The 57671-nt window shown below is 61.0% G+C and carries 48 protein-coding genes (2 of these 48 cut by a window edge); 17 read left to right on the top strand and 31 right to left on the bottom strand.

Going from position 1 to position 57671, the window contains the following annotated elements:
* The 5 genes from ACZO0A_RS01635 to ACZO0A_RS01615 all read right to left on the bottom strand — a co-directional run.
* A protein-coding gene (locus ACZO0A_RS01635) for a glycosyltransferase (protein WP_302375811.1) crosses the window boundary here: on the bottom strand, positions 1-178 show its beginning. It extends 992 nt beyond the left edge of the window; 178 of the gene's 1170 nt are visible here — the first part of the coding sequence; it begins with the start codon at positions 176-178; its stop codon lies off the left edge, out of view.
* A gap of 194 nt (positions 179-372) precedes the next feature.
* The gene (locus ACZO0A_RS01630) at positions 373-1164 is read right to left on the bottom strand and encodes a YesL family protein (protein WP_215690651.1); all 792 of its coding nucleotides are present in this window, start codon (positions 1162-1164) and stop codon (positions 373-375) included.
* A gap of 34 nt (positions 1165-1198) precedes the next feature.
* Entirely contained in the window at positions 1199-1882 is a 684-nt protein-coding gene (locus ACZO0A_RS01625) for a tRNA1(Val) (adenine(37)-N6)-methyltransferase (protein WP_215690648.1), read from the bottom strand.
* Entirely contained in the window at positions 1883-2422 is a 540-nt protein-coding gene (locus ACZO0A_RS01620; RefSeq protein ID WP_215690645.1) for an NUDIX domain-containing protein, read from the bottom strand. It abuts the gene before it with no gap.
* Positions 2423-2454: 32 nt separating this feature from the next.
* Positions 2455-3903, bottom strand: a complete 1449-nt coding sequence (locus tag ACZO0A_RS01615; RefSeq protein WP_215690641.1) for a helix-turn-helix domain-containing protein — start codon at positions 3901-3903, stop codon at positions 2455-2457.
* A gap of 225 nt (positions 3904-4128) precedes the next feature.
* Between ACZO0A_RS01615 and ACZO0A_RS01610 the strand changes: the two genes are divergently transcribed.
* Positions 4129-5115 (top strand): alpha/beta hydrolase, encoded by a 987-nt coding sequence (locus ACZO0A_RS01610; protein ID WP_291231572.1) that lies wholly within the window; start codon positions 4129-4131, stop codon positions 5113-5115.
* A gap of 183 nt (positions 5116-5298) precedes the next feature.
* On the top strand, positions 5299-5670 hold the full coding sequence (locus tag ACZO0A_RS01605) for a RidA family protein (protein WP_302375807.1): 372 nt from the start codon (positions 5299-5301) through the stop codon (positions 5668-5670).
* Between the two features lie 50 nt (positions 5671-5720).
* Here ACZO0A_RS01605 and ACZO0A_RS01600 read toward each other — a convergent pair whose 3' ends face one another.
* The 5 genes from ACZO0A_RS01600 to ACZO0A_RS01580 all read right to left on the bottom strand — a co-directional run bounded on the left by ACZO0A_RS01600 (position 5721) and on the right by ACZO0A_RS01580 (position 10520).
* Positions 5721-6503, bottom strand: coding sequence for an amino acid ABC transporter ATP-binding protein (locus ACZO0A_RS01600; RefSeq protein ID WP_291212292.1), 783 nt, complete (start codon positions 6501-6503; stop codon positions 5721-5723).
* A 12-nt stretch (positions 6504-6515) separates the two neighbouring features.
* Positions 6516-7175 (bottom strand): amino acid ABC transporter permease, encoded by a 660-nt coding sequence (locus ACZO0A_RS01595; protein ID WP_215690636.1) that lies wholly within the window; start codon positions 7173-7175, stop codon positions 6516-6518.
* The gene (locus tag ACZO0A_RS01590; protein WP_417346482.1) at positions 7175-8005 is read right to left on the bottom strand and encodes a transporter substrate-binding domain-containing protein; all 831 of its coding nucleotides are present in this window, start codon (positions 8003-8005) and stop codon (positions 7175-7177) included. Before ACZO0A_RS01590 ends, ACZO0A_RS01595 begins: the two co-directional genes overlap by 1 nt.
* A 230-nt stretch (positions 8006-8235) precedes the next feature.
* Positions 8236-9255, bottom strand: a complete 1020-nt coding sequence (locus ACZO0A_RS01585; RefSeq protein WP_486845959.1) for an alpha-hydroxy-acid oxidizing protein — start codon at positions 9253-9255, stop codon at positions 8236-8238.
* Between the two features lie 62 nt (positions 9256-9317).
* Positions 9318-10520 (bottom strand): MFS transporter, encoded by a 1203-nt coding sequence (locus ACZO0A_RS01580; RefSeq protein ID WP_486845957.1) that lies wholly within the window; start codon positions 10518-10520, stop codon positions 9318-9320.
* Positions 10521-10839: 319 nt separating this feature from the next.
* On the opposite strand from ACZO0A_RS01580, the gene ACZO0A_RS01575 reads away from it, so the two are divergent.
* From ACZO0A_RS01575 to ACZO0A_RS01560, 4 genes are all read left to right on the top strand, one after another.
* Positions 10840-13455: an NYN domain-containing protein gene (locus ACZO0A_RS01575; protein ID WP_486845955.1), complete on the top strand. Its 2616-nt coding sequence runs from the start codon at positions 10840-10842 to the stop codon at positions 13453-13455.
* A 174-nt stretch (positions 13456-13629) separates the two neighbouring features.
* The gene (locus tag ACZO0A_RS01570; RefSeq protein WP_294779695.1) at positions 13630-14283 is read left to right on the top strand and encodes a response regulator transcription factor; all 654 of its coding nucleotides are present in this window, start codon (positions 13630-13632) and stop codon (positions 14281-14283) included.
* Positions 14284-14347: 64 nt separating this feature from the next.
* Positions 14348-15598 carry a sensor histidine kinase gene (locus ACZO0A_RS01565; protein WP_486845953.1) on the top strand — a complete coding sequence of 417 codons (1251 nt, stop codon included), beginning with the start codon at positions 14348-14350 and terminating at the stop codon, positions 15596-15598.
* On the top strand, positions 15579-16448 hold the full coding sequence (locus tag ACZO0A_RS01560; protein WP_486845951.1) for a hypothetical protein: 870 nt from the start codon (positions 15579-15581) through the stop codon (positions 16446-16448). The genes ACZO0A_RS01565 and ACZO0A_RS01560 overlap by 20 nt, the downstream gene beginning before the upstream one ends.
* A gap of 121 nt (positions 16449-16569) precedes the next feature.
* On the opposite strand, the gene ACZO0A_RS01555 is transcribed toward ACZO0A_RS01560, so the two are convergent.
* Positions 16570-17160, bottom strand: coding sequence for a cytidylate kinase-like family protein (locus tag ACZO0A_RS01555; RefSeq protein WP_215690615.1), 591 nt, complete (start codon positions 17158-17160; stop codon positions 16570-16572).
* A gap of 144 nt (positions 17161-17304) precedes the next feature.
* Complete coding sequence (locus ACZO0A_RS01550; protein WP_302375800.1) at positions 17305-17610, bottom strand: winged helix-turn-helix domain-containing protein; 306 nt, start codon at positions 17608-17610, stop codon at positions 17305-17307.
* Between the two features lie 405 nt (positions 17611-18015).
* Here ACZO0A_RS01550 and ftsH point away from each other — a divergent pair, with 405 nt between their 5' ends.
* The 5 genes from ftsH to ACZO0A_RS01525 all read left to right on the top strand — a co-directional run bounded on the left by ftsH (position 18016) and on the right by ACZO0A_RS01525 (position 24401).
* The gene (gene ftsH, locus ACZO0A_RS01545; protein WP_215690609.1) at positions 18016-19908 is read left to right on the top strand and encodes an ATP-dependent zinc metalloprotease FtsH; all 1893 of its coding nucleotides are present in this window, start codon (positions 18016-18018) and stop codon (positions 19906-19908) included.
* Between the two features lie 95 nt (positions 19909-20003).
* A complete protein-coding gene (locus tag ACZO0A_RS01540) occupies positions 20004-20243 on the top strand; it encodes an acyl carrier protein (RefSeq protein WP_215690601.1) in 240 nt (79 codons plus the stop codon).
* Between the two features lie 212 nt (positions 20244-20455).
* Positions 20456-22003: a hypothetical protein gene (locus ACZO0A_RS01535; protein WP_486845949.1), complete on the top strand. Its 1548-nt coding sequence runs from the start codon at positions 20456-20458 to the stop codon at positions 22001-22003.
* A gap of 19 nt (positions 22004-22022) precedes the next feature.
* Positions 22023-23798: a hypothetical protein gene (locus ACZO0A_RS01530; protein WP_302375798.1), complete on the top strand. Its 1776-nt coding sequence runs from the start codon at positions 22023-22025 to the stop codon at positions 23796-23798.
* Positions 23799-23882: 84 nt separating this feature from the next.
* A complete protein-coding gene (locus tag ACZO0A_RS01525) occupies positions 23883-24401 on the top strand; it encodes a hypothetical protein (RefSeq protein WP_291212800.1) in 519 nt (172 codons plus the stop codon).
* 178 nt (positions 24402-24579) lie between these two features.
* Here ACZO0A_RS01525 and ACZO0A_RS01520 read toward each other — a convergent pair whose 3' ends face one another.
* From ACZO0A_RS01520 to ACZO0A_RS01430, 19 genes are all read right to left on the bottom strand, one after another.
* Positions 24580-26853: a SpoIIE family protein phosphatase gene (locus tag ACZO0A_RS01520; RefSeq protein WP_302370316.1), complete on the bottom strand. Its 2274-nt coding sequence runs from the start codon at positions 26851-26853 to the stop codon at positions 24580-24582.
* A gap of 364 nt (positions 26854-27217) precedes the next feature.
* Positions 27218-28738: a WecB/TagA/CpsF family glycosyltransferase gene (locus ACZO0A_RS01515; protein ID WP_308132755.1), complete on the bottom strand. Its 1521-nt coding sequence runs from the start codon at positions 28736-28738 to the stop codon at positions 27218-27220.
* A 398-nt stretch (positions 28739-29136) separates the two neighbouring features.
* On the bottom strand, positions 29137-30246 hold the full coding sequence (locus tag ACZO0A_RS01510) for an aldo/keto reductase (protein ID WP_291210087.1): 1110 nt from the start codon (positions 30244-30246) through the stop codon (positions 29137-29139).
* A gap of 236 nt (positions 30247-30482) precedes the next feature.
* The gene (locus ACZO0A_RS01505) at positions 30483-31229 is read right to left on the bottom strand and encodes an amino acid ABC transporter ATP-binding protein (RefSeq protein ID WP_291210084.1); all 747 of its coding nucleotides are present in this window, start codon (positions 31227-31229) and stop codon (positions 30483-30485) included.
* The gene (locus tag ACZO0A_RS01500) at positions 31216-31911 is read right to left on the bottom strand and encodes an amino acid ABC transporter permease (protein WP_215690595.1); all 696 of its coding nucleotides are present in this window, start codon (positions 31909-31911) and stop codon (positions 31216-31218) included. The genes ACZO0A_RS01505 and ACZO0A_RS01500 overlap by 14 nt, the downstream gene beginning before the upstream one ends.
* A gap of 249 nt (positions 31912-32160) precedes the next feature.
* Positions 32161-32976 carry a transporter substrate-binding domain-containing protein gene (locus ACZO0A_RS01495; RefSeq protein ID WP_291210080.1) on the bottom strand — a complete coding sequence of 272 codons (816 nt, stop codon included), beginning with the start codon at positions 32974-32976 and terminating at the stop codon, positions 32161-32163.
* Positions 32977-33241: 265 nt separating this feature from the next.
* Positions 33242-35098: an ABC transporter ATP-binding protein gene (locus tag ACZO0A_RS01490; RefSeq protein WP_215690593.1), complete on the bottom strand. Its 1857-nt coding sequence runs from the start codon at positions 35096-35098 to the stop codon at positions 33242-33244.
* Positions 35076-36827 carry an ABC transporter ATP-binding protein gene (locus ACZO0A_RS01485; RefSeq protein WP_215690592.1) on the bottom strand — a complete coding sequence of 584 codons (1752 nt, stop codon included), beginning with the start codon at positions 36825-36827 and terminating at the stop codon, positions 35076-35078. Before ACZO0A_RS01485 ends, ACZO0A_RS01490 begins: the two co-directional genes overlap by 23 nt.
* A gap of 110 nt (positions 36828-36937) precedes the next feature.
* On the bottom strand, positions 36938-37843 hold the full coding sequence (locus tag ACZO0A_RS01480; protein ID WP_302375797.1) for a DMT family transporter: 906 nt from the start codon (positions 37841-37843) through the stop codon (positions 36938-36940).
* A gap of 124 nt (positions 37844-37967) precedes the next feature.
* Positions 37968-38594, bottom strand: a complete 627-nt coding sequence (locus ACZO0A_RS01475; protein WP_291232152.1) for a hypothetical protein — start codon at positions 38592-38594, stop codon at positions 37968-37970.
* A gap of 88 nt (positions 38595-38682) precedes the next feature.
* Positions 38683-39324 (bottom strand): YitT family protein, encoded by a 642-nt coding sequence (locus ACZO0A_RS01470; protein ID WP_291232153.1) that lies wholly within the window; start codon positions 39322-39324, stop codon positions 38683-38685.
* A gap of 119 nt (positions 39325-39443) precedes the next feature.
* Positions 39444-40355 carry an ornithine carbamoyltransferase gene (gene argF / locus ACZO0A_RS01465; protein WP_294779661.1) on the bottom strand — a complete coding sequence of 304 codons (912 nt, stop codon included), beginning with the start codon at positions 40353-40355 and terminating at the stop codon, positions 39444-39446.
* Positions 40352-41533, bottom strand: coding sequence for an aspartate aminotransferase family protein (locus ACZO0A_RS01460; protein WP_215690581.1), 1182 nt, complete (start codon positions 41531-41533; stop codon positions 40352-40354). Before ACZO0A_RS01460 ends, argF begins: the two co-directional genes overlap by 4 nt.
* 59 nt (positions 41534-41592) lie before the next feature.
* Entirely contained in the window at positions 41593-42447 is an 855-nt protein-coding gene (argB, locus tag ACZO0A_RS01455; RefSeq protein ID WP_291210061.1) for an acetylglutamate kinase, read from the bottom strand.
* 236 nt (positions 42448-42683) lie between these two features.
* Complete coding sequence (gene argJ / locus ACZO0A_RS01450; protein ID WP_302375796.1) at positions 42684-43910, bottom strand: bifunctional glutamate N-acetyltransferase/amino-acid acetyltransferase ArgJ; 1227 nt, start codon at positions 43908-43910, stop codon at positions 42684-42686.
* A gap of 241 nt (positions 43911-44151) precedes the next feature.
* A complete protein-coding gene (gene argC, locus ACZO0A_RS01445) occupies positions 44152-45093 on the bottom strand; it encodes an N-acetyl-gamma-glutamyl-phosphate reductase (RefSeq protein WP_302375795.1) in 942 nt (313 codons plus the stop codon).
* Between the two features lie 163 nt (positions 45094-45256).
* Positions 45257-46630: an argininosuccinate lyase gene (argH, locus tag ACZO0A_RS01440; protein ID WP_308132289.1), complete on the bottom strand. Its 1374-nt coding sequence runs from the start codon at positions 46628-46630 to the stop codon at positions 45257-45259.
* Between the two features lie 125 nt (positions 46631-46755).
* On the bottom strand, positions 46756-47994 hold the full coding sequence (locus ACZO0A_RS01435; protein ID WP_294718976.1) for an argininosuccinate synthase: 1239 nt from the start codon (positions 47992-47994) through the stop codon (positions 46756-46758).
* Positions 47995-48479: 485 nt separating this feature from the next.
* Positions 48480-49067 (bottom strand): NUDIX hydrolase, encoded by a 588-nt coding sequence (locus ACZO0A_RS01430; RefSeq protein WP_486845945.1) that lies wholly within the window; start codon positions 49065-49067, stop codon positions 48480-48482.
* A gap of 368 nt (positions 49068-49435) precedes the next feature.
* On the opposite strand from ACZO0A_RS01430, the gene ACZO0A_RS01425 reads away from it, so the two are divergent.
* The 6 genes from ACZO0A_RS01425 to gltA all read left to right on the top strand — a co-directional run.
* Positions 49436-49996 carry a TetR/AcrR family transcriptional regulator gene (locus ACZO0A_RS01425; RefSeq protein ID WP_215690558.1) on the top strand — a complete coding sequence of 187 codons (561 nt, stop codon included), beginning with the start codon at positions 49436-49438 and terminating at the stop codon, positions 49994-49996.
* Positions 49997-50486: 490 nt separating this feature from the next.
* Complete coding sequence (locus ACZO0A_RS01420) at positions 50487-52262, top strand: oleate hydratase (RefSeq protein WP_308132291.1); 1776 nt, start codon at positions 50487-50489, stop codon at positions 52260-52262.
* 328 nt (positions 52263-52590) lie between these two features.
* Positions 52591-53787 carry a hypothetical protein gene (locus tag ACZO0A_RS01415; RefSeq protein WP_486845943.1) on the top strand — a complete coding sequence of 399 codons (1197 nt, stop codon included), beginning with the start codon at positions 52591-52593 and terminating at the stop codon, positions 53785-53787.
* A 425-nt stretch (positions 53788-54212) separates the two neighbouring features.
* Complete coding sequence (locus ACZO0A_RS01410) at positions 54213-55283, top strand: branched-chain amino acid aminotransferase (RefSeq protein WP_215690552.1); 1071 nt, start codon at positions 54213-54215, stop codon at positions 55281-55283.
* 519 nt (positions 55284-55802) lie between these two features.
* Positions 55803-56645, top strand: coding sequence for a sulfide/dihydroorotate dehydrogenase-like FAD/NAD-binding protein (locus tag ACZO0A_RS01405; protein WP_302375688.1), 843 nt, complete (start codon positions 55803-55805; stop codon positions 56643-56645).
* Between the two features lie 2 nt (positions 56646-56647).
* Positions 56648-57671 carry the 5' portion of an NADPH-dependent glutamate synthase gene (gene gltA / locus ACZO0A_RS01400; protein WP_302375690.1) on the top strand. 374 nt of this gene lie beyond the right edge of the window, so only the first 1024 of its 1398 coding nucleotides appear in the window; the start codon lies at positions 56648-56650; its stop codon lies off the right edge, out of view.

Here is a 57671-nt window from a genome sequence, read left to right as displayed (position 1 = left end):
TCCAGACGGCGTGCAGCGGCAGCAGCGCCTTGGCCGCGCCGTGGGCGGCTTCCTCGTTGCTGCGCTCATACACCAGCACGGTATGGCCGTGGCGTTCCAGCAATTCCCGCTCCGCCGCAAAAACGGCATCCTCGCCGCCGGGCAGCCGGTAATGGCAGTGTACCAGCAGAATTTTCACGCTGTCGCCTCCTTTTCCGCATAATAAGCCTATTATGTCATTATACCCTTTTTATAAAGAAGGTGCAAGATGTTCCCGCTGCTTTCGCCGCCCGCCGTCCATGTAGGGGCCGGGCACACCCGGACCCCAGCCTTCTCATAACCGCCCCTACAAACAAGCAAGGGGAACGCGTCCCCGCGTTCCCCTTGCAATTTTTATTTGTCCTCATTCTCGCTGTTCAGCTGTGCATCCCGCATGGCCTTGATGGTTTTCTCCAAATCAAAGCTCTTGTCCAGCGCGGGGTAAATCGCCATCAAGTTCAAAAGGCAGGGCAGCCACAGGCTGCACAGGATCACCGCAAAGCTGCTGACAGGCCAGAACAGCGCCACCGCTGCCCAGTAAATGCCCTGCCACAGAACACCCAGCGCACTGCGGGGCAGGTAGCCCAAAAACAGCATCAGCGCGTTTTTCAGCAGGCCGCCAAAGCTGACCTCGACCAGCGCCACCTGGGCATAGATGTACTGTGCAATGCCCGCCAGCAGAATCAGCGCCACCAGCACGGCCACCGCAGGCACAACGCTCTGGGAGGTATCCAGGTGGAACGCCGTGAAAATTTCCATCGCCAGCAGCAGCCCGCAGACAGCGCCCGGCAGCAGCGACGCCTTGACGTTGCGCTTCCAGGCGCGGCGGTAGGTCGCCCACCAGAAGCCCGGCTCATCGCGCAGGCTGCGCAGAATCGTGTCGTTCAGGCCGACGATCTGCGGTGCGGCGATCATGCCGCCCAGAATGCCCGCCGCCAGCAGCGGGATCAGGGAGTGGGTGGACACGGCGAGCCACAGCAGCAGCGCGAAGGGCAGGCTGCTGATAAGCGCCAGCAGACCCGCCATCCATATGGTGGAAAAGTCGCGGCCCAGAATCTCAAAGAAGCGGGCAGCGCCCTTTTTTCGCGGTGCATCGGGCGAAACGCCCGGCCCCGGTTTGTCAAAATTCTGATGAAAAAGTCCCATGACGGTGTTCTCCTAGTTTTGTAATTTTTTAGTGTTATTCTCGCGGCCCATACATCGCCGCACCGCTCGTTATCAGCACATCCGGCTCCACGCGCAATCCGGTCTTGCGGCCCTTCTGCGCCTCGACCAAAAACAGCCAGGGCGCGGCGTCGGGGCGGTTCTTCACAAAGGCCAGCCGCTTGGGTTCCAGCCGCGCAGCACGCAGGGTGCTCAATACCTCGGCCAGCTGCTCGGGCCGCTGGCACAGCAGGAACCGTCCCCCGTCCCGCAGGGCGCGGCGGGCGCAGTCCACGGCGTCTGCCGTCGTGCAGCTGTCGGTGTGGCGGGCCTCGGCGCGGCGCTTGTCGGGGCTGCGCGGCCCCGCCGCAAAGTAGGGCGGGTTGCAGGCTGCAAAATCATACTGCCCCTGTTCCGGCCCTGCCGTGCAGAACTGCCGTAAATCCGCGCAGACCGGCGTGATATGTTCAGCGCCGTTCTCCGCAGCCGCCTGGCCGCAGAGTGCGCTTGCCGCCGGGTCAAATTCCAGCGCCGTGCATGGTCCCCGGTGCCCGGCATCGTGCCACAGCAGCGCCACAATGCCGCACCCGCTGCACAGGTCCAGCGCCCGCTCGTCCCGCCGGGGCTGGGCAAACCGCCCCAGCAGCAGCGCGTCGGTGCCAAACATGGCTCCCGGCGCGGTCAGTACGCGGGTGCCGTTGTCCAGTATTTCAACGTCCATTTACGCTTTATCGCGCAGCTGCGCGTATTTCAGCAGGGCAACCTGGGTCTTGCTGTCCTTGATGGTACCGTCCATCACCAGGCCCAGGGCCTTGTCAAACGGCATCTTCACCACATCCAAGAACTCCCCGGCGTCCAGGTGCTGCTTGACCTCGTGCAGGCCGGTGGCAGCCCACAGGTAGATTTTTTCGCTGTCATAGCCCACAGTGGCGTAGACGACGCCCAGGTCGATGAAGTTGTCCGCCGTCAGGCCGCACTCCTCACTCAGTTCGCGCTTGGCGGCCTCAAAGGGGTCCTCGCCCGCTTCCAGTTTGCCGGCGGGCAGTTCCCAGATTTCCTCGCCAAAGGCGTAGCGGAACTGGCGCACCATCGTCACGTTTCCATCTGCATCCACCGGCAGGATGCACGCCCCGCCGTGGTGATGGACGATCTCTCGGGTGCTGGTGGTGCCGTCCTCCAGCTGCACCTTATCCACCGTCACGCGGATGACCCGGCCATTGAATATCTCCTTGCTTTCCAGCATAGTCTCTGTATGTGCCATGGCTTGTCTCCTTTTTTGCACTTTTACTAATCTTACAACAACCGCAGGCAATAATCAATAAAATCCACCGTATATTTTTGGCTGCGCACCCGGTCGCCGGTTTTGCCCTCCTCCAGATAATTCAGCACTGCCTCGGTCATCTGGGGATCCTCCATCAGATATTCGCGGCAGTACATTTTGCCCGGTTCCAGCACAGCCTGGCAGAACACCACCCCGCGCCCGCGGAAAGCGTTCACGCTCATCGACGGTGTCAGCGGCAGCTGGGCCGATTCCACAATGCGCAGCGTCTGCTTGTCGGAGGCCGCCGCCCGGCGCAGCCGCAGCAGCAGCTCCCGGCGCGTCTCGACGTCCGGCGGTTCGTACAGAGCCGAGGGCAGGTCAAACATCTGCCCGGTGCGCACAAACTGCAAAAGTCCTTCCTCGCAGAAATACAGATCCGGCGTCTGCTGGTTCCAGGTGTTCAGGTAATCCAGCAGCGCGGGCAGGTAGGGCTGCACGGCTGCGTCCTGCCGCACGACCCGCAGCGCGATCTTTTCATCGGCAAACAGGCTGAACGGCGGCTGGTAGCGCACCATGCAGCACTTGCGCGTCTCGGCAAACAGCTTGCTGTACAACTGCATGGACTCCATAAAACCGTGGGTCCCGGTCGCCAGTTTCAGCACCGGCACTGCGTCGATGTACTTTCGGCTGAACGACAGGCGCAGATTTTCCACGACCTCCCGGTCGGTGATGATATATCCTTTCTGCCCCAAGCGGTCCATCATCAAGGCGGCCGTGGGCAGCAGCAGATACACCGGCATCAGCGTACCGGGGCTGGGTTCGCTCGTCACACACCGTACAACGCGGGCATCGTAGTTGAGCTTGGGCAGAAACAAGAGCGGCAACGCGCGGGTCAGCGTGGCGATATTCCCGGCTTTCTCCCGGGGGATATCGCTTTCCTCGACAAAAATCAGCAGCTGGGACAGCGACGCCGTCTGCCCGTCTGGCGCAGAAAAGCGGTTCACCAGCACCCGGTCCAGCACCGGATTCGTGAATGGCGAGAGCAGCAGCGGCCGCGTATCACCGGATAGCATATGCTCGGCCACCAGCGCCGCTGCGGCAGCCGTCACCGCGCGGGTACCCTCCACATACTGTCCTGCAACGCTCATCTGCCGCGCGGCCTCGTTGGTGATGTTTCCCTCGCGCCGGGTGTAATCCTCGACCCGGAACGCCGCTTCCAGCAGTTGGTTCAACGCAGCGCGCATCTTGGGGTCCGTGCCGCGGCCACGCTGCTTGTACTGCACCAGCAGGGTGGTTTTTTCTTCCTCGGTCAATTCCAGTGCGTCGGTCAGGCGCTCCAGCTGTTCGCGCCGAGGCGTGCGCTGCCCGCCGAGTATCTTATATAAAGTAGAGCGGTCGATGGCCGCCCGGCGCGCCAGTTCCGCCATCGTGCCCGGATACCGCGCCACCGCCGCCTTCAGGCTTTGGATCAGTTCAGTCATAGGTGGGTCCTTTTTGTTGCATCGTCAATCCGTGTATGGCAGGGGTCGATGCTCGTCATCGCCCTGTCCCTGCACTTCTACCCGGAAAGCATTTTCTTCTATCCACAGATACTATACCGCGAAAACACTTTTGTGGCAAGTGTAAACTTTTTTGGGGAATCATTGCGGTTTTGTGGCACATTTGCTATAATAAACACAAATTCCCGCCAAAGTGAGGTGTCCTGCATGAAAAAACATCCGTTGCTTACTGCGGCCGCCGCAGCCGGTACTGCCGTGCTCGGCGCAGCCTACGGCATCTACCGCGTCGCCTTTTACCAAAAGCCCACCACCGCCGTGCCCTCCCCCGCCGATATGCCCACGCGGGAGGTCTACCGCAAGGCCATGTGCCCCGACGCCGATGCGCTGGCGCGGGACACCTTCACGCCGGTACATATCACCGCGCAGGACGGCACACCGCTGGCCGCGCGATACTACCACCACAACGACGGTGCCCCGCTGGCTATCATCTTCCACGGCTACCGGGGCTATGCCGTGCGGGACGGCCTGGGCGGCTACACCCTCTGCACCAAGCTGGGCTATAATGTTCTGCTGCCCGACCAGCGCGCCCACGGGTACAGCGGCGGCCACACCATTACCATGGGCGTGAAGGAGCGCTACGACGCCCGGGACTGGGCTGTCTGGGCACGCAGCCACTTTGGCCCGGAAGTTCCCATCTTTTTGATGGGCGTCTCGATGGGCGCAGCCACCGTGCTGCTGGCCGCCGGGCTGAATCTGCCGGACAACGTCTGCGGCATCGTAGCCGACTGCGGCTACACCAGCCCGCGCGAGATCACCCGCAAATGCCTGCCGGAGTACCTACCCGGCTTTCCTCTCGGCCCCACCTACGCCATCGGGCGGCTGGGGGCCATCCTGTTCGGCCATTTTGACCCTGAGGATGCTGACTGCACCGATGCCGCGGCCCACAGCAAAGTGCCGATCTTCTTCGTCCACGGCGATGCCGACGGCTTTGTTCCCTACGAGATGGGCCGCCGCAACTACGAGGTCTGCCGCGCCAAGGGCAAGCGCTTTTTGACGGTGCACGGTGCCGAGCACGCCGTCAGCTACTACCACGACAACACCGCCTACACGAAAGAATGCACCGACTTCCTGCAAGACTGCCTCACCCGCCGCCACTTCGCCTGGCCGAAGGAAGCTCCCGACGACGCGCGATAACCGCATTGCCACCCCGTAGGGGCCGGGCATACCCGGCCCTCAACCTTTCGGCAAACGCCCCGTAGGGCGGTCAGTCCCCTCGCCGCTCCTCTCCTTTGTAGGGGGCGGCGTCCTCGACGCCCCGCATATCGTCCGCTCTGTTACCCCCGTTTTTAAAAATCAAACATAGAGGAGTGCATCACTATGACCCACATTTCCACCCAGAACGCCCCCGCCGCCCTCGGCCCCTATTCTCAGGCCGTTGACACCGGCTCCACCGTCTATTGCAGCGGCCAACTCGGCCTGGATCCCGCCACCGGCAATCTGGCCGATGGCGTGCAAGCCCAGACCCACCAGGCCCTCAAAAATCTGCAGGCCGTCCTGAACGAGGCCGGCCTGAGCCTCGACAATGTCGTCAAAACGACGGTTTTCGTGCAGGATCTGGCCGATTTCGGCACCGTGAACGAGATTTACGGCACCTACTTCCACGGCGGCTTCCCCGCCCGCAGCTGCGTCCAAATCGCCGCCCTGCCCAAGAACGCCCTCGTCGAGATCGAGTGCATCGCGGTACGGTAATTGCCCCCTTTTAAAAAACGGCAGACCGCCATCCAACGGTCTGCCGTTTTTTATTTCCCATAACTCGCCAAGAACTGTCTCGTCCGCTCCTCTTTGGGGTGGTCGATGACCTCTTTCGCATCGCCCTGCTCCACGACCACGCCGCCGTCCATAAACAGGATGCGGTCGGCCACGTCGCGGGCAAACTTCATCTCATGGGTCACAATGATCATCGTGGTCTTGTGCTCGGCCAGCTCGCGCAGCACCCGCAGCACCTCACCGGTCAGCTCAGGGTCCAGCGCACTCGTCGGCTCGTCAAAGCACAAAATATCCGGGTGCAGCGCCAGGGCGCGGGCGATTGCCACCCGCTGCTGCTGCCCGCCCGAAAGCTGGTGCGGGTAGTGCCCTTCGCGGTCAGAAAGTCCCATCTGCGCCAGCAGCTGCCGCGCCTGCGTCTCGATATCGGCCAGAATCTGCTTTTTGTTCTGCTTGTAGTCCGGGCGTTCCTTCGCCAAAAGCTGGCCCGCCAGCATCACGTTTTGCAGCGCCGTGTACTGCGGGAACAGGTTGAAATTCTGGAACACCAGCCCGAAATGCAGCCGCTTTTTGCGGATGGCCTCCTCGCTCTGGGTGCGGGTATCGGCGGCGCTCCACAGCGTCTCGCCCGCCACCGTAATGCTGCCTGCGTCCGCTGTCTCCAAAAAGTTCAAGCAGCGCAGCAGCGTCGTTTTGCCGGAGCCGGACGACCCGATGATGGCCAGGGCCTCGCCCTCGGCCAGCTCAAACGAGATATCGCGCAGCACCTTTGTGGTGCCAAAGCTCTTGCCGATGCCGTTTACTTCCAACAATGCCATAGCCGCGCCCCCTTACTTGAAATAGTCCAGCCGCTTTTCCAGCCAACCGAACAGCAGCGTCAGCGCACCCACGAACACCAGGAAGAACACCGCTGTGGAAAACAGCGGCCAGATCAGCCCTTTGGCACTGTACTCTTTCGCCATCATAATGATGTCTTTGTTGGCAATGACATTCGCCAGCGAGGTATCCTTGACCAGCGTGATGATCTCATTGCCCATCGGCGGCAGAATGCGCTTGATGACCTGCAAAAGCGTCACGCGGAAGAAAATCTGCGCCTTGGTCATGCCCAGCACCTGCCCTGCCTCGGTCTGGCCTTTGGGGACTGCCTCGATGCCGCCGCGGTAAATTTCCGAAAAATAGCAGGCGTAGTTGATGGCAAATGCCACCACCGCCGCCACCAGGCGGCCGCTGCCGCCCGACGGCCAGGGGCTGGTAAAGCCCATCAGGCCCGGCCCTAAGTAGATGACCAGAATTTGCAGCATCAGCGGCGTGCCGCGGATGATCCAGACAAAGGTCTTGACCACGCCGCGCAGCGGGGCAAACTTGCTCATGGAGCCAAACGACACCACCAGCCCCAGCGGCAGTGCGAACAACAGCGTCAGACCGAACAGCTGGCAGTTGAGCCAGAATGCCTCGGTCAGGCGGCCCCAGATGACAGCCGCCTCGCCCATCAGTCAGCCAGCGCTAGGCTGTACTTGTCGGCCAAAGCCTGCATCGTGCCGTCGGCCTTCAGCTCGTCAAAGGCAGCGTTCACGGCGTCGGCGGCATCGCTGCCCTTGCGGAAGGCCACGCCGTACTCCTCGGCGTTCAGCTCGTCTTTAATAGCCAGGTTCGCGTAGTCGGTGCCGTCGCCGATCATGGCGGAGGCCAGCGTCAGGTCCAGCACAGCGGCATCCGCCGTACCGGCGGCCACTTCCATCAGACAATCGGTCTGGACGGATTTGCTGACGTAATCGGCCTGGGACAGGCTCTCGTCGTCGTTGATGGCACTCTCACCGGCGGAACCGGCCTCGGCGACCACGGTCTTGCCGACGAGGTCAGCGGTGGAGGAATAGTCGGCGTCAGCCTTCATCACGACGACCTGCGCGTTCTTGGCGTAGGCCTTGGTGCAGGCGGCGTTGGCCTGGATATCATCCGTCAGCGTCATGCCGTTCCAAATGCAGTCAATGCTCTTGGCATCCAGCTCAACAATTTTGGTGTCCCAGTTGATTTCCACAAATTCCGGCTCCACGTCCAGCTTCTCACACACAGCGGCCGCCAGCTCGGTGTCAAAGCCGGTGAAATTGCCGTCGGCGTCGGTGTAGTTCATCGGCTCATATACCGTGTAGCCGATGGTCATTTTGCCCTTGCCCTTGATGTAGTCCAGGTCACTGTCCCCGGCTGCTGCGGTAGATTCCACGGTGCTCTCGGCCGTGGACGCTGCCGTGGATGCGCTGCTGCCGCAGGCTGCCAAGCTGGCCGCCATACCCAATGCCAGAACGGTGCTGATCAACTTTTTCATGATGACTTCCTCCTTGTATACACTTTACACAAACCCTCACACCACCGCTCTAAAGCGGTAGCATTCTTTAATAGTAATGCAAAACCTCTTTTTCTGCAAGGCCTTTTGCAAAAAAAAGAGGCAAGAAGTATATTTATGCAGTTTTACGCCCGCCCCGCCGCATACTGCGGCACAAAAAGAATACCATGTCTCGGCAGTTTTTGCAGCTGCGGAACATGGTATTTTTTATTTTATTTTACGACCCTGACCATATCCCGGCTGATGTCCGCCAGACTCGCCGCGCCGCACAGGCGCATCGTGTCGGCCAGTTCGGCACCCAGCTTTTCCACATAGGCAATCACGCCGTCGGCACCGCCGCCGTACACAGCTGTCACAAAGGGGCGGGCAACCAACACGCCGTCCGCGCCCAGGGCCAGCGCCTTGAACACATCGTTGCCGCTGCGGATGCCGCCGTCCACCAGAATTTTCGCGCGGCCATCCACGGCCGCCACAATGTCCGCCAGCACTTCCTCGGTGGCGGGGCAGTCGTCCAGCACGCGGCCGCCGTGGTTCGAGACGACGATGCCCACGGCCCCGGCCTCGATGGCCTTTTCCGCGCCGCGCACCGTCATGATGCCCTTTAAGATAAACGGCACGCCCGCCGCCTGGGCGATTTCTTGCAGCTGCTCCACGGTCTTGCTGCCGGCGGGCGGATCCAGGTGCTGCAAAAACGGCAGGCCCGCTGCGTCAATGTCCATCGCCATGGCAAAGCAGCCGGCCTGCCGCGCCATCGTCATTTTTTCCGCCACTGTGGCGTTGTCCCACGGCTTCACAGTGGGGATGCCTGCGCCGCCGCTGGCCGCAATGGCCGCCGTTGCTCCCTCCATGACCTTGGGGTTCGTGCCATCACCGGTGAACGCCGCAATGCCCGCCGCCGCGCAGGCAGCGACCAAAATTTCATTGTACTGCAAGTCGTTGTATTTATCGCCGTAGTGCAGCGTCATTGCGCCCACCGGCCCCGCAAAAAACGGGTATTTGAACTTGCGTCCAAAGAGCTCCAGGCCCGTATCCGGCTCAAAATTCTCGTGGATCGTATCCATGTTCAGCCGCACATTCCGCCACGCGTCAAAGTTGCGGATCGCCACCGTGCCGCTGCCCTTGGCCCCCGGGCCGGGGATGGTGCCACCGCAGGCGCGGCCATTGCACACCGGGCAGGCATGGCAAAAGCCCATCTGGCCCTTCGCCGCCTGCAAAACTTCTGTATAGGTCATAGCAATTTTGCCTCCGTTGGCGGGCCGACGCATCCCATCGACCCCACAAAAAATCAAGGGAATTATGCTCCGCGTGTATTATACCGTGTTTTGGCCACGACTGCAAGACCGCTGGCTGCCACCATTGCCCCCAGCAGACACAGCCCGACCCCTGCGGACCCGGCAGCATCCCCCAGCCAGCCCAGCATCGGGCTTGCCGGGATCATCAGCAAACTGTACGTCATGCTGTCCACGCTGATAAGCGTCGCGCGGCGGTCGCTGGAAATTGACTCGTTCATCCGCTGCATACTGTGCAAGAACCACACAGCCAGTGCCCCCTGCACCAGCATCGGCCCGACGGCACAGGCCCACGCCGGGGCCGCCCCGGCCAGCAGTGCCCCTGCGCCAATGGTCAGCGCACAGGCTAAATACAGGCCGCGCAGGGTCTTAGGGTGCAGCCGCCGCCCCAGTGCCGTGCCCGCCATACCTGCAGCCCCGGCCAGCAACCCCGGCAGGAACAGCCATTCCATGGCCCCACCCTGTTCCGTCAGCCGCTGCTGCACAAACATCGACGTCAAGTAGCTTGGCAGCGAAATCACCGCGTCCGCCGCAATCAGCCGCCGTGCCAGCGCACTGCCGCGCAGGCAGTCGGCGCTGTCCAAAATATGCACACGCAGCCGGGCGGGCAGTTCCCGCAGGGTGTGCCGCTCCCGGGCGGCCTGCTCATCGGTGACGATGGGTTCTTCCAGCTGGGCCGCCGCCAGTGCCGAGAGCAACGCCGACACGGCGTCCGCCAAGTAGTACCCTGCGTAGCGCAACACCCCTGCCAGCAGGCTTGCCAGCGAGCCGAGCGCCGTTGCAATTTTCATGCAAATCGACGCATTGGCGTCCACTTTTATATAGTCTTTCTCCCGCCCGGCCATTTTCAGGCTGTCGTAGATCAGGGCTTCGGCCGTGCCGGAAAGCATATTGTAGCCCAGCGCCTTCAGCGCCATGGCCGTGCAGATCAGCCCCAGCCCCGGTGCAGACGCCATGGCCAGCGCCGAGAAAACGCCCAGCACACCGCCGAAAATCAGCGTGCGCCGCCGCCCCAGCAGATCCGCAGCCATGCCGCTGGGCACCTCGCACAGCAGGCTCGTCAGATGGAACACCCCTTCGGCCAGGCCGATTTCCGCCAGCGAGAAGCCCCGCGCCGCCAGCAGCGCCACCCAGACGGCATCGGTAAACCGCAGTGTCGAGAAAAATGCGTGCAGATACACGCAGCGCAGTTGTTTTTGTAAATTCATCGGGAACACCCTTTCGCTCAAAAATCACGAAAACGTGCCCTTTTTTGCACACAAAAAGCGCCCCGCAGCAAAGCCGCAGGGCGCAAAAATGCACACACTTATAGCTTTACCGGAACTTAGGGCAATACCTAAAAAAGGGCACACTTACAGCGTCAACTCGTCAGGGGTTTCCTTTTTTCTGGAACACCACACCGAACTGCCAACGCATACGTGTGCTCTCCTTCCCGGTAAATTTGGCTTTACTATACCACACCGTTTGCCAAATTGCAAGAAAAATTGTACAATAGAAGCAACTTTGAAAAGCTCGGGGGAAACATCTATGAAACGTCTCGTCATCGGCCTGCTGGCCCATGTTGACAGCGGCAAAACCACACTGGCCGAAGGGCTGCTCTACCGCGCCGGCGTGCTGCGCAAGCTGGGCCGCGTCGACCACCGTGACGCCTTTCTGGACACGGACAGTCAGGAGCGGGCGCGGGGCATCACGATTTTTGCCAAACAGGCGGTGCTGACGCTGCCCGCCGCCGACGGCTGCGGCGAGACCGCGCTGACCCTGCTGGACACCCCCGGCCACGTGGATTTCTCCGCCGAGGCCGAGCGCGCCTTACAAGTGCTGGACTACGCCGTCCTCGTCGTCTCCGGCACCGACGGCGTGCAGGCCCACACCGAGACACTGTGGAAGCTGCTTGCCCGCTACCGCGTTCCTACGTTTGTTTTTGTCAACAAAATGGATCTGCCCGGCGCGGACGCTGCTGTCCGTCTGCGGGAGCTGCGGGGCCGTTTCGGCGACGGCTGTGTGGATTTTTCCGCCGCGCCCGACCCCGAGGCCCTGGCCCTGTGCAGTGAGCCGCTGATGAACGAAGTCCTCGACACCGGCACCCCCGCGCCCGAGACCGTCATCACGGCCATTGCGCGGCGGCAGGTCTTTCCGGTGTTTTTCGGCGCGGCGCTGCGTCTGGACGGCCTGGACGGCTTACTGCGCGGCTTGCAAACGCTGACCCGCACCCCGCCCCAGTGGCCGGAATTTGGCGCACGCGTGTTCAAAATCAGTGAGGACGCAGGCACCCGCCTGACCTGGCTGAAAGTCACCGGCGGCGTGCTGCACGTAAAAGACGTGCTCCCCGGCGGCGAAAAGGCCGACGCCCTGCGGCTGTACAATGGCGGCAAGTTCCGCCTGGTCAGTGAGGCGTTTCCCGGCATGGTCGTGGCAGTGGCAGGCCCGGCAGCCACCCGCCCCGGGCAGGGCCTTGGCGCAGAATCCGACGCGGAGACGCCGCTTTTGGAGCCCGTGCTCAACTACCGCGTCGACTGTGACGCCGACGCCCACACCGTTTTAAAAGCCCTGCAGACCCTCGAGGACGAGGACCCGCAGCTCCACGTCAACTGGCGCGACGACCTGGGCGAGGTACACGTCCAGCTGATGGGTGAAGTGCAGCTGGAAATTTTGCAGAATATTTTACAGGACCGCTTCGGGCTGGACGTCACTTTCAGCGAGGGCGGCATCCTCTACAAAGAAACCCTGACCACCGCTGTGGAGGGCATCGGCCACTATGAGCCGCTGCGCCATTACGCCGAGGTCCACCTGCTGCTGGAACCCGGTGCGCGGGGCAGCGGCGTACAACTGGCGGCAGACTGCCCGCCCGACACACTGGCCGAAAACTGGCAGCGGCTGATTTTGACCCATCTTGCCGAGCGCACCCACCCCGGCGTGCTGATCGGTGCGCCGCTGACCGACGTAAAGATCACGCTGGCGGCGGGCCGCGCCCACCAGAAGCACACCGAGGGCGGCGACTTCCGCCAGGCCACCTACCGCGCCGTGCGCCAGGGCCTGCGGATGGCCGCAGCCAAGGACGGCGTGGCATTGCTGGAACCGTGGTATGACTTCACGCTGGAACTGCCCGCCGACGCGCTGGGCCGCGCCATGGCCGATGTGCAGCGGATGTGCGGCAGCTTTGAAGCGCCCGAGACGCTGCCGAAATCCGAAAACACCGTGCGGCTGACAGGCCGCCTGCCGGTGGCCACCGCGCGGGGCTATGCGCGGGAGGTCGCGGCCTACACCCACGGCCTGGGCCGCTGGGCCGTGCTGCCTGCCGGGTACGACACCTGCCACAACACCGACGAGGTGCTTGCCGCCGTGGGCTATGACCCGGACGCCGACACCGAGAACCCGGCTGACTCTGTGTTTTGCGCACATGGGGCCGGGTATCTCGTCAAGTGGGATGAGGTCCCCGCCCGCGCCCATGTGTCCAGCGGGCTGGAACGCCGCTTAAACGGCACCCCCGCCGACGACGAGGACGCTGCCGGGCAGGCTGACGCCAACGACCGTCGCCGCCGGGCCGCCGCCTACCGGGGCACGCTGGAACAAGATAAGGAGCTGCTGGCGATTTTTGAGCGCACCTACGGCAAGATACGCCGTCGTGGCGAGACCGGAGACGCCAAAAAGGCAGCCCGCGCCGCCCTGCACACCGCCCCCGCTGCGGCCAGCGTCCCCGCCAAACCAGTACCCACCGGCCCGGATTACCTGCTGGTGGACGGCTACAACGTGATTTTTGCCTGGGACGACCTGCGCAGGCTGGCCGACGGCAATCTGGACGCCGCCCGCCGCCGCCTGATGGACATTTTGTGCAACTATGCGGGCTACAAGCGCTGCGTGCCGATTCTGGTGTTCGACGCCTACAAGGTGCGGGGCGCCACGCGGGAGGTCGAGCAGTACCATAATCTGTACGTCGTCTACACCCGCGAGGCCGAGACCGCCGATATGTACATCGAACGCGCCACCCACGAGCTGGCGAAGGAGCACCGCACCCGCGTCGTCAGCAGCGACGGTGCCGAGCAGATCATCGTCATGGGCCACGGTGCCCTCCGCGTCTCCGCCCGCGCCTTTGAGGAAGAAGTGCGGGCGGTGGAGAAAGAAATACGAGAGTTTTTGGAAGAATAAATCAGCAGAATGTAGGGGCGAGGCATACCTCGCCCGCAGCGTACCCACAAAATGGCGTTGATGGGATGGCTGCGGGCCGGGCATACCCGGCCCCTACTTTTTCATAAACGGAAAACTTTCAGAAAACTCCCCCTGCTATACTGTCCTCACACCCACCGGAAGGAGGTATTCCCCATGCTGCCAATTCTGATCGTCGACGACGAGCCGAGCATTGCCCAGCTGATTGCCATGACGCTGGAACCGCTGGGCCAGCCGCTCATCATTGCGCACGACGGCGAACGCGCCGCCGATCTGCTGGAAACGCAAAAATTTGACCTGGTCATCCTCGATGTCATGCTGCCGGGCGTCGACGGTTTTGCGCTGATGGATTACATCGCGCCCACCGGCACGCCGGTCGTATTTTTAACAGCCAAAAACGCCGTGGCCGACCGGGTGCGTGGGCTGAAACTGGGCGCATATGACTACATCGTCAAGCCCTTTGCTCCGCCGGAACTGCTGGCCCGGGTGGAGGGGCTTTTGCGCCATACCGGCCGCCGCGCGGCCACGCTGAACGTGTTCGACGCGGTCATCGACCCCGACGACCGCACCGTGACCCAGCACGGCCAGCCGGTGGAGCTGACCCCGCGGGAGTTTGACCTTCTGCTGGCCCTCGTCCGCGCCCAGGGGCAGGCGCTTTACCGCGAGACGCTTTACGAGCGGGTCTGGGGCCTTGACGCCGAGCCGACGCCCCGCGCCCTCGACCTGCACATCCACCGCCTGCGCAAAAAACTAAACTGGGCCAATAAGATCGTCACCGTGCCCAAAATCGGGTATCGCTTAATAAAATGACGTTTCTCCGTAGGGGGCCGGGCATACCCGGCCCCTGCACGCCCACCCCGAAAGGAGGTTCCCCATGTCCCGCTCCATCCGTCTCGCCCTTGTCCTTTTCTCCCTTGCTCTCACCCTCACGGGCAGTGCGCTGGCCTGCCGCACCTTCCGCGACCAGCTCGACGCACTGGAAACCCAGGCCATGCTCCAACACCAGCGCACCGTCTGTGGCGTGGAAAGCGACTTCACCACCGCCTGCGCCGCTGCCCGCGCGGCCGCCTCTACCGACGACTTCACCACCCCTGCCCGCATCGGCGACAGCTACACCCGCGCTCAGCAGCTCATCCTCGGCGCCAGCACGCCCGCCTTTGCACTTCTGCGTGACGGCACAGTCGAATACTCCAACACCGGCCTGTCCGGCGCCGCGCTCCAACAGGCCGCTGCGGACACCGACACGATCCTGCTGCGCGACCGCCAGCTGCTGTTGGCCAGCGTGCTGAACACGAACCAGAACATCATTCTTGTCTCTGCTGTCGACACCGCCGAAGCCTACACAGCCCGCGACCAGCTGCTCCTCAGCTGGCTGGCCGTGCAGGCGCTTGTGACGCTGGCCGCTCTGGCAGCGGGCTGGCATTACGGCAAAGTGCAAGAGCTGAACGCCCGCCAAAGCCGCTTTGTGGCTGACCTGACCCACGAGCTGAAAACCCCGCTGACCAGCATGATTGGCTATGCGGACCTTTTGCGCAGCGGCATGTTAGATGACGCCCGCCGACGCACAGCCGCCGACGCTATCTACCACGAGTCCACCCGGCTCGAGAGCCTGAGCCAGCAGCTATTGGCCCTGCAAAGGCTGCAAAAGAACGGTATAGCGCTGCAAGCCGTTGACGTCGCCGCCGTGTTCCACGACGTTGCCCGCAGCCTGCCCAGTGCACCGCTCACCCTTGATGCCCCCGCCGGGGCCACGGTACAGGCCGACCGGGTGCTGTTGGCGGACCTGTTGCGCAACCTGGCCGTGAACGCCCTGCACGCCAGCACCCCCGGCAATACCGTGCGCCTGATCTGCACCGACACCGGGAGCGGCTGGCGGCTGGCCGTCATTGACACCGGCTGCGGCATCCCGGCCGAGGCCGTCCCCCACCTGACGGAGCCGTTTTACCGCGTTGACAAAGCCCGCGCCCGGGCCGACGGCGGCAGCGGCATCGGCCTGGCCCTCTGCGCCGAGATCGCCGCAGCCTTTGGCACGAAGCTCAACTTTGCCAGCGAGGTCGGCGCAGGCACGACCGTCTCCCTCACCCTGCCGAAAGGAGGCCCCCGCCATGAAAAAGCTGTCTCTTAACGCAAAATTCATCACCACATCGCTGTTCTGCCTGGCACTGCTGGCGGTGCCCGCGCTGGCCGTGCAGGGGCAGGCGCTTTACTACGCCGCGCCCCAGCCCCGCCCGCAGGTGCCCGGCGTCATGAGCGACGAGGTTCGGCTCGACCCGCTGGCCGGGGCACTCTACCGCTACGGCGTGCAGGGCGGCTCCAGCACTCCGCAGAGCTACGATATCACCAAGGACGTGTTCACGGTCATCCGCGGCAAGCTGCGGCAGGCCGCTGCCCGCAGTCTGCTGACCGACGACCAGCTTACCTATCTGCTGGCCCAGCTGGACGCGGGCGCGGACACCAATCCTTTCCAGCAAAGCCTTACCGAGGGCGAACCCAACGTCACCTACGGCATGGTAAAGTTTACCGGTGACCTGACACAGGTCTACTTTGACTACTTTATCCCCAGGGATGTACACGAAACCGAGAGCGGCGGCACCGCCTGCGTCATGGACACCGAGACTTACCTCGTCATCGGCTACCTGCCCGACAACGGCCCGATTGTGGACCTGTCCATCCACGACGAAAACTACCCTGCCGGGGAGGATCTGGACACCGTGACGCAAAATTTCATTGCCCAGCTGAACACCACGATTCCCGGCCAGTGGCAGCAGACCACGACCCCCGAGGACGACCCGACTTACCAGCGCTACATTTACGCCCATGATTCCGGCGTGCTGCGGGTGACGTCGCACCACATCCACCAGCAGGATTTCAGCCTGACCGCCATGCTGGAACCCGAGGTCTACGGCAGCCTGTACCCCCTGAACAACCTGGCCCACGACCCCTACGGCCAGACCTACACCGCACCCCTAAAATAAAAAGCACAAAAAACGCCCTGCACCGCAAAAATACGGTGCAGGGTTATTTTTATCTTTCAGTATCTTGTAGGGGCCGGGCATTCCCGGCCCGCACGCTTGTGGGGGCTGCCTCTTTCTCCCTTTACATTTCCTTCGCCGCACACAGCAGCACTTCCAGGGCCTTATCCAGCCCTAGCTTGCTGGTGCAGAGCGTCAGATCATAGTTGCGGCTGTCGCCATAGACCTGGCCGGTATGCTGCTTGCAGTAGTTGCGGCGGGCGCGGTCAGCGCTGTCCATATCCGCTTCCAGCTGGTCAAACGGCGTGTCCGGCATCAGCTTACGCATATGCAGCAGACGCCAGTTGCGGTCAGCGTGTACAAACACCCGCAGGCAGTGGTCAAACTCCCGCAGGATATAGTCTGCATTGCGGCCGACGATAACACAGCTCTCCTTATCCGCAATTTCCCGGATGGCCCGCACCTGGGCGTCCCACAGTTCCTCGCTCAAGGGGCGGTTGTAGAAGTTGAACAGGCTCTGGGTAAAGCCGAACTCGTGGGGTACGCGCTCGTCCCAGCGGCGCACCTGCTCGGGTGTCAGGTGGGCGCTGGCCTTGGCGGTCTTTAAAATGATATCGCGGTCATAGTAGGCAATATTCATCTCCCGCGCCAGGCGTCGGCCCAGCTCGCCGCCGCCCGCACCAAACTCGCGCCCGATGGTAATGATACGCTTCATGGTCGTTTCCTCCTTACAGCGTTTACAGCGGGGCCATTGCCAGGGCGGATGCAAGCATCGCCCTCTGCAAGCCTACGGCACCACTGCAATTTCAGGATTTCTTATTACTCCTATTGTACCAAATCCCGCGGGAAATGCAAGGGTTCAGCTTGCACTATTCAGCCGATATCCCACTTTATATACGGTCTGGATGTCATTTTCCAGTCCCAGCTTGCGGCGCAGGCGGTTGATATGTACATCCACGGTGCGGCTCTCGCCGATGTAAGCGTACCCCCAGGCGGCCTCCAACAGCTGGCTGCGGCTCAGCGCCTTGTCGCAGTGGGTCAGCAGCACAGCCAGCAGTGCAAATTCCCGGGGCGTCAGGCACAGTTCGTGCCCCTCGCGGCTGACCCGGTGCGCCGCGAGGTTCACTTCCAAATCTTTATAAAAGACATCTTGTGCGGTTTTCATAACGAACATCCTCCTTCCGAACAGGACAGCTTTTTGCGATTCCTCACATCTATTATAACGACAGATGTTTCCAACTTGTTACAAGATTCGCGAAATTTAAGGCAAATTCAAAGATTCTGTTTAAATTTTAGAAGTTTTTATTTCTCTGCGTTCCCATTTTCCACATTTCAACACTTCCCTCTCATCGTACTATTTTGTACCTTTCCCCTGGGTTTTCCACCATTTCAACACAGTTTTCCACATTTCCACAGTGGAATCCTGTCGAAAACCTGTGCAAAACGCGGAAAACCCGTCCCAGCCCCACCGTTATGCGGATTTTTTGCGTTTCGTTCAAAGTTGCTTCATACGCTGTTCATTTTTTCAGTCCATGCTATACTTGTCACAAAAGAAAAGGAGGCTACCCCCATGAAAGAGACGACACAGCCGCCGAAAGACCCAAAGAAGAAACTTTGGATCGGCTACGCGGTCATTCTTTCCATCGTCATTTTAAGCAATATCTTCCTCTTTCCTGCCCTGATGCAGGCCAGCGTCAAGAGCGTAAATTACAGTACCTTCCTGCAAATGCTGGAGGATAAGGAGCTTTCCACCGTCCAGATCGAGGATCAGCAAATTTACTTTGTGGACAAAAACGAAAACTCCTACAAGACCAACGCCATCGCGCAGGATAACAACCTTGTCGCCCGGCTGGAGGATGCGGGTGTTGAGTTCGGTACAGTCTATCAGAGCCCCACCATCTGGGATTCGCTGCTGAACCTCGTCATTTCCTTCCTGCCGATGATTTTGCTGTTCTGGTTCGTCAACCGCTGGGCATCCAAAAAGATGCAGGAGATGGGCGGCGCAGGCGGCAACGCCATGTTGTTCGGCGGCGGCAAATCCGGCGCAAAACAGTACGTCGTGGACGACGAGACCGGCATCAAATTCAACGATGTAGCGGGCGAGGACGAAGCCAAGGAGAGCCTGCAGGAGATCGTAGACTTCCTGCACAACCCTAAAAAATACGAGGATATCGGTGCCAAAATGCCCAAGGGCGTGCTGCTCGTAGGCCCTCCGGGCACCGGCAAAACGCTGTTGGCCCGCGCCGTCGCCGGCGAGGCCGGCGTGCCGTTCTTCTCCATCGCGGGCAGTGAGTTCGTCGAGATGTTCGTCGGCATGGGTGCGTCGAAAGTCCGCGACCTGTTCAAGCAGGCAGGCGAAAAAGCGCCCTGCATCGTCTTTATCGACGAGATCGATACCATTGGCAAAAAGCGGGACGGCGGAGCGAACCTCGGCGGCAACGACGAGCGCGAGCAAACGCTGAATCAGCTGCTGACCGAGATGGACGGCTTCGACGCCGCCAAGGGCGTCGTCATCCTGGCCGCCACCAACCGCCCGGAGTCCCTCGACCCTGCGCTGACCCGCCCCGGCCGTTTTGACCGCCGCGTGCCCGTCGAGCTGCCCGATTTAAAGGGCCGCGAGAGCATCCTGCGCCTGCACGCGAAAAAGGTCAAGCTCGGCCCTGACTGCGATTTCGGCGTCGTCGCCCGCATGACCCCCGGTGCCTCCGGTGCCGAGCTGGCCAACATCGTGAACGAGGCCGCCCTCTGCGCTGTGCGCCACCGCCGCAAGGCTGTGACCCAGTTTGACTTGCAGGAGGCCGTGGACACGATCCTGGCCGGTGCCCAGAAGAAAAATAAGATCCTCAACAACAAAGAAAAGTGCATCGTCTCCTACCACGAGGTCGGCCACGCCCTTGTGGCCGCCTTGCAGACCAACAGCGCCCCGGTGCAGAAAATCACCATCGTACCGCGCACGTCGGGTGCGCTGGGCTTCACCATGCAGGTGGAGGACGGCGACCATACCCTGATGACGAAAGAGGAAATCCTCAACAAAATCGCCACCCTGACCGGCGGCCGCGCAGCCGAGGAACTGATTTTCCACTCCATCACCACCGGTGCATCCAATGATATCGAGCAGGCCACCAAGCTGGCCCGCGCCCTCGTCACCCGCTACGGCATGACCGAGGACTTCGACATGGTCGCCCTGGAGACCGTGAACAACGCCTACCTCGGCGGCGACGCAAGCCTTGCCTGCAGCGAACAGACCGCAGCCAAAGTCGATGCCAAAGTCGTGGAGATCGTGCAGGCCGAGCACCGCAAAGCCTACCAGCTTTTGAGCGACAACAAGCGTAAACTGGACGAGATTGCGCAGTATTTGTACGAGAAAGAAACGATTTCCGGCGAGGAGTTCATGCGCATTTTGAACGCACAGCCGCAGTTACCGGCGGCTCCTTTGGCAAATTCCACAAAAGCAGCTGAATAATTTTGTGCAGTTGTTGTCCGTTTGCCCCTTGACGGAACTGCCGTGGGCTTGTATGATAAGAACACAAAACATCCCAGTGAGAGGGGGAAACAAGCGTGACCTTTGAAGAATTGCAGGACCTGCTGGCCGAGCAGTTCAGCTGTGATACCGGTGAGCTGGGCCGCGGCGTGACGCTGGCCGACCTGGGCGCTGACCACGAGGACATGGTAGAGCTTGCCTGGGCGCTGGGCGAGGCCATCGGCGAAGAGATCGACGAAAGCGAACTGAGCGACGAAGCCACCATCGGTGAGCTGTGGCGCTTCATCCGCGACAAAGCAGAAAACGCAGAACTGTAAACCCTAAAAAAGGCCTGCCCCACCGGCAGGCTTTTTTGGTATGCTATCCTATAAAATATCCCTATCAAAACCCGGCCTTTTGCCTTATATCGAATGCAGGGGCGAACATTGTTCTCCCGCCAGCTTGACCCGGCAATGCTTTTCCGGGAAAGCCTCGGGCGGGCAATGCTCGCTCCTACACAAACCCACCCATACAAGAAAGACCACCATCCATGACCAACACCAAATCCAAACATCTCCTTGCGGTCGCGGCACTGCTGGCCGCCGCCCTGGCAATGATGCTGTTCTACACCACCCAAAAACAGGGCTACCATGTTGACGAACTCTACACCTACGAGCTGACGAACTATCCCGGCAGTTTCTATGCGTTGAGCGATGGCTATATGGACACCTGGCACGACGGCAGTTTTTACGCCGGGGTTCTCTCTGCGGGCAGCCCCGCAGATTACCGCATCCCCTGGAACAACCAAAAAGCCGACGTCCACCCGCCACTCTACTACTGCTTGATCTACACAGCCGAGCTGATTTTCCCGCATCTGGGGCTGCCATGGGTGGGGCTTCTGCCTAACTATGCCTGCCTGCTGGCGGGCGGCGTGCTGCTGTACCTGGCGGCTCGTCGGCTGACTGGGCGGTTCTGGCCCGCCTGGTGCGCGGCAGCTTGCTGGCTGCTCAGCGTGGGCGTGCAGGGCATGGCGGTCTTTACCCGGATGTACAGCCTGATGATGCTGGAAGGCATCGCACTTCTCTATTGCCATGTCGTGCTGTGGCAGGCTTTGCAGCAGGGCCGCAAACCGTCCCGCGCCGTCTGGCTGGGGCTTTTTGCCGCCACGCTGGCCGGGGCGCTGACCCAGTATTTCTTCCTGGTGTTCTGCTTTTTCCTCTACGGGCTGTTCGGCCTTTGGCTGCTTGTCACGCGGCGGTTCAAAACAGCCGGGTGCTATGCGGCGGCCGAGTTTGCCGCGCTGGGGGCCGCGTTCCTGGCCTTTCCTACCATGAAAACCCATATCTTCTCCGGCTCCCGCGGCAAGGCGGCGTTTTCCAGCGTGTTCGACCTTTCCGCTCTGGCCGATTGGGCCGCCAGCCTGGGCCGGGTGTTTCGCCTGCTGGCCGCCCAGTTCGGCGGGCTGCTGCTTTGGGCCGTTGTGCTGGGTGCGGCCGCCCTGGTGCTGTGGCGGCGTGGGCTGCGCCTGCGCGGTAGCGGCCTGTTTGCCGCCGGGCTGCTGCTGGCATCCTGCGGCTACATCATTCTTATTGACAAGGCTGCGCCGTTTGAGGCTGACCGCTACTATGTCATCGTCTACGCTGCCGTCGTGCTGGCTGTCTCCGTCGTGCTGGCAAAGCTGGCCGCCAACAAAGACGCCCCGCTGGCGCTGGCGCTTGTCCCGATTCTGGCCGCGCATTTCCTCGACCCCAACGGCTATTTGTTTGAGCAGTACGCCCCGCGCACCCCAGCCCTGGCCGAGACCGCTAGCCTGCCCGCCGTGGTGTTGAACAAAGCCGGGTACGAGGTCGCGCCCGACCTCTTTATTACCGAGTTTGCCCAGCGGGAGGCCGTCTACCAGGCCGGCGGCCGGGATGACGCGGCCAGCCTGCAAAACGCCGCTGCCACCCACGACCTGACCGGCGGCTTTGTGCTGTACGGCTACATTTATACTGCCGACGACCTGCTGACCCTGGCTGAATCCGCTCTCCCCATTGCCCACGCCGAGCTATTGACCGACACCGCCCGATGCCCGGTGTATTATATCAAGTTAAAATAATTCACCAAAGGATTTTTCCATGCCATCACGTAAAAAACTCTCCCCACTCGCCCTGGTAGCGCTGCTGTTCTTTGCCTGCACCATCGTGTACGGCCTGCTCAGCAGCTACCCGCGGCAGCTGGCCGTGTACAGCGACGAGCTGCGCTATCTGGACGTAGCCCGCAGCCTGCTGGCCGGGCGCGGGCTGCGCGTGCGCAATATGCCCAGCGACTACCAGAAAATTCTCTATCCGCTCTGCATCCTGCCTGCGCTGCTGCTCAAATCCACCGCCGCGCAGATCACGGCCATCGGCTGGCTGAACGCCGCCTACATGGCCAGCGCGGTTTTCCCGGCCTATGCGCTGGCAAAAACCATGCGGATGAACCCCCACCGCACGGTGTTCTTGGTGGGCGTCACGGCGGTGCTTCCCACGATGTCCGCGGCCTCCACCTTCATGAGCGAGACGGTCTTTCTGCCGCTCTCGCTGTGGCAGGTGTATTTCTTCCTGCGAGCCATGCTTGCTGCGCCCCGGGCGCGCATCGGCTGGTGCGCGGCAGCGGGCGCATTCTGCTACCTGCTCTACTTAAACAAGGAAGTGGCACTCTACTACCTGATTGCCTGGGTGCTCGTCCGCGCCTGGGTCTGGTGGCACGACAAAGCCAGCTGGAAAGCTGAGCTTGCCGCCACCGCCGCGCTGCTGGGCAGTTTTCTCGCCTGCTTTTTGCTGGCGAAGGCCACGTTGTTCCGGGGGCTGGGCAACTCCTACAACCAGACAAGCTGGCTGAACGCCGAGCAGTGGCGTTTTCTGCCTTTTGCCCTCGCCTGCGACGCGCTGTTCACGGTGCTGGCGTTCTGGGTGTTCCCGGTGCTGCTGCCGATCTGCGGGCTGCACCGCCCCCGCAAGGGCAGCGACGCCCGCCGTACCCAGCTGCCGCTGTTTCTGTTGCTGTCCCTTGCCATCGGTGTGGCGGTCATCGCCTGGTCCATCACCGTGCGGGAGGACCTGCACTCCCCCTCGCCCCGGCAGCATATGCGGTACCTGGAGCCGCTGCTCATCCCGCTGCTGGCCGTGATGCTGGACACGCTGGACGAACCCCTGACCCAAATGCGCCGCCGCGTGCTGGCCGCGCTGACCGCCCTCTGGGGCATCGGCTTCGTGCTGGTCTGCCGGGCCATCGGTGCGGGTGCGGGGGACAACACCCTTTTGCAGTGGTTTGACTTCATCGCCGATCGTCTCGACCGCCTGCCCACCCTGGGGCTGAACGGCTGGCTGGCCGTCTGGCGCGTCGTCATTGCTGCAGGCGCGGCCGTGCTGGGCGTGCTGCTGGTGCGCCGCAAATACCGGCGCCCGCTTGCCGTGGCCGCGTTGGCGCTCTGCGTGCTGTGCTATGCGGGCGAGTGGCGCATCAACCGCTGGACCTACGCCATCCCCGCCGAGACTGCCGCCCGAGCCTCAGCCCTGAACGACGCGCTGCAATCGCTGAACGGCACTGTGCTGTTTCTTCCCAACGGCATCCGCCAGCGGGACAGTCAGCTCATCGAAACCTACATCTCCCGCGATTTCTACATTGTGGAATACGAGACGCTGCAAGCCTCCGACCAGCTGGCAGACGGTGTGCTGGACCTGACTGCCGAGGCCGTCGGTCCCGAGTACCCGGGCCACCCCTACACCGACCTGACCGCCGCCGACTGGCTGCTGGTAGCCGATGGCGTACCTGTGGACACCACCGCGCTGGAGCACAGCGGCATCCCCTGCCCGGACGGCTATACCCTCTACCGCAACCCCACGCCGGGGCTGATCGCTTTCCTCGTGTAATTTTTACAATCCAGCCTGTTGCTATTGGGGCGCGAAGCATGGTATACTGTATGTGTATCGTCCATTTTCGCAAGGAGGCGCCCTATGGGCCTGATCAACACCATCCAGACAAAAACCGAACAAGCCCGCGCGAAGGAACGCATCCGCCCGCTGCTGGAAAGCCGCATGATGCGTGATATCCTGCTTGAGATCAGCCAGCGCGGCACTGAAAAGCTCGACCCGCAGAGCGTCCCGCTGGATCAGCGCCCCTTGGCCTCCAAACGCGCCGCCGAGTGCGGCACTGCCGGGTTGCAGCAGAGCGTTATCCGGGAAATATTGCTCGACGAGACCGGCATCGTGCTCTATGCTGGCAGCGACGAGGTCAAGTTCCTCTACGGCGACTACAATTACGAGAACATCGACGACACCGACTGCCTCCCCGCCGTGGCGCAGTATCTGGTGCAGCACCTGCTGGGGTATTACAACATCACCCGGACGTTCTACTCGGTGTCCAAGCACAACGGCCGCAGCGTAGCCGAAAAGACCCGCCAGGTCTTTATCAAACGCCACCACGAGGACACCCCCTTCGACCCCCAGCCCACCCGGAAGCAAAAATTATTTTAAGGCAATACCGCACAATTCCCGCCTGACGGCTTAAGCACCGCTCCGGCGGCTGCGGCACTTAGAATTATGCGGTATTGCCTTAAAACGCACCGCGCCCCATGCCAGCAACGCATGGGGCGCGGTTTTGTTATACGCCTTTCCCCCTTGTCTGTTCCTGCGGGCGGGGCCACGCCCGCCTCTACGCCCTCTTCCCCATCGCCAGCACCGCCACGGTAATATCATCCCGCTTTTCCCCGGCGCGGCAGGCGGCGGCATCCGCTACCGTCTCGGCGGCCTGCTTGGGGGTGTGGCCCAGCTTGGCGCAGAGCTGTAACTGCTGCATCAGCCAATCGCTGCCGTCTGTCAGGGCACCGTCGCTGACCAGCACCACCCAGTCCCCCGCATCCAGCGCAAAGGTCGTGGAGCGGCCCACCAAACTGTCCAGCACGCCCATGGGCAGGCTGGCACCGTCCAGCATCCGGGGCACGCCGCCCCGCACCAGAAAGCTCGGCGCAGCCCCGGCCTTGAACAGCCCGGCCCGCCCGGTGTACAGGTCCACCGTCAGCAGGTCCAGTGTCGCCCCGGCCTCCTGCTCGGCCCCTTTCAGCCCCAGCGCCACATTGACAAGCCGCGCGGCGCTCTCAGCGGCAAAGCCCGCCCGCAGCAGCTGGGCTGTCAGTTTGGCGGCCATCTGGCCGTCCACGGCGGCGGCGCGGCCTGTACCCATGCCGTCACACAAAAGCATCTGCGCCCGGCCGCCGGTATCGCAGAACTGGTCCAGCGCGTCGCCGCTGACCGGCTGGCCGCTGGCAGCGTGGGCCGCCGCGCCGAATTCCACCGTGAACAAGGGCCGCTCCCCAAAGGTCAGCATCGTGACGGTGCGGCAGTGGGTGATCTCCGGCGTGTCCATATCGCGGCGGCAGATGCGGCTCACCTCGTCGGTCAGGCCGCGCACCTCGTCCTGGGTAAAGTGAGTGCGGCAGATCGTTACGCTGGCGGTCAGCCGCCCGGCCAGGTCGGCGGTCACGCTGCATTCCAGCGCGTCCAGCCCCAGGTCCGCAAACAGTTGGGCCACTTTTGCCTCCCGCCGGGGGTCCGGCAGCCCGGCCTGGCCCAGTTTGCCCGCCAGCTGGGCCAGCGCCCCGGCCAGGGCGCTGTACTGCTCGGTCAGGGCGGTGCGCAGCATCGACGCCCGCGCCCGGGTCTGGCGGCGGCTGCGCCACAGCCGGTAGCCGTGGTTGGCCGCCGTACACAGATCTGCCGGGTGGATGCAGACTGACAGCTGCCCCGGCAGGTCCTGCACCTCAACGCGGCCCTGGCCCTCCAGAATCGGCTTTAGATGGTACAGCCCATCCATGGCCGTGGCGTAGCCCCGCACCCAGCAGCGATTACGCCGGGTGCAGCTCTGGCAGGTGGTGCGGGCCACCTGCTCCACCACAAAATCAAAGCTCTCGCCCTTGGGCGGCATCTGCCGCTGGCAGACTGCGTTGACCGTGTCGGCAATATCACTTAAGGTGTCGGCCACGCTGGCCAGCTTGCGGGCCGCGCCGCTCAACCCCTGGGCCTGCACCGGCGGTGCGGGCGGCGGAAAAATTTTGCGCATGACCCCGCCCGGCACAGCCATGGCCGCCGCTATGCCCACCCCGGCACTGACGGCCAGCGGCAGCGCACCGGCGGCATCCGGTGCGGCCAATGCCCCCACCGTGCAGCCCGCCGTGAACACCCCGGCACAGCGCCAACGCTCGCCCGGGCAGAGGCAGGCCGCGGCCAGGCTGCCCATTGCCACGGCCAGCGCCGCAAAAGCCAGTGTCGGCCCTGATGCCGTGATGGCCGCCGCCAACGCAATGCTTAAAACCGCCGTTTGTTCCAGCGTGCCGCCGATGGCTGCGCACAGCCCCGCCCCGGCCGCCAGCGCCAGGCCCGGAGCCAAAGGCCCGACGGCACAGCGCTGTAAGCAGGCCGTGACCGCTGCCAGCCACAGGCAGACGCCCCGCGGCTCCCGCGCGGGAAAATGCGCGAACGCACAGCCCAGCCCCGCCGCAAGCAGGGCCGTGCACCCCACCGTGACCGTCTGGGAAAAATTTACAAGGCCCCCCAGCAGAATGATTTGCACCATCTGCGCCGCCGCCAGGGTCAGGCAGCCCGCCAGCAGCCCGGCCTTGGGGCGCTCATCGATAAGCCGCCGCACCGTGGCCGCAGCTACCGCCGCCGCGCCCAGTTTGATGCCCAGCAAGGCGGGCTGGAACGCTATCCCCGCCGCCAGCGTGCCCACCGCTGCCGCCAGGCAGTAGGCCGGCGGGCAGCTGATGACCAGCGCCAGCCCAAAGGGGGCCGCCCCGCCGTAGACCTGCCCGGCCCCCAGCGCCAGCCCACCCGCCAGCGCCGCGCCCTGCCACAGCAGCGCCGCGCTGCGCGCACCGGGCAGCAGCTTGTCCATATTGGTATGTAAGCGTTCCCCACTCAAAACAGCCATCGTTGTTTCCCTCCGCAAATATACAGTGTATGTCCGGACGCTTTGCACTATACCACGCCCCGCCGCCGCATTTTGCCGCAGAGCGCAGAAACCCGAAAACAACGTATAAACAAACAAAAAAGAGCACCGCAGCCCATAAAAGACTGCGATGCTCTTGTGTAAAGGCTTCCCCCTTGGGGGAAGCTGTCGCCAAAGGCGACTGATGAGGGGCAGGTTTGCCGATGCAACCCGTCTACCGGGCAGTCGCGGCAAACTTGCCCCTCATCCGGCCCTTCGGGCCACCTTCAGTCTACGCGCTGAGAGCCTTCTTCGGCGGTTGCGCTCCGACACGCGCCTGCGGGCGCAGTCCCCGGGAGAAGGCTTTTCACTGCCGCCACGTCCACCACAAATACTTGGTGTTCGTGACAAAATACCGCTTGAACAGCCGCTTGGGGTCCTGCATCAGGCGGTAGAGCCATTCCAGGTTGTGCTTCTGCATCCACTGCGGGGCACGGCGGATATTGCCCGCCTCGTAGTCGAAGGCGGCGCCCACGCCCACCATCAGCGCCTGCACGCGGTCCTCATGTACGGCCATCCAGCGCTCCTGTTTCGGCGCGCCCAGGCCCACCCAGACAAAATCGGGCTTGGCCTCATTGATCATCCGCACCACGTCCTCGTCCTCCTCGGGCGTCAGCGGGCGGAATGGCGGGGAGTACATTCCCGCAATGACAGCTCCGGGATAATTCTCCGTGACTTTTTCCCGCAGCACATCCAGCGTTTTCTGCGTGGAGCCGTAGAAATAATGGCGGTAATGCTTGGTTTTGCTCTCCTTCAGCAGCTCCTTCATCAGGTCGGGGCCGGTCACGCGGGCCGCGTCCACATACCCCTGCTGGCGGCTGTATTTGGAGAGCGGGCCGCCGTCCGGCAGGGCCATGACTGCGCCGTTCTGCACCTTCTGGTAGTCGGGGTCATCGTGGGCTGTCACAGTGGTGTGGACATTTGCCACGCAGATGTATTTCCCGCGCCAATCTTCCAGTTTTTCCTCGATGAGGCGCAGGGTCTTGTCCATATCGGTCACGACGATGTTCACGCCCATGATGTCGCAGGTGTTCATCAACCGTAGGTCCATGTACCGCATACCGCCGATGCTGTCCAGTTCGCTGCGGGCGGTCACAAAGTCGTTGTACACCGGCACCGCCGCCACCCGCAGGTGGAAGTTATCGGCCAGCAGCATGATACGGCGCACTTCCTCGGCGTCCTGCACATCCTGGGCCAGCACCAGCATTTCAATTTTCTGGGTGCGCACGACCTCAAACAGGTCGGCCACCGTGCCGCGGTAGTCGGGCAGGTCGGCGCAGGGGGCCGCCGCCAGGTAGCCGCTGTACCGCATGGCCATCGTTTTCTTTTCCCGGAAAACTTCGTTGTAGAACCGGTGAGCCAGCTCGCCGCTGCCGATGATCAGCGTGCGGGGCACAATGTCATGCCGCCGCACATAGGCGGTCGCCAGGGCGCTGAACAGCATCCGCTTGGCCAGGATGCCCACCACCGACAAGACATAATAGTAGGCCAGCAGCAAACGCGAAAGCTGACTGACGCGGAAGATGTAGAACACCGTCGCCATCATCGCCAGGCCCACCAGGTTCGTTACGCCGATCTGGAACAGCTGGCGCATTTTGTTCTGGCTGTGCAGCGAGCGGTAGCAGCCTTCCACCACATAGCAGGCCACGTTCACCAGCGCATACAGCCCCGCGATGGGCAAAAACGCCCAGACGTCCCACATAAAGAAGCGGCTGCCGATCGGGCTGACGGAGCGCAGCGCGCCCGCAATGATAAAAACGACGACCAGCAGTATAAATTCAAACAGCGCGTTGAAAAAACGCAGCATGGGCGATTTGTTGTAGTGCATAAAGTCCCCCTCCAAACGGCAGACATATATTGGGATTATAGCATATTCCACACCAATTTTCAACCAACCGGACGCGATTTTCCACACAAGCGGCATCATTTCCGGGTGGAACAACAACTGCGGCAACCAGGTTTTGTTAGTTCAAGCGCGAAAAGCCCGTTTGCCATTCTTTTGTCAGCGCCCTTGAAAGCTGCAGCCCGGGCGCTGCTGCCGTTGCGCCTATAAAACAGCACCAGCCGTCACGGGGGCGTGACGGCTGGTGCTGTTTTACTTTAGGGGGTTGTTTTATCCACAGTAGATGCAAACGCTGTTTTCACCATACTCGTGCTGCTGGGTGCCATGTTCCGTATTGGAATAACGCTTGCAGGGGGAATTGGCTGCCGTGGGGGAAGGCTTTTTCATTTCTTCTCAAACTCTTTCGCCACATCCTGCAGCAGCGTCCGGATCGGCAGATGCTGCGGGCAGATGCGCTCGCACTTGCCGCAGCGGATGCAGTCCGACGCGCGGGAGCCGGGCTTGGTGTGGACATCCTCATAATAGTAGTCCGCATTCCAATCGTGGTGGATGCTCTTTGTGTTCATGATGGCGAACAAATCCGGGATGGCGATGTGCCGGGGGCAGCCCTCGACGCAGTAGCGGCAGACTGTGCAGGGGATCAGGTTCATCTTGCGGAACACGTCCACCACCTGATGCACAGCGGCCATTTCTGCGTCATTCAGCGGCTGGAAATCCTTCATGTAGGAGAGGTTATCCTTCATCTGTTCCAGGCTGCTCATGCCGGACAGCACCATCATCATGCCGGGGAAGCCCGCCGCAAAGCGGATGGCATAGCTGGCAGGGCTGCCGCCGTGCAGGTCGTCGAAAATCTTCTTCGCGTCATCGGGCAGGTTGACCAGGCTGCCGCCCTTGACCGGCTCCATGACCAGTACCGGCTTGTCGTGCTTACGGCAGACCTCATAGCATTTGCGGCTTTGGACGGCAATGTCATCGTAGTCCAGGTAGTTGAACTGGATCTGCACGACCTCAACCTGCGGGTACTCGGTCAAGATCTGGTCCAGCACCTCGGCGCGGTCGTGGAAAGAGATGCCCACATGGCGCACCTTGCCCTCGGCTTTCAGTTCGAACGCCGTCTCGTAGGCGCGGCAGTCCTTAAAATGCTGGTAGTTGGTCGACCCCTGGGAGTGCATGAGGTAGAAGTCAAAGTAATCGACACCGCAGGCCTCGAGCTGGCTCTGGAAGAAGGGACGGATATCCGCCTGCGTCTTGAAGTAGCCCTCGCTCAGCTTATTGGTCAGGATGTAGTCTTCCCGATTATGGCGGCTGGTCAGGCACTCTTTCAGGGCCAACTCGCTTTTGCCCTGAATGTAGCCGTGGGCTGTGTCAAAGTAGTTGAACCCCTGCGCCAAAAAGGTATCGACCATCTGCTTGGTCTGTTCAATGTCGACGTCCTCGCCCTGCATCGGCAGACGCATACAGCCGAACCCGAAATTTTTCTTGATTTTTTCCACTTGTAAATGCTCCTTTCACAAGTTGTTGCCTCTGGGAACATTGTAGCAAACTTTAACTTTAAGTTCAAGAGGGGGATATAAAAAGGCTTCTCCTGAGGGAGAAGCTGTCTGCGAAGCAGACTGATGAGGGGCGCGTTTGCCGTTACCACCCATTCACGGGCAGCAGCGGCAAACGCGCCCCTCATCCGGCCTGCGGCCACCTTCCCCCCAAGGGGAAGGCTTTATCTGTTTTCCGCTTACAGCACCTTACTCAAGAAATCGATCGTCCGCTTCTGTTTCGGGTGGTTGATGACCTCGTCGGGGGTGCCTTCCTCAACGATATACCCACCCTCCATGAAGATCACACGGCTGGCGACCTCGCGGGCAAAGCCGATCTCGTGGGTGACAACGACCATCGTCATACCCTCGGCGGCAAGCTGCTTCATGACTTGCAGGACTTCACCGACCATTTCCGGGTCCAGCGCACTGGTCGGCTCGTCAAACAGCATGATATCCGGGTCCATGGCCAGGGCGCGGGCAATAGCCACGCGCTGCTTCTGGCCGCCGGACAGCTGCGCCGGGTAGGCTTCGGCCTTGTCGGACAGACCCACGCGGTTCAGCAGGTGCAGGGCCTTCTCCTTGGCTTCACCCTTCGTGGCCTTTTTCAGCTCCACCGGGGCCAACGTCATGTTGCCCATGACGTTGAGGTTATTGAACAGGTTGAAGTGCTGGAACACCATGCCGACATTCTCGCGCACTTTGTTCAAATCGGTTTTCTTGTCGGTCAGGTCGTGGCCATCCACAATGACTGTGCCGCCGGTGATTTCTTCCAGGCGGTTCAGGCAGCGCAGAAAAGTCGACTTGCCGCTGCCGGAGGGGCCTAGGATGACAACGACCTCGCCCTCATAGATATCCGTCGATACATCGCGCAGGACCTCGAGGTTGCCGAAGTTTTTTTTCAAATGCTCAACGTGAATTTTGACATTCTGCTTATTGACGCCCACGGTTGAGCCTCCTCTCCACCCGCTTGGCAAGGCGGGACAGCAGTGTAATGACGATCAGGTACATCAGCGCGACAATGCTCCACACCTGGAACGCGCTCATCGTGTTGGCCACGACGTTCTTGGCGGTGTTGACCAGCTCGGGGAAGCCGATGACCGACAGGATGGACGTGTCTTTCAGCGTGATGATGAACTGGTTGATGATGGAGGGGATCATCGTGCGGATGGCCTGGGGCAGCACGACCTTGGCCATGGCCTTCCAGTACGACAGGCCCAGGCTGCGGGCGGCCTCCATCTGGCCCTTGTCCACGCTCTCGATACCGGCGCGGATAATTTCCGCCATGTATGCACCGCAGTTCAGCGCCAGGCAGATGGTGCCTGCCTGCAGGGCGGTCAGCGTGAGCTGCGTGTTGATGCCTAGCATGGTATTCAGGTGCATGATGTTGTTGAGCAGCATCGGCACTGCGAAGAACACGTAGAACGCAAGCACGATCATAGGCACGCCGCGGATGACGTCAACAAAAATCGTAGCGATGATGTTGCAGGCTCGGTTTTTGACGACACTCATAAGGCCGACGACCAGGCCGATGATGCAGGCAAAGAACAGCCCGCACAGCGCCAGCAGCAGCGTCTGGCCCATAGCGGCCGCCAGCAGCCCGCCGTAGTTTGCAAGAATTTTAGCCAAGGGTCAAGACTCCTTTCGGGGTGGTTGGATACAAGGCTTCCCCCCTCGGGGGAAGGTGGCCGCAAAGCGGCCTGATGAGGGGCAGCCTGCCCGCAGCTGCCCCTGTATGAGGCGGCCCGGCAGACTCGGCCCTCACCCGGCGCTGCGGCGCCACCCTCCCCCTCGCGGGGGAGGGCAAGGGATTTTCGCAGAGGCCACAAAAGCGGGGCCGCCCGCAAAAACAGGCGTCCCCGCGTGCTTTATTGTTTGTTAGCCCAGGTACTTTGCCAGGATCTCATCATACTTGCCGTTGGCTTTGATGTCAGCCAGACCGGCGTTGAAGGCATCCAGCAGCTCCTGGTTGTCAGCGTTGAAGATGGCGAAGCCGTAGGGGGCGGGGTCGCTAGCGGTGTCATCCAAAACCTTCAGGGCCAGGTCGCCGTCCTTGATGGAGGCCTTCATGATGGGGGTATCCTCAAAGCAGCCAACGCACTGGCCGCCCAGGACAGCCTGGTACATCGTGGGGGAATCCTCAAAGTAGGTGATGTTGAAGCCGTACTCGTCCTTCAGGCTCTCGGCATAAGAAGCACCCTGGGTGCCGGTCTTGACGGCAATGGTCTGGCCGCTCAGGTCGGCGAAGCCGGCGATGGTGGAATCCGCGCCCACGGTCAGGGTCTGGGTGCTGTCATAGTAGCCGTCGGAGAAGGTCCAGCCGCTCGCCTTGCGCTCATCGGTGATGGAGGCGCCGGCGATCATGCCGTCAGCCTGGCCGGCCTGGCAGGCCGCGATGGAAGCATCCCAGCCCAGGCTCTTGAGCTCATACTCAAAGCCCTGGTCCTCGGCGATGGCCGCCAGGATGTCTACGTCGATGCCGACAAAGTTGCCGGAGGCGTCGGTGTACTCAAAGGGCTTGAACACCGTGTCGGTAGCGATGGTCCACTTTTTGCCGGTGGCCTCGGTGGTGGCAGCCCCAGAGGAGGCAGTATCGGCGGCTTCCGAGGAAGCAGCCGTGGAGGATGCGCCGCCGCAGGCAGCGAGAGACAGGGCCATGACGGAGGCCACGCCGAATGCAAGCAGTTTTTTCATGAGATACTTTCCTTTCCACTCCACAAATTTTTCCGCCGCCGCGCGGCGGGCCGATGCAGAACCAAAAAAGGGCAATAGCGCCATGGGACCATGCTGCTATCGCCCTTGATAGTTTCTGCTGTATCGTACTTATAATTATAGCACACCGTCGGTAAAAGTCAATACCAAAAAACAGTTACAGCTTTATTAAATTAAGTTTCGCCGCCGTTTCGACGATGTTTTTGTAAATTTGTGCGTGATGCAGGGACACAAGGTTGCATATGACTCACGACAGCTCGAACATACCGTGGTAGAGCTGGTAGTATTCACCCTGCTTTGCCAGCAGTTCCTCATGGGTGCCGCGCTCAATGATATGCCCGTGTTCCAGCACAATGATGGCGTCGGCGTTGCGCACGGTGGACAGCCGGTGCGCGATGACAAACACCGTGCGGCCCTCCATCAGGCCGTCCATGCCTTTTTGGATGAGCGCCTCGGTGCGGGTGTCGATACTCGACGTTGCTTCGTCCAATATCAGCACCGGCGGGTCAGCCACCGCCGCGCGGGCAATGGCCAGCAGCTGCCGTTGTCCCTGGCTCAGATTCGCACCGTCAGCCGTGACCATCGTGTCATACCCCCTGGGCAGGCGGCGGATGAAGGAGTCCGCGTTGGCGATCCTGGCCGCCCGCTCAATTTCCTCCTGCGTGGCATCCAGCTTGCCGAAACGGATGTTGTCCGCCACGGTGCCGGTGAACAAATGTGTATCCTGCAGGACGACACCCAGCGAACGGCGCAGATCATTTTTCTTGATAAGCCGCACATCCATCCCATCGTAGGTGATGGAGCCGCCGGACACCTCATAGAAGCGGTTTATCAAATTGGTGATGGTCGTTTTGCCCGCGCCGGTGGAGCCAACGAAGGCGATTTTCTGGCCCGGTTTGGCGTAAAGCGAGAGGTTTTGCAAAATCATCCGCTCGGGCGTGTAGCCAAAGCTGACGTCGTGGAACCGCACATCGCCGGTCAACGGCTCGGGCGGCACATCGGGGCGGCTGCGGTCACACCAGGCCCAACGGCCGGTCTTTTCGGCGCATTCGGTCAGGGTGCCGTCGGCGTTTTCCCGCACGCGGACCAGCTCCACCGTGCCCTCGTCGATCTCGGGGCGCTCTTCCATGACCGTAAAGATACGCTCCGCGCCCGCCAGCGCCGCCAACAAAAAGTTGCCCTGCTGGGTAAACTGGTTGATGGGCAGGGTTGTCTGGCGCACAAACACCAGGTAGCTTGCCAGGCTGCCCAAATCGGACCAGCCCCACATAACCATCAGGCCGCCCACCACCGCAATGATGGCGTAGTTGATGTAACCGATACTGACGACGGCGGGGATCATCGTGGCGGCGTAGCTCTGGGCACCGGTGCCGGCTTGGCGCAGTTTTTCGTTGCGGGCGGCAAAGGCGGCCATGTCGGCCTGCTGGTGGTTAAAGACCTTGACCACCTTCTGGCCCGCGATCATTTCCTCCATGTAGGCGTCCAGCTCGCCCAAGCTGGCCTGCTGGCTGGCGTAGTAGGCGCGGCTGCGCCTGGTGGAGTAGTTGATGTACCAGAACATGGCAATGTAGCCCACCACGACCAGCAGCGAGAGCCGCCAGTTGAGCACGAACAGCAAAAACAGCGTGCCTGCGATCTGTATAAACATCTGAATGACCACCGCAAAGCTGTTGTTCAGCGCATCGGAAATCGTGTCCACATCGTTGGTGAACAGGCTCATCAAATCGCCCTTGCGGTTCGTGTCAAAGAAGTTCAGGGGCATCGTCTGCAGGTGGGCAAACAGGTCGCTGCGGATTTCCTGGGTGATACGCTGCGCCGTGCGGACCATGAGCTGGGTGTAGCCCAGGGTGGACAGCGCGCCGATGAGGTAGACGAACGCCGTGAACGCCACGACCCCGGCCAGGTAGGCAAGACTGCCGTTTTCCAGAATGCCGTTGACGGCCGGGCGTATCATGTAGGTGCCAATCAGGGCGGCCAGGGCGCTGATGGACGTCAGCACGCCGATCAGTGCCAGTTTGCGCTTGTGGTGGCCTAGGTAATCGCCGAAGCGGCGCAGGGTGTGGCGCAGGTTTTGCGGGCGCTTACCGCCGAATGCTTTCGCCATCTGCGTCGCCCCCTTTCATCTGGGAATTGTAAATTTCCTGATAGATCGTATCCTTTTTCAGCAGTTCGTCATGGGTGCCAACGGCGTGCAAACGGCCGTCGTCCAGAATCACGATGATGTCCGCGCTCTGGACAGACGAGATGCGCTGGGCAATGATGAGCTTGGTCACGTCGCCCAGCTCGGCCAGCGCGCGGCGGATGCCGGACTCGGTGGCCGTATCCACGGCGCTGGTGGAGTCGTCAAAAATCAGCACCTTGGGGTGTTTGAGCAGCGTGCGGGCAATGCAAAGACGCTGCTTCTGCCCGCCGGAGACATTGCACCCGCCCTGGCCCAGGTCGGTGTCAAGGCCCTGGGGCATACGGTTCAGAAATTCATCGGCGTGGGCGGCGCGGCAGGCGGCCCACAGGTCGTCGTCGGTGGCATCGGGGCTGCCCCATTTGAGGTTGTCGCGGATCGACCCGGAGAACAGCAGGTTCTTTTGCAGCACAATTCCCACAGCATCCCGCAGAGCGGCCAGGTCGTAGTCACGCACGTCATGCCCGCCGACCTTGACAGTGCCCTCGGTGGCATCGTAGAGGCGGGGGATCAGCTGCACCAGCGTCGTTTTGGCCGCGCCGGTGCCGCCGATAATGCCCACCGTCGCACCGGCGGGGATGTGCAGCGTGATGTCGGACAGGGCGTTTTTCTCCGCCTTTGCGTTGTATTTGAAGCTGACGTGGTCAAAATCGATCCGGCCGTCGGGGATCGTCTCCACCGGCGCGGCGGCGTTGGCCAAATCAGGCTGCTCTGTCAGCACCTCGCGGATGCGGCGGGCGCTGGCCAGCGAACGGGACATCTGGAGAAACACGCCGGAGAACATCATGACCGAGTTGAGCACCTGCAAAACGTAGCTCAAAAAGGCGGTCAGCTGGCCGACGCTCATGGTGCCGTGCAGCACAAAGCCGCCGCCGAACCAGAGAATGCAGACGATGGCCGTGTACATGACGGCCTGGAATGCGGGCAGGTTGAGCACGGCATAGCGGAACGTCTCGGTCGAGGCGTCGCTGAGTTCGGCGTTGACGGTGTTGAACTGGTCGTTCTCATAGTCGCCGCGCACGAAAGCCTTGATGGCGCGGATGGCGGTGAGGGATTCCTGGATGCGGCCATTGAGGTGGTCCACAGCGCTCTGCTGGCGGCCATAGAGCGGGCCGACTTTCGAGACGATCCAAGCCAGCACGGCAGCAAGGATCGGCGTTGTGATGAGGAAAACCAGCGTCAGCCGCGGGCTGAGCACGCAGGCCATAGCAAGGCCCATGCCCAGCATGACCGGGCTGCGCACCAACGGCCGCAGGCCGGTATTGACAGCGTTGAGCATGACGGTAACGTCGGTGGTCATGCGGGTGACGAGGGACGCATTGGAGAAACGGTCAAGGTTCGCGAAGTCGAATTTCTGCACGGCGGCATACTCCGCCAGGCGCAGCTCCGACGCAAAGCCGTTGGCAAACCGCGCGGCGTACCGGGCATAGAGCAGACCGGTAATGAGCGCCAGCACCGCGCAGAGAATCATCAGCCCGCCCTGTCGGAAGATGACGGCCATATTGTGGTCCGGCACGCCGTCGTCCACCAGGGTAGACATCAGCACGGGGATGACCATTTCAAAGATACATTCAACAAAGATAAGCCCCACCGCCGCAAACAGGTCTTTGCGGTAGGGTTTACCGTAACCAAAAATCATGCGCAGGTCCTGCATAGGAGACCTCCTTTGGGACGTTATGCGGGAAGGGAATGGGTAACGATGGGAAGGCTGCAAAGCCCCGGACCTCGCAGGCTCGGACAGTCCCCTTTGACAAGGGGGCCTTTTTAGCCGCGCTTTTTCTCCGGCAGCTGGCTCGCCACAATGGCCCCAAACATCAAAACGCAGCCGCACAACTCGGTGGCGGACAGCGTCTCGCCCAAAATCAGCCAACCGGCCAGGGCGCTGAACACACTCTCCAGGCACATGGCAAGGCTGGCAATCGTCGGGTCCAGCTCCTTCTGGCCGACGATCTGCAGCGTGTAGGCCACGCCGCTGGACATGATGCCGCAGTAGGCAATGGACACCGCCGCGCCGCGGAACTGCTCGATGGTCGGCGTTTCAAACGCAAACATAAACACAGTGGACAGCACCGCCACCACTAAGAACTGCATAAAACTCAGCTGGATGCCGTCCAGCTGGGGGCTGAAATGGTTGACCAGCATGATTTGCAGCGTGAACAGCGCCGCGCAGAGCAGCAGCTGCCACTCGCCGCCGGTCAGGCTCAGGGTATCGCGGCCTGCCAGGCAGAGCAGATACAGCCCCACCACACTGACCACCACGCAGCCCCACAGCTTGACGCCGGGGCGGCTGCCAAAAAAGATGCTCGTGACCGGCACCAGCACCACGTAGAGCGCCGTCATAAACCCAGCCTTGGCCGTGCTGGTGGTGCCAATGCCCATCTGCTGCGCCGCCGACGCCGCAAACAGCGCCGCACCGCAGAAAATACCGCCCTTGACCAGCACCTTTTTGTTCTGCCAGAACCCCGGCTCGGCGGCGGTGTTCGTCCTGCCCATCTTGCGCAGCACAGCCATCAGCCCCAGCAGGAACGCGCAGGCCAGCCAGCTGCGGCCCGCCAAAAACGTGTACGGCCCCATGTAGTCGCTGCCGACGCTCTGCGCGACGAAAGCTGTGCCCCAGATGAATGCGCCGCACACCAGCAATAAGGTGTTGCGCAGCTGTTTTTTGTCCATAATTTTTCCCTTTTCCCTCTGTGTTGTACTTTCCTGCGGGCCGATGGCGAGCACCGGCCCCTACGATGCATCATCAAAAATGCCGCCCGGCCATCTGCGGCGCGGGCGGCATTGTTGCCTGTTTTTAACTGTTGGTGGTTTCCTCGTCGCCGTAGGTGTTCAGCTCGGTGCTGCCCAGGCCCTCCACCTTCAGGCCGCCGGTAACATAGTATTTGTTGCCGTTGTCATAGCTGATGGTGATTTTGTACTGCTTGCCTGCGGTCAGGCCGGTAATGGTGTACTGGTAGTCAGCCTCGTCGGCGCGGAAGTAGATCGTCGAATCCGGCACATAGCTTGTCATCGTCTTATCGTCGGAAAGCTCCCAGAACGCGATCTTGAAGTACATATAGTTCTCGCTGCTGGCCTCGGTAGACGCATAGCCGGTCACGGTCATGCTGTCGCCGCCCGCGACGAAATACTCAGTGGAGCGGTTGGCAATGCCGTTGAAGGAGACATACAGCGTATCATCCATCGGGTAAGTCACCACACGGGCGGAGTCGGTATCCATCTCGGCGGGGAACTCCACGCTGCCGCCTGCGGGGGCTTTCGTGGTGGTGTCGGTGTCCTCCTCGTCGGATTCCTCGACCAGGCCCAGCTTGTGGACCAGATGGACGACAACATTCTGTGCCCACTCTTTGGGGGAGCAGGCCGTCAGGCTGACTGCCAGCAGCACGGCCATAGCCAGCGCCGCGAGCTTGCGGGTAAGTTTCATATCGTAAACCTCCAATGGGTGATGTCTGCAAAAATACACAGATTATTATACCGCAAAATTCCCGTGTGTACAAGCGTTCCGGCGGTTTTTACACATTTGTTTTTGTGCGGAAATCCTTGATGTAGTCGATGAGCAGCGACGACACCGTGACCGTGACCAGCGAATAGGCGATGCGCCGGAACGGAATGTAGGACAGCGACGCAAAAAGCACCGTTAAATCGGTAAAAAGGTACGCGCGGGAGAGTCGCCAGCCGGTCAGCTTGTGGATGACGAGGGCCAGCGCGTCGTCGCCGCCGCTGGACCCGCCCTGCCGCACGATCAGCCCGACGCCCACGCCGACGAACACACCGCCCAGCAGCGCCGCCGCCAGCGGCCAGGGCGTCAGGTCAGGCAGCATCGGGGGAAAACACTCCCACAGGCGGTAGAACCCTGCCAGGCTGATGCTGGCGATACCCGCCGAGAGCAGGAAATCCCACCCCAAAAATTTAAACGCCAGCGCGTAACTTATGGCATCCAACAGGGGCGACGCCACCGACGCCGGAACGCCGAGCCAATGGTTGATGAGCAGCACCAGTCCGATGATGCCGCCCTCCGTGATGGCGGTGCGTTGGTGGATGTTGTGGATGCCGAAGGAGAGTATCGCCGTGCCCAGCATGATAATGGCAATGCGCCGCGGCGTGAACCGGGCCAGTACACGTTGGATTTTTTGTTGCAGCGTTTGTTTTGACATAGCGGCACTCCTTGGACAGTGATATATCCAGTATAACACAGCCTGTCAAGGGAAGGCGGCGAAAGCCCCTCTCGCCCCAACAAAAAAGCAGGGCCGCACTCTGCCCTGCTTCCTGTACTTTATTTCCCCGCCAGCAAAATTGCCAGCACGGCCTTTTCCACGTAAATCCGGTTCTCGGCCTCGTCAAAAATCTCCTCCATGTGCCCTTCCAGCACATCGGGGGCGATCTCCTCGCCGCGGTGGGCGGGCAGCGGGTGCTGCACCATGCAGTCCGGCTTGGCCAGCGCCATGCGGGCCGCATCCAGCGTAAAGCCGGTGAAATCCCGGCGGCGCTGCTCGGCCTCGCGCTCCATGCCCATGCTGACCCAGACATCGGTAAACAGCACGTCCGCATCGCGGGCGGCCTCGTCGGGGTCGTTCGTCAGCGTGAATTTATCGCCGTACCGCTGCGCCAGCATCAGCACATCGGCTGCCGGGCGGTAGTGCTTCGGGCAGGCGGCCGTGACCGCCATACCCATGGCAAGGCAGCCCACAATGACGCTGTTCGCCATGTTGTAGCCGTCGCCGATGAACCCGGCCTTCAGCCCGGCCAGCGTGCCCTTGCGCTCACGCACGGTCATTAAGTCCGTCAGCACCTGCAAGGGGTGGGCGTAGTCAGTCATGCCGGAAATCACCGGTATGCCGCTGTATTTTGCCAGCGCGTCCAGGGTCGTCTGCTTGTAGGTGCGGCAGACGATGGCGTCATAATACCGTCCCAGCACGCGGGCGGTGTCCTGCACAGGCTCGCCGCGGGCAGTCTGCAGATCATTGGCGCTCAGGTAGGTGCCCAGGCCGCCCATCTGGTAGATGCCCACTTCCAGGCTTGCGCGGGTGCGGGTGGAGTTTTTGGCGAAAATCAGCGCCACGGCCTTGCCCTGCAAGTCCTTCGGGTCGATGCCGTCCCTGTGCAGCCGCTTATATTCGTCGGCCACATCCAGGATGTGGGTGATCTCCTCGGGCGTCAGGCCGCCCAATTTCAGCAGATGTTTCATACGCATTTCTCCAGCACGGTGCGCAGGGTATCCAGCGCGGCGTTCACATCCTCCGCCGTCAAAATCAGCGGCGGCAGCAGGCGCAAACGAGTCTTGGCGGTCAGCACCAGCAGGCCCTGCTTCTCGCAGGCGGCGCGGACATCGGCGGCCTTGATGCCGTCGTCAAAGGCGATGCCCACCATCAGGCCCAAGCCGCTGACCTGCTGCACATGGGGCAGTTTGGCAAGCCCGGCGCGCAGCTGGGCCGCACGCTCGTTGACATTGGCGAGGAACTCCTCGTCCATCGTATCCAGCACGGCCAGCGCACCGGCGCAGCAGACCGGGTTGCCGCCGAAGGTCGAACCGTGGCTGCCGGGCTTCATATGCTCGGCGACCTTTTTGTTCATGACCACCGCGCCGATGGGCAGGCCGCCGCCCAGACCCTTGGCCAGGGTGACGATATCGGGGTGCAGGTCAAAATGCTCGCAGGCCAGGAACTTGCCGGTGCGGCCCACGCCGGTCTGCACCTCATCGACGATGAGCAGAATGTCTTTTTCCTTGCAGAACGCCGCGACCTTGGCAACATAGTCGGCATCCAGGGCGACAACGCCGCCCTCGCCCTGTACCAGCTCCATCATGACGGCGCAGGCAGAAGCATCGGCGGCCTTTTCCAGCGCGGCAAAATCGCCCGCCGGGACATAGGCAAAGTTGCCGGGGAAGGGTCCAAAGTCGTGGTGGAACACATCCTGGCCGGTGGCGGTCAGGGTTGCCAGCGTGCGGCCATGGAAGGAATTGACAAGCGTGATGACCTTGCTGCGGCTCTCGCCATACGTGTCTACGCTGTATTTGCGGGCGCACTTGATGGCACCCTCGTTGGCTTCGGCACCCGAGTTGCCGAAGAATACCGCATCCAGCCCGGTGCGGCGGCAGATTTTTTTTGCCAGCTTGCCGTCCGGGGCAGTGTAATACAGGTTGGAGGTGTGCTGCAAGGTCGCGGCCTGGTCTGCCACGGCCTTGACCCAGGCGGGGTGGCAGTAGCCCAGGGAGTTGACGCCGATACCCGACGTAAAATCGAGATATTCCTTGCCGTCGGCGTCCCTGGCGGTCATGCCCTTGCCCTCTGCCAGCACGACCTGGCTGCGGCCGTAGGTGTGGAGGATGTAGTCGTTGTCCCGGGAAATCACTTTTTCGGTATTCATCTAGGGTACCCCCTTTATCATGTGCAAGAGCCTTCCCCCATCAGGGGAAGCCTTTTCAATCAGCGGTTCCCCCGCCGATAGAACATTGTACCTGCGCCTCTGTCACTGAACATTTCCAGCAAAATCGAGTGGGGCACGCGGCCATCGATGATGACGGCCTCGTGGACGCCCTGGTAGATGGCGTCGGCCATGCCCTCGATCTTGGGCAGCATACCGCCCGCAATGACGCCTGCGGCCTTGTAGCCCTCGATTTCGGAGACTTCGACCTCAGGGATCAGCGTGGATTCATCGTCCTTATCGTAGAGCAGACCAACGATATCCGTCATGCTGACGAGTTTTTCTGCGTGCAGGGCAATGGCAATTTCAGCCGCGGCCGTGTCTGCGTTGATGTTGTAGGGGATGCCGTTGTCGTCCATGCCGACGGTAGCAATGACCGGGATGAAGCTGTCGGCCAGCAGGTGATCGATCAGCGTCGTGTTGACCTTTTCAATTTCGCCGACATAGCCCAAATCCACATCCGATTTGCGCTTGCACATGATCATGTGGCCGTCCATGCCGCACAGGCCGACGCCGCGGCCTTTGAGCAGCGCGACCAGGTCTTTGTTGACCTGCCCGGCCAGCACCTGCTGGACAATGCCCATGGTCTCTTCATCGGTGTAGCGCAGACCGTTCACAAATTTGGATTCCTTCCCCACGCGCTTGAGCATCTGGTTGATGGCAGGCCCGCCGCCGTGTACCAGCACGACCCGCACACCCAGCAGCGTCAGCGTGACCAGGTCGTTCATAACGGCCAGTTTCAGTTCATCGTTGACCATGGCATTGCCGCCGTACTTGATAACCAGCGTTTTGCCGTGGTATTTTTGGATATAAGGTGTAGCCTCGCTGAACAGCAGGGCCATTTGTTCATTCTTCATCGTTTCCTCCATCCCCTACCTCTAAAGCCTTCCCCCAAGGGGGAAGGTGGCCGAGCTTGCGAGGCCGGATGAGGGGCACGCCTGCCGCAGCATCCGTCTACCGGTCTGCCGCCGAAAGCCCGCCCCTCATCAGTCGGCTTCGCCGACAGCTTCAGTCTACGCGCTAAGAGCCGCCTTCGGCGGTTGCGCTCCGACACGCGCCTGCGGGTGCAGTCCCGCGGGAGAAGCCTTTTTCATCAGGTTCTGTAATCCCCGTTAATTTTCACATAATCATAGGTTAGATCGCAGCCCCAAGCCTTGGCGGTGGCGTCGCCGCTGCCAAGGTCAACGAGGATATCGATCTCATCCTCCTTCAGCACCACGGCGGCCTCATCCTCGCTGTACGGGTGGTAGGCGGCGTTCTCGCAGACGAACACCTCGCCGGCCTTGCTCTTGAGGCGCACCGACGTCTTGCTGATATCGAAGTCCCCCGGCGTGTAGCCAATGGCGCAGAGCACGCGGCCCCAGTTGGCATCTGCACCGAACATGGCGGCCTTGAACAGGGTGGAATGGATGACGCTCTTGGACACCGCGCGGGCGGTCGCCAGGTCGGGTGCGCCGGTCACGGTGCATTCCAGCAGCTTGGTCGCGCCCTCGCCATCCCCGGCCAGCTCGCGGCTCAGGTGTTCGGCGGCCTCGGTCAGCGCAGCAACAAACGTATCATAGTCGGGCGTACCGTCAACGATTTCCGCGCCGGACAGGCCGGAGGCCAGCAGCAGCACGGTATCGTTGGTGGAGGTATCGCCGTCCACGGAAATCTGGTTAAAGGTAGCGGGCACGACGGTGGACAGCGCCTTCTGCAGGGCGGCAGGCGCGACCTTAGCATCGGTCGTCATAAAGAGGAGCATCGTGGCCATGTTCGGGTGGATCATGCCGGAACCCTTGGCGATGGCACCGATGCGAACGGTCTTGCCGCCGACCTCAAACTCCAAAGCGATTTCTTTCGGGTGGGTATCAGTAGTCATGATGGCGGTGGCGGCGGCGTGGCTGCCTGCCTCGCTGGCGGCCAGCTTGGCGGCAGCTTCGGGGATGCCCTTGGCAAACGGCTCAATGCTCATGGCCTGGCCGATAACGCCCGTGGAGGAGGGGAGCACGTCGTCGGCGCTGATGCCCAGCTCTTTCGCGACGATATCGCAGGTGTCTTTCGCCAGCTGCACGCCGCCCGGGGCGCAGGTGTTGGCGTTGCCGCTGTTGACGACGATTGCCTGGGCATAGCCGTCCTTCAGATGCTCGCGGTCCACCGTGATGGGAGCGCCGTAAACCTTGTTGGTAGTGTAGCAGCCTGCGCCCGCGCAGCGGACATCCGCCTTGATGAGCGCCAGGTCGAGCTTGGAATGGTTATGGCGGATGCCGCAATGCACGCCCGCCGCGGAAAATCCCTGCGGCGCACAGATGCCGCCGGGGATGGATTTGAAGTTGCTCATAATATGTACCTCTCTCTTTACATCTAAACATCTAAGCCTTCCCCCTTGGGGGGGAAGGTGGCCGAGTTTACGAGGCCGGATGAGGGGCGCGTCTGCCGTGATTGCCCGCGAACAGGCTGCGACGGCAAGGCCGCCCCTCATCAGTCACCTTCGGTGACAGCTTCAGTCTACGCGCTAAGAGCCGCCTTCGGCGGTTGCGCTCCGACACGCGCCTGCGGGCGCAGCCCCTCGGGGGAAGCCTTTATCGCGCCAGCCCTTTCGTTTCCTCCAGCCCCAGCATCAGGTTCATGCACTGCACGGCCGCGCCCGAGCTGCCTTTGCCCAGGTTGTCAAACAGGCTGATGAGCTGCATCTGGGTCCCGGCCGGGTTGGCCAGGCAGAAGATTTCCAGCGTGTCTTTGCCCGCCAGCTTGTTGGCCGCCAAAAAGCCGCCGTCCGTGCCCTCGCACAGGGGGTGCACTTTGATCATCGGCTGCCCGGCATAATACTCGGCCAGCGCGGCGGCGGCCTGCAGGGCCGAAACGCCCAGTGCCGTCAGATCCAGCGGGATCATCGTCTCCATGCCCGCATAGTAATCCGCCACGACCGGCACAAAGTTGGGGGCCGTTTCCAGCCCGGTGATGGCCGCCATTTCGGGCAGGTGCTTATGGTGCAGCGCCAAGCCGTAGGGACGCGGGGCGTTCAGCGCTTCGTTCGTGCGCTCACCCTCGTATTCAGCAATCATCTTTTTACCGCCGCCGGAGTAGCCGGTCAAACTCGTCACACTTAGATGGGCGGTCTTGGGGAGGATCCCCAACTCCACCAGCGGGGCCACCGGCGTGATAAACCCGGTGGCGTGGCAGCCCGGCACAGCCACACGGGTGGCGGTTTTCAGCGCCTCGCGGGTGCCATGGAGCTCGGGCAGGCCGTAGAGCCAGCCGGGGGCTGTGCGGTGCGCTGTGCTGGTATCGAGAATGCGCACATCCTCGCGCAGCAGCGGTACGACCTCGCGGGCCGCATCGTCCGGCAGGCAGAGGAACGAGAGGTCGCTCTCATTGATGACCGCTGCCCGGGCGTGGACGTCCTTGCGGTCTGCCGCGGAGATTTTCAGAATTTCAAATTCGTCCCGCTCCGCCAGCCGATCCGCAATGCGCAGGCCGGTGGTACCGGAGGAACCATCCACGAAGATTTTGTACTTTCCCATACTTGCACCCCTTACCTTATAAAGGCTTCCCCTTGGGGGGAAGCAGCCGCCCGCAGGCGGCTGATGAGGGGCGAACCTGCCAATGCCGCCCGTTACCGGGTTGCTGCAAAAACGCCGCCCCTCATCCGGCCTTCGGCCACCTTCCCCCAGCGGGGGAAGGCTTTTACAGTTGCCCCTTCACCAGCGCAACCTGCTTCAGCACGCTCGCCTTGGTCGGGCCGCCGTAGCTGGTACGGCCCTCGCAGCAGGTGGTCAGGTCGATGGCGGTATACACGTCATCCTCAAACAGGTCGCTGTACTGCTTGAACTCGTCCAGCGTCAGTTCTTCCAGCGTCTTGCCCTCGCGGATGCAGGCGGCCACCATCGTACCGGTACACTTATAGGCATCGCGGAAGGGCATACCCTTCTTGGTCAGGTAGTCGGCGCAGTCGGTGGCGTTGATAAAGCCCTTGGCGGCGGCGCGGCGCATATTGGCGGGCAGCGGGGTCATGGTGGCCAGCATCGGCGTGACGGTGCGCAGGCAAAGCTCCAGCGTATCCACCGCATCAAAAATTGCCTCTTTGTCTTCCTGCATATCCTTGTCATAGGCCAGGGGGATGCCCTTCATCATGACCAGCAGCGTGTTCAGATCGCCGTAGACGCGGCCTGTTTTGCCGCGGATCAGCTCGGTCACATCGGGGTTTTTCTTCTGCGGCATGATGGACGAGCCGGTCGTAAACGCATCGTCCAGCTCAATGAACTTGAACTCCCAGCTGCACCACAGGATGATCTCCTCGCTCAGGCGGGAAAGGTGCATCATGCAGGTGGCCATGGCGCTGCACAGCTCAATGCAGAAATCGCGGTCGGACACGCCGTCGATGGAGTTGCCGCAGGGGGCTGCAAAGCCCAGCTGCTCCGCCGTGTAGAAGCGGTCCAGCGGGTAGGTCGTGCCCGCCAGTGCGCCGCTGCCCAGGGGGCACTCGGCGTCCATGCGCTTGGTGGCGTCCTGCAAACGGCCCAGATCGCGCAGCAGCATCCAGGCGTAGGCCATCAGCTGGTGGCCGAAGGTCACAGGCTGGGCGCGCTGCAAATGGGTGTAGCCGGGCATAACGTAGCCTGCACCCTTCTCGGCCTGGTCACAAAGCACGTTGATAAGCTCTTTGACCTGGCCCTGGATATGCTCGCTGGCGGCACGCAGGTTCAGCCGGATATCCAGCGCCACTTGGTCGTTGCGGCTGCGGCCGGTGTGCAGCCGCTTACCCGCATCGCCGACGCGGGCGGTCAGTGTCTGCTCGACGAAGGTATGCACATCCTCGGCGTTGGGGTCGATCTCCAGTGCGCCGCTGTGCAGATCCTCCAAAATAGAATGCAGACCTTTGTGAATATCGTCCACATCCTGTTGGGAGATGATGCCCTGTCTGCCCAGCATGGCCGAGTGGACAAGGCTGCCCTGAATATCCTGCTCGATCATCCGCGCGTCAAAGCGGATGGAAGAGTTAAAATCGTTTACGCGGCTGTCAACGGCCTTGCTGGCCCGGCCCTGCCAAAGTTGGGGCATACGTTTTTCCTCCGTTTTCTAAAGGCTTCCCCCTTGGGGGAAGCCTTTTTATCAGTAACGCCAAAACCGCCAAAGGGTGTCTACGCCCCTTGGCGGTTGCATATTAGGCGTTTGTTTACTTACTTTTATTCCTCGGTGGGCCAGTTCTTGGCCAGCTTGGCGCGCTCGGCAATGGGCAGGCCGAACAGGTTGATAAAGCCGTTGGCGTCTGCCTGATTGTAGTCCTCGTCCTCGCCGAAGGAGGCCGTCTGCTCATCGTACAGGGTGTACGGGCTGGTGACGCCGGCGTTGATCATGTTGCCCTTGTACAGCTTCAGGGTCACATCACCGGTGACGGTCTTCTGCAGGTCGTCGGTGAAGGCGCTGATGGCCTCGCGCAGCGGGGTGAACCACTGGCCGTTGTAGACCAGCTCGCCCATCTTCTGGGCCAGCTGTGCCTTGAAGTGCATGGACTCCTTATCCAGGGTGATGGTCTCCAGGACATCGTGGGCCTTGTACAGGATGGCACCGCCGGGGGTCTCATAGACGCCGCGGCTCTTCATGCCGACCAGACGGTTCTCGACAATATCCAGCAGGCCGATGCCGTTCGCGCCGCCCAGCTTGTTCAGGTACTCGACCAACTCAACGCTCTCCATCTCCTTGCCGTCCACGGCGGTGGGGATGCCCTTCTCGAAGTGGATCTTGACGTAGGTCGGCTTATCGGGGGCCTGCTCGGGGGAAACGCCCAGCTCCAGGAAGCCGGGCTTATTGTACTGCGGCTCCAGGGACGGCTTTTCAAGGTCAAGACCCTCATGGCTCAGGTGCCACAGGTTCTTATCCTTGGAATAGTTCGTCTCACGGTTGATTTTCAGGGGAATGTTATGGGCCTCGGCGTAGTCGATCTCCTCGTCACGGCTCTTGATGCTCCACTCACGCCAAGGGGCGATGATGGCCATATCGGGGGCCAGGGCCTTGAGGGTCAGCTCAAAACGGACCTGGTCGTTGCCCTTGCCGGTGCAGCCGTGGCAGATGGCGTCGGCGTTCTCCTTCTTGGCGATCTCCGCCAGGGCGGCGGCGATGCAGGGACGCGCATGGGAGGTACCCAGCAGGTAATCCTCATACTTGGCGTCAGCCTTCAGGCAGGGCCAGATGTAGTTTTCGACGTAGTCCTTCTTGAGATCCAGGACGTACAGCTTGGAAGCGCCGGTCTTGATGGCCTTCTCTTCCAGGCCGTCCAGCTCGGTGCCCTGGCCGACGTCACCGGAGACAGCGACGACTTCGCAGTTGTTGTAGTTTTCCTTCAGCCAGGGAATGATGATGGAGGTGTCCAGACCGCCGGAGTATGCCAGAACTACCTTTTTGATATCTTTCTTATCCTTTTTCATGATGAAATTCCCCTCTCCGTATTTGTCAAGACCCGCAGGGTGCTGTTGCTTGCTGTGTGTCTTGAATATTTATTCATTCATCGCTGTATATTATACACTCTTTTATACATTTTGCAAGGGGCAAACCTGCCAAAGGATTTTCTATTTTTAGCTTTGTTTTAGGCAGGTTGCCGAATAGTTATACATTTATGCAGGGGATGCTTGCAAAAATATACAGGCGTGTATGTATACGCAGCGCCGCTAGGGGTATTATAGCATGGTTTTCCCAGGTAAGCAACACAAAATTGCGCGTTTTGCAACACAGGTGGTGTCAACGGAAAAGTCCCCCTGCCTTCCCCTGCGGGGCTGCGCCCGCAGGCGCGTGTCGGAGCGCAACCGCCGCAGGCGGCTCTTAGCGCGTAGACTGAAGGCGGCCCGCAGGCCGGATGAGGGGCGCGTTCGGTCAACCGTCCCGCAAAGACGCAGTCAGACAAGGCCGCCCCTCATCAGTCCGCTTCGCGGCCAGCTTCTCCCAGGGAAAAAGCCTTTTGGACAAACTCTTTCACCATCCCCAGCTCCTCCGGAAAGATGCAGTTCGGTATCGTCCCCTCGTCCACGGCGCGGATGGCCTCGTCCAAATCGAACCACTTCACATAGTCGATCTCCGACTTCTGCACGTTGAAATCCTCGGCCTCTTTATCCAGCCACAAACAGAACACCTTGCTGACCTGGTTGTCCTTAAACGGCTTACCGTGGAACTCCGCCTCAAAACGGAACCGCCGCAGGCCGCACTCGTGCAAATCTTCAGCGCGGGCATCAACGCCCAGTTCCTCCCGCAGTTCCCGCAGGGCCGAGCCGACAAACTCATCCCCCGCCGGGATATGCCCGGCCGAGGAGATATCGTAGCACCCTGGGTAGGAATCCTTGGCCGCACAGCGCATCTGCAAAAGCACCTGCACGCGGCCCGCTTTGCGCCGCACGATCCACACATGGCTGGTGCGGTGGCGCAGCCCCTCGGCATGGGCAACGGTGCGCGGCACGCTCCGGCCGGTGGGTACGCCGTTTTCGTCAACAATATCCAGCATTTCAGGCATGGGGTACACTTCCTTTTTTAATTCAATACTACCGTTATACCACATTTTTGCGGCTGCGTCAGCAATTTTTTCTTGCGCCGCCCGCGTTTTCATGGTATGCTGTTTTAGTCAAGAAAAATTTTATACTTAGTCTGTTATTTAACAAACAAAGGAGTACCCGATGAACCAGAATCCACCGCCGTCGGCGTCATTGTGGCACTGCTCATCAACTACCTTCTCCCCCGGGAGCGGGTCACCGCCCTGTATAAAAAGGCTGCGGGGTTTAAAAATTCATAATCTTCCTATATAATGTAAAGCAGCTTCCGTAGGGGGGCGGCGTCCCCGACGCCCCGCGTCCGCCGTACCGCATTATATAAAAGGAGACTTCCATGTCCCAAATGACCAAACGTGCGCTCGTTGCGTCGCTGAAAGACCTGCTGGCCGAGAAGCCGCTGGACAAGATCACCGTCACCGACCTGACCGAGCACTGCGGCGTCAACCGCATGACGTTCTACTACCATTTTAAGGATATCTACGACCTGGTCGAGTGGGCCTGCATCGAGAGCGCCACCCGTGCGCTGGCCGGGCAGAAAACCTACGACACCTGGCAGCAGGGCTTTTTGCAGATCTTGCAGGCCGTGCAGAAGGACAAAGTGTTCGTTACGAAAGTCTACCACTCCATCAGCCGCGAGCACATCGAAAACTACCTCTACCGCCTGACCTACGATTTAATGTTCGGCGTCGTCGAGGAGAAAGCCGCCGGGATGACCGTGCGCCCCGAGGACAAGGAGTTCATTGCGAACTTTTACAAGTACGCCTTCGTCGGCCTGACGCTGGAATGGGTCCGCACCGGCATGAAGGACGACCCCGCCGCCCTGGTGGAGCGGGTGTCTGTGCTGATCCACGGGGATATCACCAAGAGCCTGGAAACGTGCAGAATCGATAAATAGTTTTCATTGCCACCTCAAACGCGCCGCCTTGTAGGGGCCGGGTATGCCCGGCCCGCAAGTTTATGGCCGCATCCCCATTTTTCAATGGATTTGCAGGGAAGGGTTGCGGGGTTGCGAGCGCGGGGCCACGGTTGAGCGAAGCGAAACTGGGGAGCGAGCAATGTTTGCCCCTGCGGGGCAAACAACCGCACGAGCGGGTTCGCGAAGCGAACTGGCGGCGCTCGTTGTGCGCCGCCAAGCGTTGACCCCTCCGCGGGGCGTCGAGGACGCCGCCCCCTACAAAGCCGCGTTTTAACATTTTTTTCAAAATCTATACAATCCCTCCCCTTTGATAAAATTCTTATCAAAGGGGATTTTTTGCTGATTGTAACCGGTGCACCTACCGGGTATACTAAGGCCATACCAAACAACCAACGGCACGCGGGCAGGCCGATGACGAGCATCGGCCCCTGCACCCACCCCCGCCGTATACACTTACAGGAGGTACGTTATGTATTATTCCAGCGGTAACTATGAAGCCTTTGCCACCCCCAAAAAGCCCGCCAACGTTGACGGCAAATCGGCCTATCTCGTCGGTTCCGGCCTGGCGGCGCTGTCCGCGGCCTGCTACCTAGTGCGCGATGCCCAGATGAAGGGCGAGCATGTCCATATTCTGGAGAAGGACCCCATCCCCGGCGGTGCCTGCGACGGCTACAAATATCAGGACATCGGCTATGTCATGCGCGGCGGCCGTGAGATGGACAACCACTTTGAGTGTATGTGGGATCTGTTCCGCTCCATCCCCTCCATCGAGGACGAGAACCACACCGTTCTGGATGAGTACTACTGGCTGAACAAGGCTGACCCCAACTACAGCCTCTGCCGCGCCACCCGCAACCGCGGCGAGGATGCCCACACCGACGGCAAGTTCGGTCTGTCCGACAAGGCCGCCATGGAGATCATGAACCTGTTCATGTCCCCCGATGAGAAGCTGTACGACAAGAAGATCACCGACTTCTTCGACGACGAAGTCCTGAACTCCAACTTCTGGATGTACTGGCGCACGATGTTCGCCTTTGAGAACTGGCACAGCGCGCTGGAGATGAAGCGCTATCTGCAGCGCTACATCCACCACATCGGCGGTCTGCCCGACTTTACGGCGCTGCGCTTCACCCGCTACAACCAGTATGAGTCGATGATCCTGCCCATGGTCAAGTACCTGGAGGGCTTCGGCGTTCAGTTCCACTACGACACCAAGGTCACGAACATCGCCTTCGACTGCGCCGGCGGCAAAAAGCAGGCCACCCGCATCGACATCCTCCACAACGGGCAGGAAGAGTCCATCGACCTGACCGAGAACGACCTCGTCTTTATCACGAACGGCGGCTGTGTCGAGAACTCGACCCTCGGCAGCCAGGATACCCCCGCCGAGTTCAAGCCCGAGCTGAAGGAGGGCGGCGGCTGGGACCTGTGGCGCAAGATCGCCGCGCAGGACCCGAGCTTCGGCCATCCCGACAAGTTCTGCTATGACCCCGAGCTGTCCAACTGGATGAGCGCCACCATCACGACGCTGGATCAGCGCATCGTGCCCTATATCAAGAAGATCTGCAAGCGCGACCCGTTCAGCGGCAAGGTCGTCACCGGCGGCATCGTCACGGTCACCGATTCCAACTGGCTGCTCAGCTGGACGCTGAACCGCCAGCAGCAGTTCCGCGACCAGCCCAAGGATCAGCTCTGCGTCTGGGTCTACGGCCTGTTCACCGACAAGCCGGGCGACTATATCAAGAAGCCGATGCGCGACTGCACCGGTAAGGAGATCTGCATGGAATGGCTCTACCACATCGGTGTGCCCGAGGACCAGATCGAGGATATGGCGACCAACAGCGCCAACACCGTGCCCTGCATGATGCCGTATATTGATGCGTTCTTTATGCCGCGCGCTGCCGGCGACCGCCCCGACATCGTACCCGAGGGCGCTGTGAACTTTGCGTTCCTGGGCCAGTTTGCCGAGACCGCCCGCGACACGATCTTCACGACCGAGTACTCCATCCGCACCGGCATGGAGGCTGTCTATACCCTGCTGGATGTAGACCGCGGCGTGCCCGAGGTCTGGGGCAGCGTCTATGACATCCGCTGCCTGCTGGACGCCACCGTCAAGCTGCGCGACGGCCGTAAGATCACCGACATGGAGATGCCGCTGGTCGGCAAGATCGCCATGAAGGAAGCGCTGAAGAAGATCGAGGGCACCGAGGTCGAGAAGCTGCTGAAGGAATACAACGTGATTTAAGCGGTCGACAATTTACAAATTGTTCATACCCATATCATAGTTTTTTAGCAGTTATCCTGTATCTTATAAGCACAGGGTCACGGAGCCGCAACCGATGATCCTGGAACATGATTCCTCCTCACACAAACCGATACCCCAAGCCCCCATCCGAAGCCGCAATCGGATGGGGGCGATTTTTGTGCATACAGCTTTCACAAAAAAAGTGGTGACAAACCACCGCCCCCTGTGCTATACTAAAGATTACAAATTGGTTAAAACAAGATTTTCCTACTGGGGCGCAGATGCAAGTGCGGTGTGCCCCGGCTTTGCCGTGTACTACCGGAGGTGCTTGACTACGCATTCTATCACGAACCGTATGCCCCGCCTGTTGGCTATGCTGTTTTTGCTGCTGGGGGTATTTTGTGCGGGGGCGCTGACCGTCCACGCCGACGACTACGATACCACCATCGACCGCCTTTCCCGCCTGCAGGCGCTGGCAAGGGATTTTTCAGCATCCCAGAGCGACACACCCGACCCCATTGAGCTGACGCTGGCCTACACCCGCACCGGCAGCTACAATACCACCATCTGGCAGCTGACCGCCGGTACCCGCGACCCGGAGTTTGAGAGCTATGTCAGCAGCAATGACCCTGACTTGGTGGCTTTACAGTCTGTAAACACCGTCACGCTGCCCAACGGCGAGAAGATCGACTTCGGGCACCTGCTGGCCTCGATGAACCTTGTCTACAACGGCATCCCCATCACCGGCAGCTGGGGCGGCGACTGCCAGGAAATGGCCAAGGCCTACGCGGGCCAGGCCAGCGACGCAGCGGGCTATGCCAGCGCCATGCGCGCCACCTTTAATATTGACGACGACGGCTCGACGAGTTATTTCGGCAACCAGGACCTGCGGGCCGACATGGACTCGGTGGTAGTCGGCTCCAAGGTGACGAAGGACACTGACCTGGCCGACGCGCTGCGCAGCTACTACGCCAACCTGACCGATTACGACCGTGCCAGGGAGTTTATCTCGCTGAGTTTTGGCACGGTGGATACCTCCAGCAGTGACTTTGCCGACGCCGTATACCGCGCCCTGATGGACGATTCCGGTATGCAGCTGCTGTTCTATATGAACGATATGTGGTCGGTGCAGGGCTGGGCCATCAAGGACGAGTATGCCCCCGCTGTGCGCGGCACCACCGACCTGTTTGCCGAGTATCTGTCCGGCGCGGTCAACGGCGAAAAGATCAAGAGCGACACGAACGACCGCCTGGTTGCCATGGGCGGGCAGGCGCTCTCCGATGCGCTGTCTGCCCTGGGCGACACCGACGCAGCCCAGGCAGCTTTGAGCGCAGCGGACAGCCTGACGAACAATGCCGAGTCGACGGTGTCGTCGGGTTCGGACGCCATTTCCACCGCGCGGGAGACCTTCCAGACGAAGTTTGACGTGAAGATTTTCCAGATGATTTTGCTGATCGTCGGCGGGCTGGCAGCGTTTATGCTGGTGTTCAGTCTGGTCATGTTCGCCCTGCGGCGCAGGGATTGAGATAGCGTATAGTTTTTAACGGGCGGCTTTCCCGGAAGGGGGAGGCCGCCTTTTTTTGCTGTTCACACCCTATTCACAATCCGTATATTTGCCACAACTTATCCACCGCGTATAGGGGTTATCCACCGTGGAAATGTTGAAAACTACGTGGAAACTGTGGAAAATCACTCCACTCGCAGCCGTTAAAAAGCGGAAAACCTGAAAAATCCACGATAATCAACCGTTTACTTTCCACAGTTTCAACTGTCACACTGTGGAAAACGGTGGAAAGCCGGGGAAAACTGTCCTTGCATTTTCCGCAACATAAAATTCACAAAATGTAAATAAGGGGTTGCACTTGCCACTTTACAGCGCTATAATAGGCTTAATCATCACCCGCACTGCTGTGCGGCGGTGCGCTTGAATATAAAGGGAGAGTGCGAAAAATGTTGGATATCAAAATCACCAAAACAACCCATCCGAAAGAAAAACCGCAGGACGAGTCCAAGCTCGGCTTTGGCAAAAAGTTCAGCGACCATATGTTCCTGATGGACTATACCGCAGGCGAAGGCTGGCATGATGCCCGCATCGTCCCCTATGGCCCGTGGGAGATGGACCCGGCTACCACCGTGTTCCACTATGCCCAGGAAATTTTTGAAGGCATGAAGGCCTACCGTACCGCCGAGGGCAAGATCCAGCTGTTCCGCCCCGAGTGCAACGCGAACCGTTTCAATGATTCTGCGGACCGTCTGGGCATGCCCCCCATCCCGCCGGAGGATTTCGTCCAGGCTGTCAAGGCACTGGTCGATGTTGACCGCGACTGGGTGCCCCATTCTGACGGTGCATCCCTTTACATCCGCCCCTTCTGCATCGCTACCGATGTGGGCCTGGGCGTCCACGCCGCCAAGCATTACCGCTTTGCCATCATCTGCGCACCTTCCGGTGCGTACTACGCCGAGGGTCTGGACCCTGTCCGCATCTATGTCGAGGATGAGTACATCCGCGCCGCCCCGGGCCTGACCGGCTTTACCAAGTGCGGCGGCAACTACGCTGCTTCTATCAAGGCTGGTGAGCTGGCTGAGGAGCGCGGCTTCTCCCAGGTCCTGTGGCTGGACGGTGTCGAGAAGAAGTACGTCGAGGAAGTCGGCTCCATGAACATCATGTTCAAGATAGACGGCGAGATTTACACCGCTCCCTGCGTGGGTACCGTTCTGCCCGGCGTCACCCGCCGCTCCATCATCGAGCTGCTGAAAGACTGGGGCTACAAAGTCCATGAGGAGCGCGTCGCCATTGCCGACATCATGAAGGCTGCCGACGAGGGCAAGCTGGAGGAGGTCTTTGGCACCGGCACAGCCGCGGTCGTTTCCCCTGTCAAGGAGCTGGACTGGGAGGGCAAGGTTGCCCACATCAGCGGCGGCAAGATCGGCGAGCTGACCCAGAAACTGTACGACACCCTGACCGGCATCCAGTGGGGCAAGCTGCCTGACACCAAGGGCTGGATCGTCCCGGTCGAATAATCCATATTCAGAAACAAATTAAAGAAACTTTCTTGCGCTTGCGGTTTACGATGCCGCAAGCGCTTTTTCTATGACATTTCTATGAACGATTGTGCAATATGCACAAAACAACTACCGCGCTTTACAGCACATTGTACAAGTACGCATCTTGCAAATTCGACAAAAAAGGTGTACTATAAGAGCATCGAAAGCGAGAGCTTCCGAGCGAAAAGTGAAGAAGAAGAATACCAGAGCGCCCTGCCGAATCCGTAGGGAGGGTATCACTTGTAGAGGGGTGGTTCCGTTCGCATTCAGGCGCCGGCGAGACGTTCTGTTTTTCTCCTTCTTTTTAAAAAAAACGAGACGGGGCAGTGGCCGTCTCGTTTTTTTGGTTTTTACAGCGGAAAGCCCCCTTTCCCCACCTGCACATTCCTGCTTTTTCTCTTCTCATTCTAACAGATATTTCATCTTTACATTTTCGCGGAAATACGCTACAATATAAATGTATAAATATAAAAACAAAGAGAAGGAGAGATCGCTTTGTTTACTATCATCAAACGGCGGGAGCTGAACCCCACCGTGACCGAACTCTGGATCCATGCGCCGCTCATCGCCAAAAAGGCGAAGGCCGGCCAGTTCATCATCGTCCGTGCCAAGGAAGATTCTGAGCGTATCCCCCTGACCATTGCCGGCTTTGACCGTGAGGCTGGCACCGTTTCCATCATTTTCCAGGTCGTCGGCGCAGGTACCATGCAGCTCAACTCCCTCAAAGAGGGCGAAGCTGTGCACGATTTTGTCGGCCCCTTGGGCAAGGCCACCGAGATCGAGGGCCTGAAAAACGTCTGCGTCGTCGGCGGCGGCGTGGGCTGCGCCATTGCGCTGCCCATTGCCCAGGCGCTGCACGAGCAGGGCACCAAGGTCACCGGCATTGTCGGCTTCCGCAACAAGGATCTTGTCATTCTCGAGGACGAGTTCCGCGCCTGCTGCGATGAGTTTATCATCATGACCGACGACGGCTCCTACGGCGAAAAGGGTGTTGTCACTGCGCCGCTGGACAAGAAAATCATCGAGGGCGCCAACTTTGACGAGGTCATTACTATCGGACCCCTGATCATGATGAAATTTGTCGTCAAGACGACCAAGCCCCACAATGTCAAGACCGTTGTGTCGATGAACCCCATTATGGTGGACGGCACCGGCATGTGCGGCGGCTGCCGCCTGACCGTGGGCGGGCAGACCAAGTTTGCCTGCGTGGACGGCCCCGACTTTGACGGCTTTGAGGTCGATTTTGACGAGGCTATGCACCGCGGCACGATGTACAAGCCCTTTGAGGCCCACGCCCGCGAGGCCGAGTGTAATTTGCTGAAGCAGGAGGTGCAGTAATTATGCCGAACATGGACCCGAAAAAGTGCCCCATGCCCAGCCAGGAGCCGAACGTCCGCAACAAAAACTTTAAAGAGGTCGCCCTTGGCTACACCGAGGAGATGGCCGTGAACGAGGCCAAGCGCTGCCTGCAGTGCAAGAACCACCCCTGCCGCAGCGGCTGCCCCGTTGAAATTGATATTCCCGGCTTCATCAAGCATGTGGCCGAGGGCGACTTTGAGGCCGCCTACAACGTCATTGCGCAGTCCAGCGCGCTGCCCGCCGTCTGCGGCCGTGTCTGCCCGCAGGAGCACCAGTGCGAAGGCAAGTGCGTCCGCGGCATCAAGGGCGAGGCCGTCGGCATTGGCCGCTTGGAGCGCTTTGTCGCCGACTGGTACCGCAACAACGTACATACCAAGCCCACCGCCCCCGCGCCCAATGGCCACAAGGTCGCTGTCATCGGCGCTGGCCCCTCCGGCTTGACCGTCGCGGGCGATCTGGCCAAGCTGGGCTACAAAGTCACCGTCTACGAGGCCCTGCACGTTGCGGGCGGCGTGTTGATGTACGGCATCCCCGAGTTCCGTCTGCCCAAGGACATCGTCCAGCACGAGGTCGAGGGCCTGAAGGAGCTGGGCGTGGACATCGAGACGAACATGGTCATCGGTAAAGTCCTGACCATTGACGAGCTGATGAACGACTACGGCTTTGAGGCCGTCTATGTTGCCTCCGGCGCCGGTCTGCCCCGCTTTATGGGCATCCCCGGCGAGAGCCTGAACGGTGTTTACTCTGCCAACGAGTACCTGACCCGCGTCAACCTGATGAAGGCGTACAAGGAGGATTCCCGCACGCCCATCATGAAGAGCAAGTCTGTCGCCGTCGTCGGCGGCGGCAATGTTGCCATGGACGCCGCCCGCTGCGCCAAGCGTCTGGGTGCCGAGAATGTCTACATCGTCTACCGCCGCGGCATGGCCGAGCTGCCTGCCCGTAAAGAAGAGGTCGAGCACGCCGAGGAGGAGGGCATCGTCTTTAAGACGCTGACGAACCCGA

Source organism: Gemmiger sp. (assembly GCF_057431175.1).
This window is presented reverse-complemented; position numbering and strand designations above follow the sequence as displayed.

Excerpts from the sequence above, each read along its gene's own strand:
- ACZO0A_RS01530 (WP_302375798.1), top strand. The coding sequence starts at position 22,023 with ATGCCATCACGTAAAAAACTCTCCCCACTCGCCCTGGTAGCGCTGCTG.
- ACZO0A_RS01620 (WP_215690645.1), bottom strand. The coding sequence starts at position 2,422 with ATGGCACATACAGAGACTATGCTGGAAAGCAAGGAGATATTCAATGGC.
- ACZO0A_RS01605 (WP_302375807.1), top strand. The coding sequence starts at position 5,299 with ATGACCCACATTTCCACCCAGAACGCCCCCGCCGCCCTCGGCCCCTAT.
- ACZO0A_RS01590 (WP_417346482.1), bottom strand. The coding sequence starts at position 8,005 with ATGAAAAAGTTGATCAGCACCGTTCTGGCATTGGGTATGGCGGCCAGC.
- ACZO0A_RS01435 (WP_294718976.1), bottom strand. The coding sequence starts at position 47,994 with ATGAAAAAGGATAAGAAAGATATCAAAAAGGTAGTTCTGGCATACTCC.
- ACZO0A_RS01495 (WP_291210080.1), bottom strand. The coding sequence starts at position 32,976 with ATGAAAAAACTGCTTGCATTCGGCGTGGCCTCCGTCATGGCCCTGTCT.
- ACZO0A_RS01420 (WP_308132291.1), top strand. The coding sequence starts at position 50,487 with ATGTATTATTCCAGCGGTAACTATGAAGCCTTTGCCACCCCCAAAAAG.
- ACZO0A_RS01485 (WP_215690592.1), bottom strand. The coding sequence starts at position 36,827 with ATGCAGGACCTGCGCATGATTTTTGGTTACGGTAAACCCTACCGCAAA.
- ACZO0A_RS01490 (WP_215690593.1), bottom strand. The coding sequence starts at position 35,098 with ATGGCGAAAGCATTCGGCGGTAAGCGCCCGCAAAACCTGCGCCACACC.
- ACZO0A_RS01475 (WP_291232152.1), bottom strand. The coding sequence starts at position 38,594 with ATGAAACTTACCCGCAAGCTCGCGGCGCTGGCTATGGCCGTGCTGCTG.
- ftsH (WP_215690609.1), top strand. The coding sequence starts at position 18,016 with ATGAAAGAGACGACACAGCCGCCGAAAGACCCAAAGAAGAAACTTTGG.
- ACZO0A_RS01480 (WP_302375797.1), bottom strand. The coding sequence starts at position 37,843 with ATGGACAAAAAACAGCTGCGCAACACCTTATTGCTGGTGTGCGGCGCA.
- ACZO0A_RS01550 (WP_302375800.1), bottom strand. The coding sequence starts at position 17,610 with ATGAAAACCGCACAAGATGTCTTTTATAAAGATTTGGAAGTGAACCTC.
- ACZO0A_RS01470 (WP_291232153.1), bottom strand. The coding sequence starts at position 39,324 with ATGTCAAAACAAACGCTGCAACAAAAAATCCAACGTGTACTGGCCCGG.
- ACZO0A_RS01625 (WP_215690648.1), bottom strand. The coding sequence starts at position 1,882 with ATGGACGTTGAAATACTGGACAACGGCACCCGCGTACTGACCGCGCCG.
- ACZO0A_RS01575 (WP_486845955.1), top strand. The coding sequence starts at position 10,840 with ATGAAACGTCTCGTCATCGGCCTGCTGGCCCATGTTGACAGCGGCAAA.
- ACZO0A_RS01425 (WP_215690558.1), top strand. The coding sequence starts at position 49,436 with ATGTCCCAAATGACCAAACGTGCGCTCGTTGCGTCGCTGAAAGACCTG.
- ACZO0A_RS01630 (WP_215690651.1), bottom strand. The coding sequence starts at position 1,164 with ATGGGACTTTTTCATCAGAATTTTGACAAACCGGGGCCGGGCGTTTCG.
- argH (WP_308132289.1), bottom strand. The coding sequence starts at position 46,630 with ATGCCCCAACTTTGGCAGGGCCGGGCCAGCAAGGCCGTTGACAGCCGC.
- argJ (WP_302375796.1), bottom strand. The coding sequence starts at position 43,910 with ATGAGCAACTTCAAATCCATCCCCGGCGGCATCTGTGCGCCGCAGGGA.
- ACZO0A_RS01430 (WP_486845945.1), bottom strand. The coding sequence starts at position 49,067 with ATGCCTGAAATGCTGGATATTGTTGACGAAAACGGCGTACCCACCGGC.
- argF (WP_294779661.1), bottom strand. The coding sequence starts at position 40,355 with ATGAAACATCTGCTGAAATTGGGCGGCCTGACGCCCGAGGAGATCACC.
- argC (WP_302375795.1), bottom strand. The coding sequence starts at position 45,093 with ATGGGAAAGTACAAAATCTTCGTGGATGGTTCCTCCGGTACCACCGGC.
- ACZO0A_RS01410 (WP_215690552.1), top strand. The coding sequence starts at position 54,213 with ATGTTGGATATCAAAATCACCAAAACAACCCATCCGAAAGAAAAACCG.
- ACZO0A_RS01570 (WP_294779695.1), top strand. The coding sequence starts at position 13,630 with ATGCTGCCAATTCTGATCGTCGACGACGAGCCGAGCATTGCCCAGCTG.
- ACZO0A_RS01585 (WP_486845959.1), bottom strand. The coding sequence starts at position 9,255 with ATGACCTATACAGAAGTTTTGCAGGCGGCGAAGGGCCAGATGGGCTTT.
- ACZO0A_RS01515 (WP_308132755.1), bottom strand. The coding sequence starts at position 28,738 with ATGCACTACAACAAATCGCCCATGCTGCGTTTTTTCAACGCGCTGTTT.
- ACZO0A_RS01610 (WP_291231572.1), top strand. The coding sequence starts at position 4,129 with ATGAAAAAACATCCGTTGCTTACTGCGGCCGCCGCAGCCGGTACTGCC.
- ACZO0A_RS01565 (WP_486845953.1), top strand. The coding sequence starts at position 14,348 with ATGTCCCGCTCCATCCGTCTCGCCCTTGTCCTTTTCTCCCTTGCTCTC.
- ACZO0A_RS01555 (WP_215690615.1), bottom strand. The coding sequence starts at position 17,160 with ATGAAGCGTATCATTACCATCGGGCGCGAGTTTGGTGCGGGCGGCGGC.
- ACZO0A_RS01600 (WP_291212292.1), bottom strand. The coding sequence starts at position 6,503 with ATGGCATTGTTGGAAGTAAACGGCATCGGCAAGAGCTTTGGCACCACA.
- ACZO0A_RS01560 (WP_486845951.1), top strand. The coding sequence starts at position 15,579 with ATGAAAAAGCTGTCTCTTAACGCAAAATTCATCACCACATCGCTGTTC.
- ACZO0A_RS01535 (WP_486845949.1), top strand. The coding sequence starts at position 20,456 with ATGACCAACACCAAATCCAAACATCTCCTTGCGGTCGCGGCACTGCTG.
- ACZO0A_RS01615 (WP_215690641.1), bottom strand. The coding sequence starts at position 3,903 with ATGACTGAACTGATCCAAAGCCTGAAGGCGGCGGTGGCGCGGTATCCG.
- ACZO0A_RS01460 (WP_215690581.1), bottom strand. The coding sequence starts at position 41,533 with ATGAATACCGAAAAAGTGATTTCCCGGGACAACGACTACATCCTCCAC.
- ACZO0A_RS01595 (WP_215690636.1), bottom strand. The coding sequence starts at position 7,175 with ATGGGCGAGGCGGCTGTCATCTGGGGCCGCCTGACCGAGGCATTCTGG.
- argB (WP_291210061.1), bottom strand. The coding sequence starts at position 42,447 with ATGAAGAATGAACAAATGGCCCTGCTGTTCAGCGAGGCTACACCTTAT.
- ACZO0A_RS01520 (WP_302370316.1), bottom strand. The coding sequence starts at position 26,853 with ATGGCTGTTTTGAGTGGGGAACGCTTACATACCAATATGGACAAGCTG.
- ACZO0A_RS01525 (WP_291212800.1), top strand. The coding sequence starts at position 23,883 with ATGGGCCTGATCAACACCATCCAGACAAAAACCGAACAAGCCCGCGCG.
- ACZO0A_RS01580 (WP_486845957.1), bottom strand. The coding sequence starts at position 10,520 with ATGAATTTACAAAAACAACTGCGCTGCGTGTATCTGCACGCATTTTTC.